Origin of the sequence: Comamonas sp. MYb21 (assembly GCF_037479395.1) — a bacterium.
Lineage (GTDB): Bacteria > Pseudomonadota > Gammaproteobacteria > Burkholderiales > Burkholderiaceae_C > Comamonas.
In genome coordinates this window covers 57,672-113,423 of record NZ_JBBGZC010000015.1, presented here as the reverse complement: position 1 = coordinate 113,423, position 55,752 = coordinate 57,672, and the positions used below count along the sequence as shown (strand labels likewise).

The 55,752-nt window shown below is 66.0% G+C and carries 55 protein-coding genes (2 of these 55 running past the window's edge); 20 read left to right on the top strand and 35 right to left on the bottom strand.

All coding sequences use genetic code 11. The features are described from left to right. The 4 genes in view from WH367_RS21050 to WH367_RS21035 are tightly spaced (at most 24 nt apart) and all read left to right on the top strand, a layout consistent with a single transcriptional unit that may run on beyond the window. A protein-coding gene (locus tag WH367_RS21050; protein WP_021027548.1) for a 2,4'-dihydroxyacetophenone dioxygenase family protein crosses the window boundary here: on the top strand, positions 1–410 show its 3' portion. It extends 124 nt beyond the left edge of the window; only the last 410 of its 534 coding nucleotides appear in the window; its start codon lies off the left edge, out of view; it ends in the stop codon at positions 408–410. A 24-nt stretch (positions 411–434) separates the two neighbouring features. Further along, positions 435–1,676, top strand: a complete 1,242-nt coding sequence (locus WH367_RS21045; protein ID WP_339537562.1) for an MFS transporter — start codon at positions 435–437, stop codon at positions 1,674–1,676. Beyond that, complete coding sequence (locus tag WH367_RS21040; RefSeq protein WP_339537571.1) at positions 1,676–2,773, top strand: 2,3-butanediol dehydrogenase; 1,098 nt, start codon at positions 1,676–1,678, stop codon at positions 2,771–2,773. The genes WH367_RS21045 and WH367_RS21040 overlap by 1 nt, the downstream gene beginning before the upstream one ends. Before the next feature lie 12 nt (positions 2,774–2,785). Further along, positions 2,786–3,499, top strand: coding sequence for an SDR family NAD(P)-dependent oxidoreductase (locus WH367_RS21035; RefSeq protein ID WP_339537561.1), 714 nt, complete (start codon positions 2,786–2,788; stop codon positions 3,497–3,499). A 105-nt stretch (positions 3,500–3,604) separates the two neighbouring features. Here WH367_RS21035 and WH367_RS21030 read toward each other — a convergent pair whose 3' ends face one another. The 8 genes from WH367_RS21030 to WH367_RS20995 all read right to left on the bottom strand — a co-directional run bounded on the left by WH367_RS21030 (position 3,605) and on the right by WH367_RS20995 (position 10,982). Then, entirely contained in the window at positions 3,605–4,621 is a 1,017-nt protein-coding gene (locus WH367_RS21030) for an aldo/keto reductase (RefSeq protein ID WP_339517874.1), read from the bottom strand. A 70-nt stretch (positions 4,622–4,691) separates the two neighbouring features. Further along, positions 4,692–5,648 carry a Gfo/Idh/MocA family oxidoreductase gene (locus tag WH367_RS21025; RefSeq protein WP_021027553.1) on the bottom strand — a complete coding sequence of 319 codons (957 nt, stop codon included), beginning with the start codon at positions 5,646–5,648 and terminating at the stop codon, positions 4,692–4,694. Between the two features lie 77 nt (positions 5,649–5,725). Further along, positions 5,726–6,595, bottom strand: coding sequence for a class III extradiol dioxygenase subunit beta (locus WH367_RS21020; protein WP_339537560.1), 870 nt, complete (start codon positions 6,593–6,595; stop codon positions 5,726–5,728). A gap of 1 nt (position 6,596) precedes the next feature. After that, on the bottom strand, positions 6,597–7,034 hold the full coding sequence (gene ligA / locus WH367_RS21015) for a protocatechuate 4,5-dioxygenase subunit alpha (protein WP_339517872.1): 438 nt from the start codon (positions 7,032–7,034) through the stop codon (positions 6,597–6,599). Positions 7,035–7,112: 78 nt separating this feature from the next. Next, on the bottom strand, positions 7,113–8,030 hold the full coding sequence (locus tag WH367_RS21010) for an amidohydrolase family protein (RefSeq protein WP_339537559.1): 918 nt from the start codon (positions 8,028–8,030) through the stop codon (positions 7,113–7,115). A 12-nt stretch (positions 8,031–8,042) separates the two neighbouring features. Then, complete coding sequence (ligK, locus tag WH367_RS21005) at positions 8,043–8,726, bottom strand: 4-carboxy-4-hydroxy-2-oxoadipate aldolase/oxaloacetate decarboxylase (protein WP_339537558.1); 684 nt, start codon at positions 8,724–8,726, stop codon at positions 8,043–8,045. Positions 8,727–8,765: 39 nt separating this feature from the next. Further along, on the bottom strand, positions 8,766–9,794 hold the full coding sequence (locus tag WH367_RS21000) for an amidohydrolase family protein (protein WP_312989178.1): 1,029 nt from the start codon (positions 9,792–9,794) through the stop codon (positions 8,766–8,768). A gap of 69 nt (positions 9,795–9,863) precedes the next feature. Then, positions 9,864–10,982, bottom strand: coding sequence for a 4-oxalomesaconate tautomerase (locus tag WH367_RS20995; RefSeq protein ID WP_339537557.1), 1,119 nt, complete (start codon positions 10,980–10,982; stop codon positions 9,864–9,866). 196 nt (positions 10,983–11,178) lie between these two features. Here WH367_RS20995 and WH367_RS20990 point away from each other — a divergent pair, with 196 nt between their 5' ends. Next, a complete protein-coding gene (locus WH367_RS20990) occupies positions 11,179–11,688 on the top strand; it encodes a hypothetical protein (RefSeq protein ID WP_339537556.1) in 510 nt (169 codons plus the stop codon). 118 nt (positions 11,689–11,806) lie between these two features. Here WH367_RS20990 and WH367_RS20985 read toward each other — a convergent pair whose 3' ends face one another. Beyond that, positions 11,807–12,109 (bottom strand): DUF883 family protein, encoded by a 303-nt coding sequence (locus WH367_RS20985; protein WP_021027561.1) that lies wholly within the window; start codon positions 12,107–12,109, stop codon positions 11,807–11,809. Between the two features lie 234 nt (positions 12,110–12,343). Between WH367_RS20985 and WH367_RS20980 the strand changes: the two genes are divergently transcribed. After that, positions 12,344–12,604: a hypothetical protein gene (locus WH367_RS20980; protein ID WP_339517864.1), complete on the top strand. Its 261-nt coding sequence runs from the start codon at positions 12,344–12,346 to the stop codon at positions 12,602–12,604. 177 nt (positions 12,605–12,781) lie between these two features. Further along, positions 12,782–12,976, top strand: a complete 195-nt coding sequence (locus tag WH367_RS20975) for a hypothetical protein (RefSeq protein WP_148293205.1) — start codon at positions 12,782–12,784, stop codon at positions 12,974–12,976. 88 nt (positions 12,977–13,064) lie between these two features. Here the strand turns inward: WH367_RS20975 and WH367_RS20970 are convergent, their stop codons facing one another. The 12 genes from WH367_RS20970 to WH367_RS20915 form a co-directional block, all read right to left on the bottom strand. Continuing rightward, complete coding sequence (locus WH367_RS20970) at positions 13,065–16,148, bottom strand: efflux RND transporter permease subunit (protein WP_339537555.1); 3,084 nt, start codon at positions 16,146–16,148, stop codon at positions 13,065–13,067. After that, positions 16,145–17,335: an efflux RND transporter periplasmic adaptor subunit gene (locus WH367_RS20965; RefSeq protein ID WP_339537554.1), complete on the bottom strand. Its 1,191-nt coding sequence runs from the start codon at positions 17,333–17,335 to the stop codon at positions 16,145–16,147. Before WH367_RS20965 ends, WH367_RS20970 begins: the two co-directional genes overlap by 4 nt. 10 nt (positions 17,336–17,345) lie before the next feature. Beyond that, on the bottom strand, positions 17,346–18,788 hold the full coding sequence (locus WH367_RS20960; RefSeq protein WP_339537553.1) for a TolC family protein: 1,443 nt from the start codon (positions 18,786–18,788) through the stop codon (positions 17,346–17,348). A gap of 11 nt (positions 18,789–18,799) precedes the next feature. Beyond that, positions 18,800–19,447, bottom strand: coding sequence for a GbsR/MarR family transcriptional regulator (locus tag WH367_RS20955; protein WP_339537552.1), 648 nt, complete (start codon positions 19,445–19,447; stop codon positions 18,800–18,802). 144 nt (positions 19,448–19,591) lie between these two features. Then, the gene (locus WH367_RS20950) at positions 19,592–20,656 is read right to left on the bottom strand and encodes a sensor histidine kinase (RefSeq protein ID WP_339517857.1); all 1,065 of its coding nucleotides are present in this window, start codon (positions 20,654–20,656) and stop codon (positions 19,592–19,594) included. Between the two features lie 7 nt (positions 20,657–20,663). Beyond that, positions 20,664–21,500 (bottom strand): hypothetical protein, encoded by an 837-nt coding sequence (locus WH367_RS20945; protein ID WP_339537551.1) that lies wholly within the window; start codon positions 21,498–21,500, stop codon positions 20,664–20,666. 69 nt (positions 21,501–21,569) lie between these two features. Then, a complete protein-coding gene (locus tag WH367_RS20940; protein WP_260719303.1) occupies positions 21,570–22,259 on the bottom strand; it encodes a response regulator in 690 nt (229 codons plus the stop codon). A gap of 130 nt (positions 22,260–22,389) precedes the next feature. Beyond that, entirely contained in the window at positions 22,390–23,250 is an 861-nt protein-coding gene (locus WH367_RS20935; RefSeq protein ID WP_339537550.1) for an isocitrate lyase/PEP mutase family protein, read from the bottom strand. Between the two features lie 15 nt (positions 23,251–23,265). Then, on the bottom strand, positions 23,266–24,465 hold the full coding sequence (prpF, locus tag WH367_RS20930; RefSeq protein ID WP_339537549.1) for a 2-methylaconitate cis-trans isomerase PrpF: 1,200 nt from the start codon (positions 24,463–24,465) through the stop codon (positions 23,266–23,268). Positions 24,466–24,490: 25 nt separating this feature from the next. After that, a complete protein-coding gene (gene acnD, locus WH367_RS20925) occupies positions 24,491–27,130 on the bottom strand; it encodes a Fe/S-dependent 2-methylisocitrate dehydratase AcnD (RefSeq protein WP_339537548.1) in 2,640 nt (879 codons plus the stop codon). Between the two features lie 85 nt (positions 27,131–27,215). Further along, positions 27,216–28,394 (bottom strand): bifunctional 2-methylcitrate synthase/citrate synthase, encoded by a 1,179-nt coding sequence (gene prpC / locus WH367_RS20920; protein ID WP_021028191.1) that lies wholly within the window; start codon positions 28,392–28,394, stop codon positions 27,216–27,218. Next, positions 28,391–28,789, bottom strand: coding sequence for an acyl-CoA thioesterase (locus WH367_RS20915; RefSeq protein ID WP_339517845.1), 399 nt, complete (start codon positions 28,787–28,789; stop codon positions 28,391–28,393). The genes prpC and WH367_RS20915 overlap by 4 nt, the downstream gene beginning before the upstream one ends. Positions 28,790–28,948: 159 nt before the next feature. Between WH367_RS20915 and WH367_RS20910 the strand changes: the two genes are divergently transcribed. After that, positions 28,949–30,367, top strand: coding sequence for a short-chain fatty acyl-CoA regulator family protein (locus WH367_RS20910; RefSeq protein ID WP_339537547.1), 1,419 nt, complete (start codon positions 28,949–28,951; stop codon positions 30,365–30,367). Here the strand turns inward: WH367_RS20910 and WH367_RS20905 are convergent. Then, on the bottom strand, positions 30,349–31,236 hold the full coding sequence (locus WH367_RS20905; RefSeq protein ID WP_339537546.1) for a LysR family transcriptional regulator: 888 nt from the start codon (positions 31,234–31,236) through the stop codon (positions 30,349–30,351). The two genes, WH367_RS20910 and WH367_RS20905, sit on opposite strands and share 19 nt — an antisense overlap. A gap of 83 nt (positions 31,237–31,319) precedes the next feature. On the opposite strand from WH367_RS20905, the gene WH367_RS20900 reads away from it, so the two are divergent. Beyond that, entirely contained in the window at positions 31,320–31,856 is a 537-nt protein-coding gene (locus tag WH367_RS20900) for a GNAT family N-acetyltransferase (protein ID WP_339537545.1), read from the top strand. A 2-nt stretch (positions 31,857–31,858) separates the two neighbouring features. Further along, positions 31,859–33,433 carry an MFS transporter gene (locus WH367_RS20895; protein ID WP_339537544.1) on the top strand — a complete coding sequence of 525 codons (1,575 nt, stop codon included), beginning with the start codon at positions 31,859–31,861 and terminating at the stop codon, positions 33,431–33,433. Positions 33,434–33,448: 15 nt separating this feature from the next. On the opposite strand, the gene WH367_RS20890 is transcribed toward WH367_RS20895, so the two are convergent. The 7 genes from WH367_RS20890 to WH367_RS20860 form a co-directional block, all read right to left on the bottom strand. Then, a complete protein-coding gene (locus WH367_RS20890; RefSeq protein WP_339537543.1) occupies positions 33,449–34,681 on the bottom strand; it encodes an acyl-CoA dehydrogenase in 1,233 nt (410 codons plus the stop codon). Positions 34,682–34,736: 55 nt separating this feature from the next. Next, positions 34,737–36,041 (bottom strand): NtaA/DmoA family FMN-dependent monooxygenase, encoded by a 1,305-nt coding sequence (locus WH367_RS20885; protein WP_339537542.1) that lies wholly within the window; start codon positions 36,039–36,041, stop codon positions 34,737–34,739. A gap of 51 nt (positions 36,042–36,092) precedes the next feature. After that, positions 36,093–37,871, bottom strand: coding sequence for an ABC transporter ATP-binding protein (locus WH367_RS20880; RefSeq protein ID WP_339537541.1), 1,779 nt, complete (start codon positions 37,869–37,871; stop codon positions 36,093–36,095). Then, entirely contained in the window at positions 37,868–38,788 is a 921-nt protein-coding gene (locus WH367_RS20875; protein WP_339537540.1) for an ABC transporter permease, read from the bottom strand. The genes WH367_RS20880 and WH367_RS20875 overlap by 4 nt, the downstream gene beginning before the upstream one ends. Further along, positions 38,785–39,702 (bottom strand): ABC transporter permease, encoded by a 918-nt coding sequence (locus tag WH367_RS20870; RefSeq protein WP_021028201.1) that lies wholly within the window; start codon positions 39,700–39,702, stop codon positions 38,785–38,787. The genes WH367_RS20875 and WH367_RS20870 overlap by 4 nt, the downstream gene beginning before the upstream one ends. Beyond that, positions 39,699–41,237, bottom strand: coding sequence for an ABC transporter substrate-binding protein (locus tag WH367_RS20865; RefSeq protein ID WP_339537539.1), 1,539 nt, complete (start codon positions 41,235–41,237; stop codon positions 39,699–39,701). Before WH367_RS20865 ends, WH367_RS20870 begins: the two co-directional genes overlap by 4 nt. Positions 41,238–41,325: 88 nt before the next feature. Beyond that, positions 41,326–42,855, bottom strand: a complete 1,530-nt coding sequence (locus tag WH367_RS20860) for a rhodanese-like domain-containing protein (protein WP_339537538.1) — start codon at positions 42,853–42,855, stop codon at positions 41,326–41,328. Between the two features lie 140 nt (positions 42,856–42,995). Between WH367_RS20860 and WH367_RS20855 the strand changes: the two genes are divergently transcribed. Together WH367_RS20855 and WH367_RS20850 are read left to right on the top strand one after the other, a co-directional pair. Further along, on the top strand, positions 42,996–43,391 hold the full coding sequence (locus WH367_RS20855) for a hypothetical protein (RefSeq protein WP_339537537.1): 396 nt from the start codon (positions 42,996–42,998) through the stop codon (positions 43,389–43,391). A 154-nt stretch (positions 43,392–43,545) separates the two neighbouring features. Next, on the top strand, positions 43,546–43,698 hold the full coding sequence (locus WH367_RS20850; RefSeq protein ID WP_158400600.1) for a hypothetical protein: 153 nt from the start codon (positions 43,546–43,548) through the stop codon (positions 43,696–43,698). Between the two features lie 103 nt (positions 43,699–43,801). Here the strand turns inward: WH367_RS20850 and WH367_RS20845 are convergent, their stop codons facing one another. Together WH367_RS20845 and WH367_RS20840 are read right to left on the bottom strand one after the other, a co-directional pair. Continuing rightward, positions 43,802–43,972, bottom strand: a complete 171-nt coding sequence (locus tag WH367_RS20845) for a hypothetical protein (protein WP_021028205.1) — start codon at positions 43,970–43,972, stop codon at positions 43,802–43,804. Between the two features lie 133 nt (positions 43,973–44,105). Continuing rightward, complete coding sequence (locus WH367_RS20840; RefSeq protein WP_021028206.1) at positions 44,106–44,300, bottom strand: hypothetical protein; 195 nt, start codon at positions 44,298–44,300, stop codon at positions 44,106–44,108. Between the two features lie 697 nt (positions 44,301–44,997). Between WH367_RS20840 and WH367_RS20835 the strand changes: the two genes are divergently transcribed. The 8 genes from WH367_RS20835 to WH367_RS20800 all read left to right on the top strand — a co-directional run bounded on the left by WH367_RS20835 (position 44,998) and on the right by WH367_RS20800 (position 50,908). After that, positions 44,998–45,231 (top strand): hypothetical protein, encoded by a 234-nt coding sequence (locus WH367_RS20835; RefSeq protein WP_021028209.1) that lies wholly within the window; start codon positions 44,998–45,000, stop codon positions 45,229–45,231. After that, complete coding sequence (gene otsB, locus WH367_RS20830) at positions 45,231–46,010, top strand: trehalose-phosphatase (protein WP_339537536.1); 780 nt, start codon at positions 45,231–45,233, stop codon at positions 46,008–46,010. Before WH367_RS20835 ends, otsB begins: the two co-directional genes overlap by 1 nt. After that, positions 46,007–47,551 carry an alpha,alpha-trehalose-phosphate synthase (UDP-forming) gene (locus WH367_RS20825; protein WP_339537535.1) on the top strand — a complete coding sequence of 515 codons (1,545 nt, stop codon included), beginning with the start codon at positions 46,007–46,009 and terminating at the stop codon, positions 47,549–47,551. The genes otsB and WH367_RS20825 overlap by 4 nt, the downstream gene beginning before the upstream one ends. A gap of 3 nt (positions 47,552–47,554) precedes the next feature. Next, positions 47,555–48,580, top strand: a complete 1,026-nt coding sequence (locus WH367_RS20820; protein ID WP_339537534.1) for an acyl-CoA dehydrogenase — start codon at positions 47,555–47,557, stop codon at positions 48,578–48,580. Next, positions 48,580–49,326, top strand: coding sequence for a PIG-L deacetylase family protein (locus tag WH367_RS20815; protein WP_339537533.1), 747 nt, complete (start codon positions 48,580–48,582; stop codon positions 49,324–49,326). The genes WH367_RS20820 and WH367_RS20815 overlap by 1 nt, the downstream gene beginning before the upstream one ends. Continuing rightward, entirely contained in the window at positions 49,323–49,901 is a 579-nt protein-coding gene (locus tag WH367_RS20810; RefSeq protein WP_339537532.1) for a class I SAM-dependent methyltransferase, read from the top strand. Before WH367_RS20815 ends, WH367_RS20810 begins: the two co-directional genes overlap by 4 nt. 4 nt (positions 49,902–49,905) lie before the next feature. Beyond that, on the top strand, positions 49,906–50,577 hold the full coding sequence (locus WH367_RS20805; protein WP_339537531.1) for a glycosyltransferase: 672 nt from the start codon (positions 49,906–49,908) through the stop codon (positions 50,575–50,577). A 157-nt stretch (positions 50,578–50,734) separates the two neighbouring features. After that, positions 50,735–50,908, top strand: coding sequence for a hypothetical protein (locus WH367_RS20800; RefSeq protein WP_158400602.1), 174 nt, complete (start codon positions 50,735–50,737; stop codon positions 50,906–50,908). Between the two features lie 294 nt (positions 50,909–51,202). On the opposite strand, the gene yddG is transcribed toward WH367_RS20800, so the two are convergent. The 4 genes from yddG to WH367_RS20780 form a co-directional block, all read right to left on the bottom strand. Then, positions 51,203–52,120: an aromatic amino acid DMT transporter YddG gene (yddG, locus tag WH367_RS20795; RefSeq protein ID WP_339537530.1), complete on the bottom strand. Its 918-nt coding sequence runs from the start codon at positions 52,118–52,120 to the stop codon at positions 51,203–51,205. Between the two features lie 72 nt (positions 52,121–52,192). Further along, positions 52,193–53,689: an aldehyde dehydrogenase gene (locus WH367_RS20790; protein ID WP_339537529.1), complete on the bottom strand. Its 1,497-nt coding sequence runs from the start codon at positions 53,687–53,689 to the stop codon at positions 52,193–52,195. Further along, positions 53,689–54,597 (bottom strand): dihydrodipicolinate synthase family protein, encoded by a 909-nt coding sequence (locus tag WH367_RS20785; RefSeq protein ID WP_339537528.1) that lies wholly within the window; start codon positions 54,595–54,597, stop codon positions 53,689–53,691. Before WH367_RS20785 ends, WH367_RS20790 begins: the two co-directional genes overlap by 1 nt. Positions 54,598–54,666: 69 nt before the next feature. Then, positions 54,667–55,752 carry the 3' portion of an MFS transporter gene (locus WH367_RS20780; RefSeq protein ID WP_339537527.1) on the bottom strand. 246 nt of this gene lie beyond the right edge of the window, so only the last 1,086 of its 1,332 coding nucleotides appear in the window; the start codon falls outside the window, past its right edge — the gene reads right to left on this strand; its stop codon occupies positions 54,667–54,669.

Genomic DNA, 55,752 nt, shown 5'->3' with positions numbered 1-55,752 from the left:
TGCCGTTCACCGACACCGTGTTCTCCCGCCCCTTGTGGATTTCGCCGTCACAAAACAAGTGGTGCGACATCCTGATGGCCAAGAAAGCGGGCCTGGTCAATCGCCACTACCACCCCCATGAAGTCTTTGCCTACACCATCTCGGGCAAATGGGGCTACCTGGAGCACGACTGGACCGCGACCCAAGGTGACTTTGTCTACGAGACCCCCGGCGAAGGCCACACGCTGGTGGCCTTCGACCATCCCGAGCCGATGCGGGCCTTCTTCATCGTCAAAGGGCCGCTGATCTGGCTGGATGAACAAGGCAAGCCCGATGGCTACTTTGATGTGCACTCCTACATCGCCATGTGCAAGGCCCACTACGAAAAGGTGGGCCTGGGCGCCGAGGCCGTCGAAAAGCTCTTCCGCTAACGGATGCAGAGCCTGGAGAACGCCATGAAACCATCCTCCATCCGCGCGCTATGGACCTATGAGAACCGGCTGCTGCTGATCCTCTTTCTGACATTCGGCTTTGTCTTCTTTGACCGCCTGGCGCTGTCCTTCCTGTTCCCCTTCATGCAAGACGAGCTCGATCTGAGCCAGACCCAGCTGGGCATGATCTCCTCGGCCCTGGCACTGACCTGGGCCGTCTCCGGAGCGATCGCAGGCGCCTGGTCCGATGCGCGCGCCAAGCGCAAGGCCTTGCTGGTGGTGTCCGTGCTGGGCTTTTCCATCTGCTCGGCCCTGTCCGGGCTCGTAGCGGGCTTCATCAGCTTGCTGGTGTTCCGCGCGCTGATGGGGCTGGCTGAAGGGCCGGTGCTGCCCATTGCGCAGTCCCTGATGATCCAAAGCTCCACGCCCTCGCGGCGCGGCCTCAACATGGGCCTGCTGCAGGGCTCGTCGGCCGGCCTGATTGGCGCAATGATCGGGCCGCCGGTGGTCATTGGCCTGGCCACGCATTTTGGCTGGCGCGTGGCCTTTTATGTCACCGTCATCCCCGGCATGCTGATCGCGCTGTGCATCTGGCGCTGGGTGCATGAACACCCGGGTGGTGTCCCTGCCGCAGACGCCAAGCCCGCGCCGATCAACCGCTGGGCCCTGCTGCGCGAGCGCAATGTGCTGCTGTGCATGCTCATCAGCTGCTTTTTCCTCACCTGGTTCATCATCATCATCTCGTTTGCGCCCACCTTTCTCGTCAAGTACCGTGCGTTTTCGCCGGGCGACATGGGCTTGGTGATGAGCTGCCTGGGAGCGGCCTGGGTGTTCTGGGGCTTTGCGGTACCTGCCATCTCCGACCGGATCGGACGCAAACCAGCGCTGGCCATCTTTGCACCGATTGCTGCGCTGTGCCCCATCGCGCTGATCTATGGGGATTCGGCCATCGCCCTGGGGGCGGTGGTGTTCTTCACCTATACCGGCCTGGGGTGTTTCACCCTCTTCATGGCCACGGTGCCGGCTGAAACCGTGCCGCCCCGGGTGTTGACGGGGGCGCTGGGCCTCATCATGGGCGCGGGCGAACTGGTGGGCGGCTTTGTGGCCCCCACCGCCGCGGGCCTGGCGGCCGACCGCTTCGGCCTGCCCGTTGCCATGTGGATAGCGGCTGCCGGGGCACTGGTGGCCGGGCTGCTCGCGCTGGGCCTGAAGGAAACGGCGCCGCTGGTGCTGCAGCGCCGTGCCGCTGCAGGAGCTGCGCCATGATGCGCGCGCTGCGCTGGCATGGCGCCCAGGATCTGCGCCTGGAGCAGATCCCCATCCCACGCCCCGGCCCTAGGCAAGTACGGATTGCGGTGCAGTACTGCGGCATCTGCGGCAGCGACTTGCACGAATACGAATCAGGCCCCCATGCCATCCCGGTCGGCACCGCCCATGCCGTGTCGGGGCGCAGCGCGCCGTTGACGCTGGGCCACGAGTTCTGTGGCACGGTGGTCGAGCTGGGCAGCGAGGTGACCGGCCTACAAGTGGGCGACCGGGTGGCGGTGGAGCCCGAGTACCGCTGCAGCCACTGCGCCTACTGCCGCAGCGGCGCCTACAACCTCTGCGCCGATATGGGTTTTGCCGGGCTGATGGGCGACGGCGGCATGGCCGAGTTTGCCGTGGTGCCCAGCTATATGCTCCATCGCCTGCCCGATGCGGTGACCCTGGAGCAGGCTGCTGTGCTGGAGCCCGCCGCCGTCGCACTGCATGCGCTGCGCCGCAGCCAGTTGGCCGCAGGCGCCAGCTGCGCCATCTTCGGGCTGGGCCCCATCGGGCTGCTGCTGGTCACGCTCGCCAAACTGCAAGGAGCGCACACCATCATTGCGGTGGATGTATCACCCGAGCGCCTGCACATGGCCACGCAGGCAGGCGCCAGCCACGCCATCGATGCCAAGGGCCTCACGCCGCGCGAGTTGCGGCACACCATTGCCTCGGCCACTGCGGGCCTGGGCGTAGACACCAGCTTTGAAGCCGCCGGCCTGCAAACCACGTTCGAAGGCGCATTGCGCGCGCTGCGCAAAGGCGGAAACATGGTGATGGTGGGGCTGATGCCCGAGGCGCGGCTCGACGCCTTTGACGCTGTCAATCGCGAGCTGAGCCTGGTGGCCAGCGTCGGTTACCGCGATGTGTACCCGGAGTTGATCGGGCTCATCGCGGCCGGCGCCTTTGACCCCAGCAGCATCATCACCCAAACCATGCCGCTGGAGCTGGCGGTGCGCGACGGCTTTGCAGCGCTGGTGCAGGACCGGTCCCAGATCAAGATTCTCATCAGCCCGGGCCCAGGCACACGCCCGAGCGCGGGCTGCAACCACCGGCCATAGGAACCACCAAAAATGTCCACTATCGAAGAAAATGTCATTCTCATCACCGGAGGCACCTCCGGCATTGGCGCGAGCGCCGCGCTGCACTTTGCCCATGCCGGCGCCTCTGTGCTGGCGCTGGGGCTGGACGCGCAGGGCCTGCATGCACCGCGCCATCCCCGCATCCAGTGCCTGGAGCTCGATGTCTGTGACAGCGCCAAGCTGAGCCAGACGATCGCCGAGCTGCCCCGGCTTGATGCGCTCGTCAACGCAGCGGGCATCAGCCGCCATGCGCAGGAATACCAGCCAGAGGCCTTCCTGCAGGTGATGCACACCAATTTGACCGCCGTGATGCAGGCCTCGATGGCCGCTGCGCCGCATCTGCTGCAGCGCCAGGGTTGCATCGTCAATGTGGCCTCGATGTACAGCTACTTTGGCAGCAAGGACCGCCCCGCCTACAGCGCCAGCAAGGGCGGCATTGTGCAGCTGACGCGCTCGTTGGCCCAAACCTGGGCGCATGAGGGCGTGCGTGTCAATGCGGTCGCTCCCGGCTGGATTGCCACCCCCTTGAGCGAAGGCCTGATGGCCGACCCCAAGGCCTCGGCAGGCATCCTTGCTCGCACCCCCATGCAGCGCTGGGGCCATGCGTCCGAGGTGGCCGCGGTGATCGGGTTTCTGTGCTCCCCAGCGGCATCGTTTGTCAACGGCGCCGTGATTCCCGTCGATGGCGGCTACCTGACGGTCTAGCGCCGCCGCGCGGGCTGGGCAGGCCGCCCAGGACAGCAGAACGGGGAGTTAGCGAGATCCGCTCCCCGTTCTGCACAGCGCCCCAAGCGCCCTGTCAGCGTGGCATCAGCCCTGCTCGAAGGCAAACTTTTCGGTATCCACTTCGCGCTGCGAAGCTGGTGCATAGCGCTCGCCCTCGATGGCCTGCGGTGCAAACAAGGCATCGAGCTCGGCCAGCAAGCCAGCATCCAGGCGCACGCTGCCACCGCGCAGATTTTCATGCAAATGGGCGATGTCGGTGGTGCCGGGCAGCGCAACCACATGCTCGCCCTGGTGCAGCACCCAGGCAATGGCGAGCTCGGCCAGGCTGCAGTCCGCGCGCTCGGCAATCGCCTGCATGGGCGCCAGCAGTCGCAGGTTCTTGGCATAAGCCTCGGGCTGAAAACGGGGCATGCCCGCACGGATATCGCCCGGCACCCATTGGGTGCCGGCAGGCAATTTGCCCGACAGGAAAGCCCGGCCCATCGGGCTGAAGGCCACATAGGCAATGCCCAGCTCGCGGCAAGCCTGCAAGCTTCCCAACTCGGCATTGCGTGACCACAGCGAATACTCGCTTTGCAAGGCCGCAATCGGGTGGGTGGCATGGGCGCGCCGCAGCGTCTCTGCCCCGACCTCGGACAGCCCCAGCGCCCGCACCTTGCCCTCTTCCACCAGACGCGACATCGCGCCCACCGATTCTTCGATCGGCACCCGCCGGTCCCAGCGGTGCAGGTAGTACAGGTCAATGACATCGGTGCCCAGCCGCTGCAGGCTGTCTTCGCAATGGCGACGCAAGGTCTTGGGATGGCCATCAATCACACGGCGCATCACGCCATCGTCGCCGCGCACACCCGCCATACCGCACTTGCTCGCCAAGGTGATGCGGTGGCGGTGCGGCTTGAGCACCGGCCCGACCAGCGCTTCATTGGCGCCAAAGCCATAGAGTGCTGCAGTATCAAACAAGGTGACGCCTGCATCCAGCGCTGCATGCAGCAGCGCCTGGGCCTGCGCCTGCGTGGCCGGGTGGCCATAGGCATGGCTCAGGTTCATGCAACCCAGGGCGACAGGGCCGACCTGGAAGGGGCCAATAAGGCGTTCGCTCATCATCTCTCCTGAAAAACCAAAACCGCCTGCGATAAGGAGTGCAGGCGGTTCACGAATGGTCGGGCCGATATTACTGCAGCTGCTGCTCCAAAGCATGCAAAACCTGGTAGCAGGGCAACACCTGGGCGATGCTGGAGCGGGGCTGTCGGCCCTCGCGGATCGCGGCGAAAAACTCGCGGTCCTGCAGCTCGATACCATTCATCGACACGTCCACCCGCGAGACGTCGATGGCCTCACCCCGGCCATCGAGCAGCTCGTCGTAGCGGGCCACATAGGTGCCCGTGTCGCCGATATAGCGAAAGAAGGTGCCCAATGGGCCATCGTTGTTGAAAGACAGGCTCAGCGTGCACAGGGCGCCATTGGCCGCCTTGAGCACGATGCCCATGTCCATGGCAATACCCAGCTCGGGGTGCACAGGCCCTTGCACGGCATGGGATTGCACGATGGGACTGCCCGCCTGGTGGGCGAACAAATCGACCGTGTGCGCCGCATGGTGCCAGAGCAGATGGTCGGTCCAGCTGCGCGGCTGGCCCAAGGCGTTCATATTGCTGCGGCGGAAAAAGTGGGTCTGCACATCCATTTGCTGCAGCCGGAAGCTGCCCGCCTGCACCTTTTGCTGGATCCATTGGTGGCTGGGGTTGAAGCGGCGGGTATGGCCACACATCGCCACCAGCCCACTGGATTTTTGCAGCTCGGCCAGCGCCAGCGCGTCCTCCAGCCGGTCGGCCAGCGGAATCTCGACCTGCACGTGCTTGCCTGCCAGCAAGCACTGGCGCGCCTGGCTGGCATGCAGCTGCGTGGGCGTGCACAGAATCACCGCGTCCACGTCCGGCCGCGCCAGGCTGTCTTGCAAGTTGGTGGCCACATGCCCAATGGCATGGTGCTCGGCCACCTGGCGGGCTTTGGACAGATCGGGGTCGACCAGCGAGACGACCTGCACACCGGGGATCAGCGCAATACCTTCCAGGTGTTTGAGACCAAAGGCGCCTGCGCCTGCAAGCGCCACGTTGAGGGGGCGAAGTGTCATGGTGTCCTCCAGGGTGTGGGAGTGCCCGGGCTGGCAGCCGGGCGATGGATAGCGAAAGTCAGAAACATGGCGGCCTCTCAACCGTTCTCCAAAATCAGGTGACCCACGGCGGTGTTGGAGGCCGGCACGTGGTAGAAGCGGTGCTTGACGCTGGGCCGCCTTGCGGGATCGGCCACATCGGCCATCGCGCCACGGGCAATCAGCCACATGACCAGCTCAATGCCCTCGGAGCCCGCCTCCCGCACATAGTCGATATGGGGCACCTTGGCCAAACTGGCGGGGTTGTGGATCAGCTGGTCCAGGAAGCAGTTGTCCCATTCCTGGTTGATCAAACCCGCGCGCGCGCCTTGCAGCTGGTGGCTCATGCCACCGGTGCCCCAGATCTGCACATTGAGGTCGGCGTCAAAGCTCTCGACCGCTTTGCGGATCGCACTGCCCAGGCTGAAGCAGCGCTGGCCTGAAGGGACGGGGTACTGCACCACATTGACCGCAAACGGGATCACCGGGCAAGGCCAGGCACCGCCATCGGCGGGCTGCTCCCCGCACATCAGGGACAAGGGCACGGTGAGCCCATGGTCCACCTCCATCTTGTTGACGATGGTCAGGTCAAAATCCTGCTGGATCACCGACTGCGCGATATGCGAGGCCAGCTCAGGATGGCCGACCACCTGGGGCACCGGCCGCGGTCCCCAGCCTTCATCGGCTGGCGAGTAGGCTGCGCCCGTGCCGATGGCAAAGGTGGGGATCAGGTCCAGGCTGAAGGCCGTTGCATGGTCGTTGTAGACCAGAAATATGACATCGGGCGGGTTCTCGCGCATCCACCGGCGCGAATATTCATAGCCTTGAAAAAGCGGCTGCCAGTAGGCCTGCTGGGTCAGGCCCTGGTCCATCGCCACGCCAATGGCGGGCACATGCGAGGTGAAGACCGCTGCGCTGATGCGGGCCATATCAGATCCCTCCCTTGCCGGTGATGCCGCCGGTGGGCTGCGCCGGCGCCGCTGCCGCCTCATTGACAAAGCGGCAGCCGTCCACCGAGCGACCACCGGCGATCATCATTGCGCGGTAAGCCTCCTCGCTCATGCCCGTCATTGAGCCGGCCATCTGCTGAAAGCTCTTGCCATCGGTGGCCCCGATCTTGGCGAGAAAATAGATATTGCCGCCGGTGCGTATGCACCAGTTCAGGTCACGGGCCAGCACGGCCTGCTTTTGCTCCTCGGTCATATCCCAGCCGTCCAGGTAGGCCCGCTCATCGGCTTTGAAGCGCCTGCGGTTGTCCGCTTGCATCAAGGACATGCAAAACTGGTTGAGCCAATAGCCCTTGCGTGACTGGTCGGCGTCAAACACCACGGTGCCAGGCACATCAAGATAGGGTTTTTCTAAAGCCATATTTTTTCTTTCCAAGTTTGTTATAGGGTCCTGGCCTGCGGCCCGCTGGGCGGATCCGCGTGGAAACCTCCCGTGGGCTCATGCCTCCTCGGGCCAATACAGACGCATCGGGTTGTCCACCAGCAATTGGTGGCGCAGCTCTGGCGTGGGGGCGATCTGGGCGATGAAATCCACCAGCAAGCCGTCATCGGGCATATGGCCCTTCAGATTGGGATGGGGCCAATCGGTGCCCCAGAGCATACGGCTGGGAAAGGCCTCGACCACCCGGCGCGCAAATGGCACCACATCCTGGTAGGCGCGGCGCTCGCCACGCAGCGCCTGCGGCCCCGTCAGCGACAGGCGCTCGGGGCAGCTGACCTTGCACCAGAGCTTGTCGCTCTCCTGCATCCGCTGCAAAAACATGCTGAACTCGGGCCCATCGGCGGGCTGGCCGACATCGGGGCGCCCCATGTGGTCCACCACGACGGGGGTGGGCAGGCGGCGCAGGAATGGCCACAGCTCAGGCAGGTCCTGCGCTTCAAAATAGACCACCACATGCCAGCCCCAAGCGGCGATGCGCTCGGCGATTTCCTGGAGTTCATCCTGCGGGGTCACATCCACCAGGCGCTTGACAAAGTTAAAGCGCACGCCGCGCACGCCGGCCAGGTGCAGCTCCTGCAGCTCCTGGTCGGTGATGCTGCGCCGCACCGTGGCCACCCCCCGCGCCTTGCCGCCGGATGCCTTGCAGGCATCGACCATGGCCCGGTTGTCCGCACCGTGGCAGGTGGCTTGCACAATCACATTGCGCGAAAAGCCCAGGTGGTCACGCAATGCAAACAGCTGCTGCTTGCTCGCATCACAGGGGGTGTATTTGCGCTCAGCGGCAAAGGGGAACTCCGCGGCCGGCCCAAACACATGGCAGTGCGCATCCACGGCACCATCGGGCAACTGCAGCACAGGCTTTGCGGGCCAGGGATGCCAATCCAGCCAGCCGGGGGTTTTGACAGACAAGGACATGATGCAACCCCTTTAATCGATATAGCGCAGGCCGGATTTGGCCAGCGGCGCACGCATCTGGTAGAGGTCCAGCCCCAGCACGCCAGCGGCCAGCTGGGCACGTTTGGCCGTCTCAAAACGCTCGCGGTCCAGCGCGGTCTCCCAGGTGGCAGGCGCGATGGCAGCGGGCACACAGACCACCCCATCGTCATCGGCCACGATCACATCGCCCGGGGTGACCCACATGCCGGCGCAGACAACCGGGATGTTGACCGAGCCCAGCGTCGCCTTGATCGTGCCCCTGGACGAGACGGCCCGGCTCCAGACCGGGAACCCCATCTCCTGCAAGGCCTTCGTATCGCGCACGCCCGCATCGATGACCAGCGCCCGAGCACCACGGGCCTGGAAGCTGGTGGCCAACAGGTCGCCAAAATAGCCATCGCTGCATGGCGAGGTCACGGCCGCCACGACGATGTCACCGGGCTGGATCTGTTCTGCCGCCACATGCAGCATCCAGTTGTCGCCAGGCTGGAGCAGCACCGTCACTGCCGTGCCAGAAACACACTGGCCTGCGGCAATCGGGCGCAGCGCTGGCTGCAGCAGGCCGACACGGCCCATGGCCTCGTGCACCGTGGCCGAGCCCAGAGGGGCCAGGCCATCGGCAGCGGCACGGTCGGCGCGCTGGATATGGCGGTAAACAACCCCGAGTTCATACATTGCAGGTTCCTTGTGGATGGGTGATGGATGGTGGGCGCGTTACAGCCCCCGGCTGCGAAGCACGGCATCGAGGCGTGGAAACACGCGCCGCGCATTGCCTTCGTAGACCTGGCGCCGGCCTTCGTCATCGAGATGCGGTGTGGCCTCGATATAGCGCCGGGTGTCGTCATAGTGGTGGCCGGTTTGCGGATCGATGCCGCGCACCGCCCCGACCATCTCGCTGGCAAACAGAATGTTTTTGGCCGGCAGCACCCGGGTCAGCAAGTCGATGCCCGCCTGGTGGTAGACACAGGTGTCAAAAAACAGGTTGTGGAGCAGGTGCTCCTCGAGCAGGGGCTTGCCCAGCGCCTGCGCCAGGCCCCGGAATCGCCCCCAGTGGTAAGGCACGGCACCGCCCCCATGGGGGATGAGCAGGCGCAGCGTGGGAAAGTCCGTGAACAGCGCACTGTCGAGGCACTGCATGAAGGCCGTGGTATCGGCATTGAGGTAGTGCGCGCCGGTGGTGTGAAAGCAGGCATTGCAGCTGGTGGAGACATGCACCATCGCGGGGATGTCGTACTCGACCATCTTTTCGTAGATGGGGTACCAGAAGCGGTCGGACAGCGGCGGTGCCGTCCAGTGCCCACCAGAGGGATCGGGGTTGAGGTTGATCGCCACATTGCCGTATTGCTCCACGCAACGGACCAGCTCGGTGATGCAGCTGCGCGGATCGACACCCGGGGACTGCGGCAGCATCGCAGCTGGCACAAAGTGGTCGGGGAACAGCTCGCTGACGCGAAAGCACAGTTCGTTGCAGACCTCGGCCCAGGCGCTCGATGTCTCGAAATCGCCGACATGGTGGGCCATGAAGCTGGCACGCGGGCTGAAAATCGTCATGTCCAGCCCCCGCTGGCGCATCAGCTTGAGCTGGTTGCTCTCAATGGTTTCGCGGATCTCGTCATCGCTGATACGCAAATCGGCGGCCCGAGGCGTCCGGCGCGGGTCCTTGAGGCCGGCCATCTGCAGGTCACGCCACTGGCCCAAGGCCGCAGGTGCCGTTGTGTAATGTCCATGCACATCAATAATCATGCCGTGCTCCTCCCTGTTTTTCCTCGTGGCCAGCGCTCGCCACGCAGCCTGGCTGGGTGCCGCGCAGCATCACGCGGGCCCTGCCCAGATGGCGCGGGGCACCAGCACCTCACCGCGCATCAGCACCCTTGCTGTGCGCAACAAGGCGACCTGGGGCGGCGCATCGCCCTGACCCGCGCCCGGCTTGAGCTTGACGCTCAGCACGCCCGAAGGGTGCTCGATCGCGAGCGTGTCGGCATCAACGCCGCTGGCCCGCCGGGCCAATCCCTCGCAGACGGTGCCAGGCAGCTGCACCGCTGTGCCGACCGTGACGGCGGCCAGCACGCCAATGCTTTCGTGGCAGACATGGGGGATCAGGCAGCGCGTGCTGATCGCGCCGCCATGCCGGGGCGGCGCCACCAGGGTCATCTTGGGGTAGTTCTTGGCAGAGACATCACCCAGGCCCATGGCCTGCGCAGCCTGCAGGCGCAGCGCCTCCATCCGGCGCCGAAGATTCTGGTTGGCATCGATCTCGGCGGCCGTCTCATAGCCGCTTGCCCCCATATCTGCGGCTTGGACCAGGACCAGCGGCATGCCGTTGTCGATACAGGTCACCTCCACGCTGAAAGGCGCACAGCCCTCTGCGGCCACCGTCATGCGATCGCGCGCCTTGCCGGTGGGCAGCAGGCTCTTGCAGACCGATCCCGCCGTTTCCCGAAAACAGATCTCGATCGGCGCAGCACGGCCCGGCACGCCATCGATGTGGGCGTCTCCGCCATCGGCCAGTTGGCCGGCTGACAGCGGCAGCGTGATATCGGCCAGCATGCCGGTGTTGCGGGCCCATACGCGAAAGCTGGCACGCTCACCTTGGGCCTGGAGCATGCCGGTGGCCAGCGCAAAGGGAACCGCAGCGGCCAGCATATTGCCGCAGTTGGGCCGGGTGTCGACCGTGTCCATCTCAGGCTGCACCTGGGCAAACAGAAACTCCAGGTCCACCCCCGCTTGCGCCGAGCGGCTGACAATGCCGATCTTGCTGCTCAGCGGATGCCCGCCGCCGATGCCGTCGATCTGGCGGCGGTCGGGCGAGCCCATCGCCGCGAGCAGCACCCGGTCGCGTGTGGCCACATCCTGGGGCAAATGGGCGGCGTTGAAGAACGGCCCCTTGGAGGTGCCGCCCCGCATCAGCAGGCAAGGAATCGCTGTGGGCATGGAGTGCTCCCCGTGTTCTGTTGCCATCCATTCTGCGGACAGACACGGCAATGAGCCACGGGTGCAGCGGCCTAGCAGCTATAACTGGCTGGCATATCTTCTGCCGCCTGGGTAGCCGGACAGGCGCGCCTCGTCCTACGGCAGATGGCATCGGCTGCTGTCAGGCCTTTGCCTGCCCCTGTCCTAGGATGGGGGCATGTTGAGCAAGAGAGCAACCACCCCCGTTTTATCGGCAGCAGCCGTCGCGCTGGCAGGCCTGTGCATCGCCGCCACTGCCTATGCGATGAGCGATGAGGAAATCCGCGCAGAAACAGAGCGCATCGCGGCCCAGTACAGCACGGCCATGGCCCATTGCCAGACGCTGCAGGGCCACGACAGAGATATCTGCACAGAGGATGCCAAAGGCAGCCAACGCGTGGCCCAGGCCGAGCGCGATGCCAAGCTGCTGGGCGATGCCGGCCACAGCTACCAGGTGCGCGTGGCCAGAGCCGAGGTGGACTACCGCGTTGCCAAGGAGCGCTGCAATGAGATGCGCGGTGATGCCGTCGGCGTCTGCAAAAAGGATGCCGAGGCCGCCTACCGCAAGGCCCAGCAGGATGCCCAGGTCAAACGTGTGGAAGCGCCCCCGGCCACCTCCACCGACCAGCCCTTGACCCCGCTGGCCCCCGCAGGCAGTGCAATGCCCCTCGCCAACCCGGGGCGTTGAAGCCGCACGGCGCGCTGCCGGTGGGCAGAGCGCAAAAAAAACTGCGCTGACCAGAAGCGGTCAGCGCAGGTTTTCAGCGTTCACCAGGGGCCGGCACCGCCTGCCCCTTCAGCTGCCATCAGCGGCGGCAGGCGGCGTAGCCCAGCACCACACCAATGGCCAGCGCGGCACCGGCAATGTGCCAGGGCTCGTCATGCGCATATTTGTCGGTGCAGGCGGCGGTGTGCTTGGTTTGTGCAATGGCGCGGGCTGCGGAATCGCGGGCCAAGCCCATGCCTTCGTCCATGCGCTCACGGATGCGCTTGATCTCGGGGATCGCATCGAGCTCCTTGACCGACAGCAGTGCGCGCACATCGCCCACCAGCTGGTCCACATCCCCCTTCACATCGGAGAGGCTGACTTGTCGCTTCTTGAAAAACATGTTCTTTCCTTTCTTGTACCCAAGCCCAAAATGTGCTCTGCCTCATACCTTATAGAAAGACCCAGCAGCGCCATGTAGGAAAGCCGCCCGCGTCAGCGTGCAAAGGTCTTGGTAGCCGCAGCAGCAGCGCAAAACCCTGCTTTGGCGCACAAGCGCTGCCCCTGCTTTTCCTACACGCAATGCTGGCCGCCCAGGTCAGGATGGCTACTGAGCCCGATGAACCCTGGAGGACCTATGCCAGACCAAACCCCACCCACCACCAACCCGCCTGCCAGCGACAAGACAAATGTGGACACCACCCGCAAGCAGCAGCCCCATGACCCCGGCTCACAGGCCAAGATGCCCCATGAAAAGGACCAGTCCGTCGGCGAGACCAGCCAGGAGCCCTCGCCAGAGATGGAACAAGCCCATGCGGATTTGAAGCGCGGCCTGGTCGACACCGATGCGCGGGCCCCCGATGGCCGCCCCAAGGGCAGCAAACACCCGGTCGGTTAGGCCGTTTCAGCGCTGCACTGGCCTGCTACGGCAGCGCGCCAACATCTATCGCCGTGTTAAATGATTCAACTTGTAACATCATCGAATACAGCAATGCATCTATAGAACAAATCTTGCTTTCGTACTAAGCTATCCGCGTTGGAGCCCGTCCATGTGGCCCTGACAGGAAGGTATGCCGTGTCGCAACGAAAGCAGGAGGATGCTGTCAAAGACGATTACCTGGAACAGCTCAAAGCCGAAGGTGCCAGTCTTTTGATGCAGAACCCACAGGAAGGTACGCCCGAGCACGCCAAGATGATGCTGATCGACGCCAAAATTGACCAACTCACCAGCCCCATCACCGTTCCGAACTGGAAGGAAACCGGCTTGTGAAACGCAGCCCGCTGGACCTGAACTGACCCCAGCGGGCTTTTTGTTGCCCGGCGCAACCGCGGCGCCGGGGGCCGCACGGCAGCGACACTTATTGATGGCCCTGTAGCGTCTCCCGCTGATCCTGGGCACTGGGCAAGGTCACCCAGCGGGCCAGCTTGGGCCGCAGCCAGTTCTCCAGATCGTCCATCACCGCATAGACCACCGGCACCAGCACCAGCGACAAGGCGGTGGATGACACCAGCCCGCCGATGACGGCGACGGCCAGCGGCTGGCGAAACTCCGAGCCGCTGCTCACGCCCAAAGCGGTAGGCAGCATGCCCATGGCCATCGCAATCGTTGTCATGATGATCGGCCGGGTCCGTTCATGGGCGGCTTCCAGCAAGGCCTCGGTCTGGCTCTTGCCCATGCGCTCGGCCTCCACCGCATGCTCGACCAGCAAGATCGAGTTCTTCGCCGCCAGGCCCATCAGCATCAGCAAGCCAATCAGCACCGGCAGGTTCAGCTCCCCGCCTGTTGCCAGCAAGGCCAAAAAGGCGCCGGCCAGCGACAGCGGCAGCGCGGCCAGAATGACCACCGGTTTGACAAAGCTGCGGAACAGCAAAATCAGCACGCCAAAGATCAGCCCCACCCCCACCATGATGGCCAGGCCAAAGCTGGCAAACAGCTCCTGCATGCCTTCGGCATCGCCATAGAGCGGCCGCGATACGCCCTCGGGCAGGTTCTTCAGGAAGGGCAGCGCATCCACGGCCGCATTGGCCTGGCCCAGCGACACGCCATGGACCTCCGCCTCCAAGGTGATGCGGCGCTCGCGGTCAAAGCGGTCGATGTGGGATTCGCCCACCTGGAAATGCATGTCCGCCACCGCCGACAGTGGCACCGTGCCACCCTGCCCCGTGGGCACGCGCAGCGCGCCAATACTGTCCAGATCCCGCAAGGCACCCTGGGGCAGCCGCACGCGCACGGCCAGCCGCTGGCGCCCGGTGTTGAACTTGGAGGCGGTCGCATCCAGGTCACCCAGGCTGGCCATGCGCGCCACCTCGGCGACCACATCGGGGGTCACACCCAGTCGCGCGGCCGCATCGGGCTTGAGCCGTATCACCAGCTCGGGGCCCGGGTTGGGCGCCACCTGGTGCACATTGGCCAGCATCGGCAGGCCGCGCAGCTCACGCTCGGCGTCTGCGGCCGTGCGCCGCAGCAGCTCGCCATCATGGCCACCCAGGATCACCTGCAGGTTCTGCGTGCCGCCGCCCTCGCTTTCGCTGTAGCTCAGCCGCACATCGGGCACCTGCAGCAGCAGGGGGCGCAGATGGTCCTGGAAGGCCTTGGTCGTCATCGAGCGCGGTGATTTGAGCTGCACGATCACGCTGCCCTTGCGTGGGTCGCCATCACGCTGGCTGCTGCCCACGCTGACAAACACATCCTGCACATCCCCTTGCTGGCGCAGCAAACGGGTCAGGCTGGCGGCCGATGCGCGCATGTCCTCGGTGGTCGCGCCCGGCGCGCCTTGCAGGTTGATCTGCACCGTGCCGCCATCGCCCTTGGGCGCAAAGCCGGTGGGCAGCAGCGAGGCCAGCATCAGCGAGCCGACAAAAATCAGCACGCCAGCCGCCAGCGACCACCAGCGGTGCGCCAGCGTCCACTCCAGCAGGCGGCGGTAGCGGCCGGTAAAAGGCTTGTGCGGATGGGGCTGCGCCGAGGGCTTGAGCAAATAGGCGCACATCAGCGGCGACAACAGGCGCGCCACCAAGAGCGAGAACATCACCGACACGGCCACCGTCACCCCGAACTCGCGGAAGTACGGCCCCGCATAGCCACCCATAAAGGCGACCGGCAAAAACACCACGGCAATGGCCAAGGTGGTGGCCACCACCGCCAGGCCAATCGCGTCCGCCCCTTCCATCGAGGCGCGCCAGGGCGAGGCGCCGGCCTGCACCCGCTTTTGGATGTTCTCCACCTCGACAATCGCGTCATCGACCAGCACGCCGATCACCAAGGTCAAGGCCAGCAGGGACAGCATATTGAGCGAATAGCCGAGCCAATGGATCACCGCAAACGTGGGGACCAGCGAGATCGGCATCGCCACTGCCGCAATGAGCGTCGCGCGCCAGTCGCGCAGGAACATGAACACGACGACTGCTGCCAGCAGCATGCCTTCGAGCAAGGTCGCCACCGTGGCATCAAAGCTCTCGCGCGTGTTCTTGGCGCCCGATGACACCAGCTGGTACGACACCCCCGGCTGCTCCTTGGCCAGCGCCGCCACCGCCTTGGCAACCGCCGTCTCCACATCCACGTCGGACGCGGCCTTGGTCTTCATCACCTGAAAACCGACCACCGCATCGCCATTCAAGGCCGCAAAGCCGCGCCGGTCGCTGGCCCCACTGGCGACGGTGGCCACATCACCCAGGCGCAGATGGCGGCCGTCGCGCGTGGCAATCACCAGCTGCTCGAGCTCCTGAACCGATGGGGCGGCAGCGAGGATACGCACCTGCTGCTCCTGCGCACCAATCTGCGTGCGGCCGCCCGATGCATCCAGGTTGTGCGCGCGCAGCGCATCGTTCACCGCCACGGCCGTCAGGCCCAGCGCCTGCAGCTTGGCGGGGTCCAGGGTCACGGTGATGTCGCGCGCCACACCGCCGACCTGGGTCACCTGCCCCACGCCTGGCAACGCCACCAGCTTGCGCGCCACCACATCCTCAATGAACCAGTTCAGCTCCACATCGTCCATGCCCGGGGCGGAGACCGCATAGGTCAGCAAGGGCATGGCATCAAAATCGAGGCGCTCGACAATCGGCGGCTCGATGCTGGCCGGCAGGTTGGCGCGCACGCGGTCAATGGCCGCCCGCACCTCGTCGACGGCCCGCTGCGGCTCCAGCCCGATCTCGAACTCCACCAAGGTCAGCGACATGCCCTGGGTCACCGTCGAGATCACATGCTTGACCCGGGCCACATTGGCCACCCCGTCTTCCACCACGCGGGTGACCTGGGTTTCCACCTCGGTGGCCGCCGCGCTGGGCAAGGCGACTGCCACCTGCACGATGGGAAAGGACACATCCGGGTAGAGCTTGATCGGCATGACCCGGTAGGCCATCAACCCGGCCACCAGAATAGCGATGAACAGCACCACCACGGGGATGGGGTTCTGGATGGACCAGGCGGAGATACGCAGCTTCATCGCTGGCCTCCAGCCGCAGCAGCAGGCGCAGGTGCAGGCGCAGGTGCCGCTTCCGGCGTGGCAGGCACGGCGGCCGACTGGGCTGCGCCATTGATCTGCACCCGGTCCCCCTCCAGCACAAAGGCACCGCCGCCCAAGGCCAGGCGCGTGCCCAGCGGCGGGCCATCGCGCAAGGCCACCCAGCCCTGGGCGCGGGCGCCCAGGCTCACCGGCAGCTTGCGGATGCGGCTGTCGGCATCGATCGTGGCCAGCTGCGGGCCACCGGCTTCAAAGTGGATGGCTTTTTCTGGCACCGCCGCCACCGGCGCGGCCGCCTGCGCAAAACGCGCCTGCGCAAAGCCGCCCGGGCGCAGATCGGCCCGCACCGGCAGCGCCACGCGCACCTGGGCCAGCTTGGTCTTGTCGTCCACCCGGCGCGACAAAAGCCGCACCTGGCCCTCGAGCTCAACACCCGAAGCCAGGGTCACCGCCACCTGGTTGCCCGGCTGGATGCGGTCCACCTGGTCCTCGGGCACCTCGGCAGCCAGCTCCACCATGCCGTCCCGCGCCAGGCGGAACATCGCCTCGCCACCGGGACTGGCCACATCGCCCCGGCGCACATTGCGCTGCAGCACCACACCGGCCACCGGCGCGCGCAGCACCATGCGTTCGGCCTCTACGCGCAGCCCCGCCAGGTTGGCCGCTGCCACATCGGCATTGGCCTGGGCGCTGGCCGCTGCCGTGCGGCGCTGCTGGATCTGCTCGTCCGACAGCACGCCCTGGCCGTCCAGGCCTTCGACCCGCGCCGATTCGGCCTGGGCCTGCCTGGCCTGCGCCTTGGCCTGCACCAGGCTGGCTTGCGCCTGGGCAATCTTGGCCTGCAGCAAGCCGTCATCGAGCCGCGCCAGCGGCTGGCCGGCACGCACCTGGTCGCCCTCATCGGCCAGCAGCGCGGCCACCCGGTAGCCACTCAGCTCCGGGCCAATCGCAATTTCTTCGCGCGCCACCAAGAGGCCCGATGCCTGCTGCACCCCGCCCATGGGGCGCAGCTCCACCTGCGCCACGCTGACCGTGCGCACCACCTCGGCCACCGGCTTCGCAGTCTTGTCCGCACTGCCTTCGGAGCAGGCCACCAGCCCCAGCAGCGCGACCGACCCCAGGCCTAGCCCCAAGCCCACGCGCCATCCGCTTTTCTTTGATTGCAGCATTGCATCCCTCTCAATTTGTCTTCTGGGTGTCGGTGCCCAGCGCATCCCGGGGCCAACCGCCACCCAGCGCCTGGAAAACCTGCACCGCATGCGCCAAGGCTTCAGCGCGCGCCTGGGTCAGGCCACCGCGCGAGTCGCGGTAGACCTGCTCGGCATCGAGCACCACCACCAGGTCAAAAAAGCCCGCCTCATAGCCCTTGCGTGCCGCCTCATAGGCGGTCTGCGCCCGCGCCTCGGCCTGCGCCAGCACTTTCAGCCGCTGTGTATCGGGCGCCATGCGGAGCAGCGCCTGGTCTGTCTCGGAAAACGCGCGCTGCACCACCTGCTCATAGGCGATCACCGCCTGCTCGGCGCGAGCGCCCTGAGCGCGGGCATTGGCCAACAAGCGCGGGCGGTCCAGCACTGGCATGGCCACATTGCCTGCCAGCGACCACAGCCCGGTGCTGAGCGACGCGCCCTGCTGTTGCCAGTTCAGGCCCAGCCCGGGGGTCAAGGTGATGCTGGGCAGCAGCGCCAGGCGCGACAGCTCCAGCCCGCCCGCGGCCGCATCCATCTGGGCCTGGGCCTGCAGCACATCGGGGCGCCGCGCCAGCAAATCCGCCGGCAAGGCTTGCGGCAGCGCCGGAGCCTGGGTCTGGTTCTCATCGAGCACCAAGGCCGACAGGGGCTGGTCCCCCCTGCCCACCAGCACCAGCAAGGCGCGGCGCGCGGCATCCAGCTGCGACTGCAGCACCAGCGCATTGGCCTGGGCTGCCAGCAAGCTGGCATCGACCCGCGCCACATCGGCCAGCGCCACCAGGCCGCGCTCGAGCTTGCGCGCCAGCACCTGCTGCAGGCGGGTCTGGATGGTGATCGTCGCCTGGGCATCGGCCAGCGCGGCGGTCAGGCGCTGGGCCTCAAACAGGCTGCGCGCCACTTCGGCCACCAAGGCCGCGCGCTCGCCATAGGCGCCATAGAGCGCCGCGCCAAAGTCGCCATCGGCCTGGCGCGCCAGCGCATCACCCCGGCCCAGCACATCGAGCTCCCAGGACACTTGCAGGTCCAGCCCGGCGCTGCTTTGCCGGCCCAGGCCCACGCCGCCCGCCGATGCGCCGCCCAGCCGCTGCACGCTTCTGCGCTCGCCGCTGGCGCGAAGTCCCCCTTGGGGCTGGTACTGGGTCAGCGCGGCCTCGCGCAGCGCCCTGGCCTCGCGCACCCGCGCCAGCGCCATCCGCGCCTCGGTGCTGGCCGCCAAGGCCTGGTCCACCAGGCGGTTGAGCTGGGGCTGCTCGAACAGGGTCCACCAGGTATCGAGCTGGGGCGCCGCCTGCGCTGGCTGGGAGTCCGTAGACGCAGGCACCACCGAAAACTGCGACGCCACCACCGGCGCCGGCGCACGCGCATCCGGCACCGACGAGCAACCCGACAAAGCCGCCAGGCACAGCGGCGCGGCCGCCCATAGAACGTATTTCATGGCTCGGGTACTCAGTCTGGTGCTTGGCGGCTGGATGACGGCACGCGAGCTTGGCGCACTTTAGCTGCCTTAGCCGCTTGGGGCGTGGTTGTAGCAGCGGCTGCTGTCCGCTCGGCACGTGCCGATCGCCGGGCAGGCACCGGTTGCGCCGCCGCCTGCTTTTGCCGCTCGGCCAACTTGGCCAGCAGCTCCTGCAAGGTCTGGGCCGTTACCGCATGGAAATCTTGCGCCTGCTTGAGGCGCGCAGTGGCGTCAGCGGGCAGCGGGCTGGCCGTCAGCAGCTCATCCACATACGCCGTAAAGCGCTGGCAATCGGCAATGCTCTGCTCCAGCACGATCAAGAAGGGGTTGGCGCGCAGGCTGAAAAAGTCCTGGCGCTCGCCGCGCATCGCCACACGCTCGATGATGCCCAGGCGTTCGAGCAAGCGGGTATTGGTGCTCACGCTGGCGCGGCTGGCCTGCATGCGCTCGGCCAGCTCGGCAAAGCTGATGGGCCCGCCATCGAGCAAAAAGATGCCGATCAGGCGCCCGGCAATCCGGGGCAGGCCACTGGTCTCCGCCTGGATCGCATTGCGCTCGATAAACAGCTCGCGCGCCGCAAGCGCCTCATGCGCCTTCTTGGCCGCCGAGGCCGCCTTCGCCTTGTCCTGCTGGGTCACAGCCACCGTCCTTCATTCGTATTGTTCAGTCACCGCTGAACAATATAAACGAATTCGGGTTGACCCTAGTTATTAGAAGTAACGCTCGCTTAAAAAGGAAAAAGGGCCGTGGTGGTCGGCCCTGCGGTGCTGCGCGCCTGGTGGTCAGGACTGGCGCAAGGCCAGCCGCGCCGTCAGCAGGGTGCGCCCCGGCTCGGAATCGATCTCCAGCACGCCGCCCACGCGGCCGATACGTACGGCCATCGAGCGCATGCCGATGCCCAGGCCCGAGGCCTCCACGGCAGCGGCATCAAAGCCCACGCCATCGTCTTCGATCTCCAGCACCAGCGCATCGGCCTCGGGCTGCAGAAAGGACAGGCGCACCTGGCGCGCCTGGCTGTGCTTGATGACATTGGTGAGGCCCTCCTCGACGAGGCGCGTCATCGCCAGGTACTGCAGCGCGTCAGGCGGTGTGCGCCAGGCGGGCGCAAACTGCCAGTCACAGCGGATGTCGAGCGCATCGAACAGATTGGCAAAGCGGTGGCGCAGCGGGGCCAGCCACTCCTGCGGCGACGCGGGCACGCGCACCTGGGCGGAGGAGTTGCTGTCGATCGTCTGGCGCAGGTCATCGCGAATGTGCTTGAGCATGGACAGCACCTGTGGCCGCGTCAGGCTGCCACCGCCGCCCTGCTCCACGGCAGCAATCATGTGCACCAGCGAACCGCCCAGCCCATCGTGCAGGTCATGGGTCAGGGCCAGGCGCTCCTGCAGGCGCGCATTCGACAGCTTTTGTGCATCGAGCTCGGCCTTGAGTTGCTCGGCCTTCTTCTGCTCGGTGATGTCGAAGGTAAAACCGATCAGGCCCGTGGTCTCGCCCTGCGCATCGCACAGCACATGCACCACCTCGCGCACCCAGACAAAGCTGCCTTCGCTGGTCAGTGCGCGGTACTCGGCCTCGTGGTCCACGCCCGCCAGGCACAGCCCCACGCAGCGGTTGACCGTTGTGTCGCGCTCGTCCGGGTGGATACGCTCGGCCCAGTCGTTCACCGTCTGCCAGCTGTCCTGGCTCCAACCCAGCAGCGCCTCGATCTGTGGCCCCACATAGGTGTACTTTTTGCTCGCCCAATCGATGCGGAACGGAATCGCCAACGTGGACTCCAGCAGCGTTTGGTAGAGGCCGTTGTCGGTGTCGGGCTCCAGGGTGCGTAGACGGGGCTGCGTATCGAGCATAGGGGTGTCAGGGTTGCGTCAACAAGGGGTGAACCGTCGGCAACGCATTCCAGAACCAGTAGAAGTACCCGCTGTCTTTGGGCAGCAAGGTCAGGGTCTGCACACTTCTTTGTGTGCCACCCCGCCAACAGGCCAGGGCTGAATTGCGGTTGCCGTGCAGATCGATATAGGCCGCATTCGGGATTTTGGGCCTGGGCGGCATGTACAAGGCCATGCCCCGGGGCACCCAAAGATCGGCGAGAAAGATTCTATCCCGCTGCGGCCAATAACGCCCTACCGAAATCACCAGCGGCAGCTGGGGATCTACCGAGGAGAACACATGCGGGAAATCATGGTGCTCCAAGTCGGTACACACCGTGGGCTGCAACTGGTTGCGGTGCTCCTCGTCCAGATACGGACACTGCTGGCCGGCAAACATACCGTACTCGAACGGCGTGTTCTCCAGATGGCGGATCGGGCTTTGCATGCGCAGCCCCTGGCCCGGCTCGATCAAGGTGATGCCAAAGGCAGCAGCGGCCTCGCGCGTGGCCCACAGCGGCTCGTACACCACCTCGGTGGCGACGAACTCCATCTTGGTCTCGTCACCAAATGTTGTCGGCGGCAAGCGATGCGTGCCACTGACCTGGTAGCCGCGACCCCAAGAGGGCTCGAGGGAACCGGCCATCGGATTGCCGGCCACCGGATTGCCGGCCACAGGCTGCAGCTCCTTCACCCCGGCGGGAAGCTTATCCTTGAATGTGGGCATGCCATCGATATTGCTGACATAGGGCTTCTCCTGCGTATCGACCCAGGTGCCGATACCGTCTCGAATCAGCAAAGGCGCATCAAAAAAAGTGTGGGGCACGGTCAATCACTCCAGATCGGATGGGCGGGCGGTTACGGGGAAGCGAGAAAGGGCTGAGCGCTGGGCGGCTCAATCCACCAGACGGCGCCGGCGCGCTTCCTGCGCGGCCTGGGTGCGCGAGGACACCGACAGCTTGCGGTAGACATTCTTGATGTGCGACTCGACCGTGTAGCGCGACAAAAACAGGCGCTCGGCAATCTCGCGGTTGCTCAGGCCCTCGACCACGAGGTGCAAGATGGTGTGCTCGCGGGCACTCAAGCCCGGGTCGTCGGCAGCCTGCACGGCTGGCGGGGCTTGCAGCGGCAGCTCCTCAATGATGCGCCGCGCAATAAAGGGGTCAATGGGCGCGCCGCCGCGCAGTACGCTGCGCAAGGCCATGGCCATCTCCATGTCGTCACGCTCCTTGAGCACATAGCCCACGGCGCCTGCGCGCAAAGCCGCCCAGATCATCTCCTGCGTGCTCCAGGCCGACACCACCAGCATCGGCAGGTTGGGGGCCTGGGCATGGAGCTCCTCGATCAGCTCGATACCACTGCCATCGGGCAGGCCCAGGTCCACCAGCACCAGCGATACCGTGTGGGCCTCGCCCGCCAGGTAAGCGCGTGCCTCGGCGAGCGACCCGGCCATCACCAGCGCATCGCTGCTGTAGCCCAGCTGCTGCAGCAGGCCCTGCAGCCGGTTGCGCACCAGCGGGTTGTCCTCCACCACCAATACGGGTGCGGGCAGTGCGAGATCGGCGGTGAGCATCTGGGTGGGCATGGGATCCGTTCATATTCCAAGTGCTGCAATTATTCCGCAAGCCCAGGCCCTTGCCCCTCACTGAAACTGGTGAATTTCAGCGCCATGACAGTTGGATGACCATCGCATGGCGGTGGCCAGGGGGAAACTATCAGCTAAAGCGCTTCTCCAGTGCATCCCATTCGGGCTTGCCCACCAGGCGCTGGCGCTCGGCAAAGCTGGCCACCAAGCCACTCGCTTCCTGCACCGACTTCTCATCGCGCAGCACGGTCAAGGTCTTTTGCATGCCGGCCACTGCGCCCTGCAGCGCCGCATTGGCATAGAGCACGATGCCATAACCCAGCGCGCCCAGCTGCTCGGCATCAAAAATGGGGGTCTTGCCGCCAATCACCATGTTCATCAGCTGCGGGGTGGCGAGCCGCTTGGGCAGCGCGCGGATCTCTTCGGCGCTGGTGACGGCCTCGACAAACAAAATATCGGCCCCGGCTTCGGCAAAGCGCTGGGCCCGCTCCACCGCCGCCTCAAAGCCATGGGTGGCCGCCGCATCGGTGCGTGCCATGATCAGCAGGTTCGGGTCGCGCCGGGCATCGACGGCGGCCTTGATCTTGCTCACTGCCTCTTCGGTGGAGACCACCTCCTTGCCGTTGAAATGCCCGCAGCGCTTGGGCGCCACCTGGTCTTCGAGCTGGATGCAGTCGGCACCGGCGCGCTCCAGGGTGCGCACCGTGTGGTAGACATTGAGCGCATTGCCAAAGCCGGTATCGGCATCGACCAGCAAGGGCACACTGACCGTATCGCGGATGCGCGCCGTGTGGTCGGCGATCTCAGCGAGGCCCATAAAGCCCTGGTCCGGCAGGCCCAGCCACATATTGGTCACACCCGCGCCGGTCACATAAATCGCCTCAAAGCCCAGGTCCTCGATCACCTTGGCCGACAGCGCATTGAAGGCCCCCGGCACCAGCACGCCCCGGCGCGCCGCCACCATGTCTTTCAGCAGTTGCTTGGTATCCATTCCACCGTCTCCCGTTCAAAAACAATCGCCCGGCACCCGCACGGCGCCTTCCATCAGAATGCGTGCGCTGCGGCTCATCAGCGCCTTGGTCACCACCCACTGGCCATCCTGCAGGCGTGCCTCCGCTCCCACCCGCAGGGTTCCCGAGGGGTGGCCAAAGCGCACCGCACTGCGCTCGCCGCCACCGGCAGCCAGGTTGACCAGGGTGCCCGGCACCGCCGCTGCCGTGCCAATGGCCACCGCTGCCGTGCCCATCATCGCGTGGTGCAGCTGGCCCATCGACAGCGCCCGCACCAGCAAGTCCACGTCCTGCGCCTCCACCGCCTTGCCGCTCGATGCCGTGTAGCTGGCAGGCGGCGCCACAAAGGCAATCTTGGGCGTGTGCTGGCGGCTCGCGGCCTCGGCCAGGTCCTGGATCAGGCCCATCTTGAGGGCGCCATGGGCACGAATCGCTTCCAGGCGCGCCAAGGCCTGCGCATCGCCATTGATGTCGCCCTGCAGCTCGCAGCCGCTGTAGCCCAGGTCTTGCGCATTGAGAAAGATCGTCGGGATGCCCGCATTGATCAAGGTCGCGGCAAAGCGGCCCACCCCTGGCACATCGAGCTGGTCCACCAGCTGGCCGGTGGGGAACATCGCGCCACCGTCTTCGCCCTCGTCGGCCGGGTCCATAAAGGCCAGCTGTACCTCGGCAGCGGGAAAGCTCACACCGTCCAGTTCAAACTCGCCGGTCTCCTGCACCTGTCCGTTGCAGACGGGCACCTGGGCCATGATGGTCTTGCCGATATTGGCCTGCCAGATGCGCACCGTGCAAACGCCGTCCTGCGGGATGCGGGCCGGGTCGATCAGGCCCATCGCGATCGCGCAAGGGCCGACGGCGGCCGAGAGGTTGCCGCAGTTGCCACTCCAGTCCACCAAGGGCTTGTCGATAGCGACCTGGCCAAACAGATAGTCCACATCATGGTCAGCGCGTGTGCTCCTGGCCAGCAGCACCGCCTTGCTGGTGCTCGACGACGCATTGCCCAGGCCATCGATCTGCTTGCCATAGGGGTCGGGGCTGCCCAGGGTGCGCAGCAAGATCGCATCGCGCGCCGGCCCAGGCTGCTGCGCGGGCAGCGGCAAATCCGGGACATGGAAGAACACCCCCTTGCTGGTGCCGCCCCGCATATAAATGGCGGGGATCTTGATCTGGGGAGGATGGGCGGTCAGGTTCGTCATGGTTATTCAGAAAAAAGCTAGGCATTCACACCGGGGCCGGTTGCGCCGCGCGCGATGCCAGAAAATCCTGCGCAAAGCGCTGCAGCACGCCGCCCGCCTCGTAGACAGACAGCTCCTCGCCGGTATCGAGGCGGCAGATCAGCGGCACGCGGTCCACCAGGCCGCTGCGGCGCCAGATCACCAGGCTCAGCGTAGCGCGCGCTGTGCGCTCACCTTCCACATCATAGGTCTCCGTACCGTCCAATTGCAGCGTCTTGCGTGTCGTGCCGGGCTGGAACTCCAAAGGCAGCACGCCCATGCCGATCAGGTTGGTGCGGTGGATACGCTCAAAGCCCTCGGCCACCACTGCCTCCACCCCCGCCAGGCGCACGCCCTTGGCGGCCCAGTCGCGGCTGGAGCCCTGGCCATAGTCGGCACCGGCAATGATGATCAGCGGCTGGCGGCGCTGCAGATAGGTCTCCATCGCCTCCCACATGCGCACCACCTGCCCCTCGGGCTCGATACGGGCCAGCGAGCCTTTTTGCACCTGGCCACCGACCACGGCCATCTCGTTGACCAGCTGGGGGTTGGCAAAGGTGGCGCGCATGGCCGTTAGGTGGTCGCCCCGGTGGGTGGCGTAGGAGTTGAAGTCCTCCTCGGGCAGGCCCATCTTGGCCAGGTACTCGCCAGCGGCCGAGCTGGGCAGAATGGCGTTGGATGGCGAGAGGTGGTCGGTGGTGATGTTGTCGGGCAGCAGGGCCAGCGGCCGCATCCCCTTGAGCGTGCGCGGATGCGCGGCCAGCGCGCCCACGCCCTCGGTGTCCCAGTACGGCGGCCGGCGGATATAGGTGGACTGGGGGCGCCAGGCATACTGCGGCGCAGCGCGCTCACCGTTGTCTGCCTGGATCGCAAACATGGGCTCGTACACCGCGCGGTACTGCGCAGGCTTGACCGCCTTAGCCACCACGGCATCGATCTCCGCGTCACTCGGCCACAGGTCCTGCAGCCGGATCTCCTGCCCGTTCACGACGGCGAGCACATCCTTTTCGATGTCAAAGCGGATGGTGCCCGCCATCGCATAGGCCACCACCAGCGGGGGCGAGGCCAGAAACGCCTGCTTGGCATAGGGGTGGATGCGGCCGTCGAAATTGCGGTTGCCCGAGAGCACCGCGGTGGTGTAGAGGTCGCGCTCAATGATCTGCTGCTGGATCTGCGCATCGAGCGCGCCGCTCATGCCATTGCAGGTGGTGCAGGCAAAGGCGACGATGCCAAAGCCCAGCGCCTCCAGGTCCTCCAGCAGACCTGCCTCTTGCAGGTACAGCTGCACCGCCTTCGATCCGGGCGCGAGCGAGGTCTTGACCCAGGGCTTGCGCGTGAGGCCCAGGCGCCGCGCATTGCGCGCCAGCAGCGCCGCAGCGATCACATTGCGCGGGTTGCTGGTGTTGGTGCAGCTGGTGATCGCCGCAATGATCACTGCACCATCGGGCAACAGGCCCTGGGCTTCCTGGGCGCGCGCCAGCGCCAGGGGCTCGGCGCCGGCAATGCCGCGCGCGGCCAGCTGCGAGGTCGGCAGGCGCCGGTGCGGGTTGGACGGACCCGCCATATTGCGCACCACGGTCGACAGGTCAAACTGCAGCACCCGCTCGTACTGCACCTCCTGCAGGCTGTCCGCCCAAAAGCCGGCGGTCCTGGCATAGGTCTCGACCAGCTGCACCTGCGCTTCCTCCCGGCCCGTCAGCCGCAGGTAGGCCAAGGTCTGCGCATCCACCGCGAACAGCGCGGCAGTGGCGCCATACTCCGGGCACATATTGGCAATGGTGGCCCGGTCACCAACCGAGAGGCTGCGCGCGCCCTCGCCATAAAACTCCAGATAGGCGCCCACCACTTTTTGCTGGCGCAGGAACTCGGTGAGCGCCAGCACAATGTCGGTCGCGGTAATGCCCGGCTGGGACTGGCCGCTCAAGGACACGCCGACAATATCGGGCAGCCGCATCCACGAGGCCCGGCCCAGCATCACGTTCTCGGCCTCCAGGCCGCCCACGCCCACCGCAATCACGCCCAGCGCATCGACATGCGGCGTGTGGCTGTCGGTGCCCACGCAGGTATCGGGAAAGGCGACCCCATCCTGCACATAGACCACCGGCGACATCTTCTCCAGATTGATCTGGTGCATGATGCCGTTGCCTGCGGGAATCACATCCACGTTCGCAAAGGCCCGCTTGCTCCATTCGATGAAATGGAAGCGGTCCTCATTGCGGCGGTCCTCGATCGCCCGGTTTTTCTCAAAGGCCTGCGGGTCAAACCCGCCGCATTCGACAGCCAGCGAATGGTCGACGATCAGCTGCACCGGCACCACCGGGTTGACGGCGGACGGATCGCCGCCCGCCTGGGCAATCGCATCGCGCAGGCCCGCCAGGTCCACCAAGGCCGTCTGGCCCAGGATGTCATGGCAGACCACGCGCACGGGGAACCAGGGAAAGTCGATATCGCGCCTGCGCTCGATCAGCTGGCGCAGGTAGTCCGGCAAGTAGGCCGGGTCGGCGCGGCGCACCAGGTTTTCGGCATGCACCCGCGCCGTATACGGCAGCTGCGCCCAGGCGCCGGGCGCCAGCGCATCGACTGCCGCCTGCGCATCAAAATAATCGAGGCCGGTGCCGGCCAGTGCTTGTCGGTAATTGCTGTTCATGGGGCAGTGCGGACCGGCGGGCTGGGCGGCCCGCAGGGTGTCGCTTTTCTATATAGATCTGTAGAAGGTCGGGCCGGCCGGCAGCTCAGCTGCGCTGGTCGATGGGCTGGAACACCTGGTCTTCCGGCCCCGTGTAGTGCGCGCTGGGGCGGATGATCTTGTTGTCCACCCGCTGCTCGATCACATGCGCCGCCCAGCCGCTGGTGCGCGCAATCACAAAGAGCGGCGTGAACATGGCAGTGGGCACGCCCATCATGTGGTAGCTCACGGCGCTGAACCAGTCGAGGTTGGGGAACATCTTCTTGGCCTCCCACATCACGGCCTCCAGGCGCTCGGCAATGTCATACATCTTGGTCGAGCCGGCCTCCAGCGACAGCTCCCTGGCAACGCCCTTGATGACGACATTGCGCGGGTCGCTGACGGTGTAGACCGGGTGGCCAAAGCCAATCACCACCTCCTTGTTCTTCACCCGGCTGCGGATATCGGCCTCGGCGGCATCGGCGCTGTCGTAGCGCTTCTGGATCTCGAAGGCCACCTCGTTGGCGCCGCCATGCTTGGGGCCGCGCAGCGCGCCGATCGCACCGGTGATCGACGAATACATATCGCTGCCGGTACCGGCCACCACGCGAGCGGTAAAAGTTGAGGCATTGAACTCGTGCTCGGCATACAGATTGAGCGAGGTATGCATGGCCCGCTCCCACAGCGCACTGGGCTTTTTGCCATGCAGCAGGTGCAGAAAATGCGCGCCAATCGAGTCGTCATCCGTCTCCACATCGATGCACTTGCCCGAGGTGCTGAAGTGGTACCAGTACAGCAGCATGGAGCCGAGCGACGCCATCAGGCGGTCGGCAATGTCGCGCGCGCCGGGCAGGTTGTGGTCGTCCTTCTCGGGCAGGGTGCAGCCCAGCACCGATACCCCCGTGCGCATCACATCCATCGGGTGGCTGGCGGCGGGCAGCTGCTCCAGCGCCTGCTTGACGCTCGCGGGCAGGCCGCGCAGCGCCTTGAGCTTGTCCTTGTAGGCGCGCAGCTCGGCGCGGTTGGGCAGCTTGCCATGCACCAGCAGGTGGGCGATCTCTTCAAACTCGCAGACCTGGGCCATGTCCAAAATGTCATAGCCCCGGTAGTGCAGGTCATTGCCGCTGCGCCCTACGGTGCACAAGGCGGTGTTGCCCGCCGTCACGCCCGAGAGCGCAACCGATTTCTTGGGCTTGAAGGTCGAAGGCATGGTGGGCGCGGTGGCCTCGGCGGTCGTGGTGGTCATAGCAGGGGTTCCTGGTTCAAATATGCGCAATCGAGGGGAATGGGCCGGCCTTTGGCATCGACGGCCACCATGTCAAACAAACCTTGGAGCACCAGCTCGGGCGGCGTTCCCGGCAGCGCAGCCGAGCCGGTGACGCACACCGTCATCGAGCTGCGGCCTACACGGCTGACCCAGGCGCGCAAGGTCAGGGCATGGCCCACTGGTGCCGGTGCCACAAAGTCCACCCGGCTGACGGCGGCCATCACGACTTCGCGTTGCGCCAGGCTCCGTGCCGCCAAAAACGCGGCCTTGGCCATCAGCTGCAAACCCTGGCCCGCAAACAGCGTGCCGTGGTGGTTGGCCAGCGCCGGCAGTACCAGCTCTTGCAACTCGGCGAATCCGGTAGGTGTTGTCATGTTTCGCAATTTACGCAAAATACAAAGGAGTGAACAGCACTGAAATGGCGAATTTCTGCGAATGAAAATCGGCATTTTGCGAATTTTGCGAAATGTAGAATCTGGGTACTCCACCGCCCCTGCCATGCCAGCGCCCCTGTTGACGCGAAAGACTCTGCGATGAAAAAAACCTTTATGGGCGTCAAGCTGCGCAAGCTGCGCGCCGAACGCAATCTGTCCCAGATTGCGCTGGCCCATGCGCTGGGGCTCTCGCCCAGCTACCTCAACCAGATCGAGCAAAACCAGCGGCCGCTGACGGTGTCGGTGCTGCTCAAACTGCACCGCAGCCTGGGCGTGGATATCCAGCAGTTCTCCGAAGACGAAGAGGCGCGCCTGGTGGCGGGGCTGCGCGAAGCGCTCGCCGATGCGCCCGAGGCCATTGCGCTGCCTGAGCTGCAAGAGGTGGCCACACAAATGCCGGCGCTGGGCGCAGCGGTGGTGGCGCTGTACCGCCGCCATCTGGAGACCAAGGAGCGGCTCGAAGCGCTGTCGCTACAGCTGGGCGATGACCGCGCCGGCAGCAGCCAGCTCGCCGCCATGCCGTTTGAGGTGGTGCGCGATTTCTTCTTCTCGCACCAGAACTACTTTGATGCGGTGGACCGCGCCGCCGAAAGCCTGGCTGCCCAGGCCCAGGCAGAGCGCCCGGGCAGGCCGCTGGCCGACTGGCTGCGTGAGCGCCTGGCGCTGGCGCACCAGGTGCGGGTGGAGTTTGTGGACAGCGCAGGCGCGAGCAAACGCCAGTTCGACCCCGCCTCGCGCCTGTTGCAGCTGTCCTCTGCGCTGGGCACTGCGCAGCAGGCGTTCCAGCTTGCCACCCAGCTGGCGCTGCTCGAGATCGGCGACACGCTCGACAGCCTCAGCCAGGTGCCAACACTCATCAGCGACCCCGCCGCCCGCCGGCTGGCGCGGCTGGGCCTGGCCAACTATTTTGCCGGCGCCCTGCTGCTGCCCTATGGACCCTTTCTACAAGCCGCCGAGGCGCTGGGCTATGACATTGACCTGCTCGGCCAGCGCTTTGCCGTGGGCTTTGAGACCGTCTGCCACCGGCTGAGCACCCTGCAGCGGCCAGCCAGCCCGGGCGTGCCGTTTTTCTTTGTACGGGTGGACCGGGCCGGCAATATCTCCAAGCGCCAGTCGGCCACGCATTTCCATTTCAGCCGCACCGGCGGCACCTGCCCGCTGTGGAATGTCTACGAGGCCTTTGGCCAGCCCGGCCAGGTGCTGGCCCAGGTCGCGGCCATGCCCGATGGCCGGCGCTACCTGTGGATTGCGCGCTCGGTCTCGGGCGGGCAGCGCGGCTATGGCGCGCCGCGCAAGACATTTTCCATCGGCCTGGGCTGTGACCTGCGCCATGCAGCGCGCCTCGTCTATGCCAAGGGCATCGACCTGCAGGACCCGGAGCTGGCCACGCCGATTGGCATGGGCTGCAAGGTCTGCGAGCGCGACCACTGCCCGCAGCGCGCCTTTCCCTACCTGGGCAAAGGCCTGGCCGTCGACGAGAACGCCAGCCGCCTCACCCCCTACGGCTCGGGCGTCTGAATCTCCGCCAGCAGCTGGCCAAAACGCCGCTCGACATACTGCGCCGTCGGGCTGCGCTGCGCGCCCTGGCGCCAGAGCATGCGCACCGACAGCGGGGGCAGCGCCAGCGCTGGGCAAGGCACCTCGCGCAGCGCCTGGCGGTTGCCTTCGTAGTGCGCGATATTGACTGGCAGCACCGCCCAGCCCAGCTTGTCGGCCACCATGTCGGCGATGTTGTAGAAGCTGTCCGAGCGCCACACGCGCGGGCTGTAGGCGCGCTCGTGCACATCCTCGGTATGCATCAGCAGCTGGCGGTGCTGGGCCAGTTGCTGCAGGCCCACCACCCGGCCGTCGGCGAGCGGGTGGTCGGTCGCCACAAACACCCCCTGGCGCACGATGCCCAGGTGGCGCTGCTCAAAATGCTGCAGCACCGGGCCCCGGTCGATATGCAGGGCCATGCCCGCCCTGCCCTCACCCACATAGTCGGCCACCTCGCTGGCGGTGCCATTGAGCAGCAGCAGCTCCAGGCCCGGGTACTGCTGCGCCATCTCGCGCAGCAAGCTGGCCACCGCCGTATAGGGCAGCGCCTCGTCAATCGCCAGCGACAGCTCGGCATCGGCCCCGCCGCTCAGCGCCTGCGCGCGCTGGTCCAGCTGCTCGGCCTGGCGCAGCAGCTCGCGCGCCTCGAGCAGCAGCACCCGGCCCGCATCGGTGAGCTGGGCATTGCGGTGCGAGCGGTCAAACAGCACCACGCCCAGGTCCACTTCCAGCATGCCCACGGCCGTGCTGACTGCCGACTGGGCCTTGCCCAGGCTACGTGCAGCGGCAGAGAAAGAGCCACTGTCGGCGGTGGCGACAAACTGCCGCAGTTGTTCAACGGTCCATTCCATAGCCCACTACTGTAGCCTATCCATCTGCTTTATTGATGGATTCCAACTTTATCAATCGATTTTTATGGCGCAATATCGGACCCATGCAATCGATCCACACCCCCGCACCAGCCCTGACGATGGCCTGGTGCCATGACCCCGCGCAGTCGCCAGCGATCCTGGCGCTGTTCATGGGCCAGCTCAGCCCCCATTACATCTCCCATGGCGAGCTGCAGTCCCCGCGCGCCATCGCACCGGGCCAATGGAGCCCCCAGCTGGCCGACAACATGGCGCTGCAGATTGAGGCCACGTTGGCCGCGCCCGAAGCCAACGCGATGCAGCGCATCGCCACCGCCCACCAGGGCGATACGCTGGTCGGCGTTGCCTTTGTCGCGCTCGACGAGGCCCAGCTTGCGCCCACCCCGTTTGCCACCTTGGACGACCTGGTGGTCAACCCCGCCGTGCGCGGCCAGGGCTTGGGCGAGGCCTTGTTTGGCTGGGTCTGCGCCCAGCTCCAGGCAGAAGGCGTGCAGCGCCTGTTTCTGGAAAGCGGTATCGGCAACCAAGGGGCGCACCGGCTGTTTGAGCGCCTGGGCTGCCAGCCCGTGTCCGTCACGATGATGAAAGAGTTGGGAGTTTGACCATGGCATTGCATTCCAAAAGATGGCTGGTGCTGGCCATTGTGTCGATGGCGCTGCTGCTGATCGTCGTTGACATGACGGTGCTCTACACCGCCCTGCCGACCCTCACCCATGACCTGGCCGCCTCCACCTCGATGAAGCTGTGGATCGTCAACGCCTATGCGCTGGTGGTCGCGGGCCTGCTGCTGAGCACGGGCGCGCTGGGCGACCGCCTGGGCTACCGCCGCATGTTCATGCTCGGCCTGGCGATCTTTGGCGCCGCCTCGCTGGCAGCCGCCTATGCGCCCAATGCCGGGCTGCTGATTGCCGCGCGCGCCGTGCTGGGCCTGGGTGCGGCCATCATGATGCCTGCCACGCTGGCCATCATCCGCATGAGCTTTCCCGACCAGCGCGAGCGCTCGGTCGCCATTGGCATCTGGGCCTCGGTCGCCTCGGGGGGCGCAGCGCTTGGCCCGGTGGTGGGCGGTGTGCTGCTGGAGTACTTCTGGTGGGGCTCGGTGTTTCTGGTCAATGTGCCCATCGTGGCGCTGGCGCTGGTGCTGACCGTCTGGCTCATTCCTGCAGACCGCCTGAGCACCAAGGCCAGCCTGGCCGGCTGGGACTACACCAGCTCGCTGCAGGCCATGGTCGCCATGGTCAGCCTGGTGCTGGGCATCAAGGAGCTGGCCAAGCCCGCGCCATCGCTCGTGTTTGCCGTGCTGATGGGGCTGCTCAGTGCCGCTGTGCTGTGGGTCTTTATCCGCCGCCAGCTCAGCCGGCCCCAGCCGCTGATCGAGCTGCGTCTGTTCCGCATTCCGACGTTCTCGGGCGGTGTGGTGGCTGCCGTGGTGGCTGCTGTGGCCCTGGTCGGGGTGGAGCTGGTGTTCAGCCAGCGCCTGCAGCTGGTGCTGGGCCTCAGCCCCCTGCAAGCGGGACTGGCCATTTTGCCAATCCCCGTGGCCGCCTTTGTCGCCGGCCCCATTGCCGGCTGGGCACTGTCGCGCCTGGGCACCCACCAGCTGATTGTGGGCGGCCTCCTCGTCACCGCCGTGGCGCTGTGCGCGCTGGCCATGAGCCTCAACAGCGATGCCCATGGCCTGCAGAAAATCGCGGTGCTGGCCGTCCTGGGCCTGGGTGTGGGCGCCACCATCACCGCCGCATCGAACGCGGTGATGAACAGCGCGCCGCCCGAGCATGCCGGCATGGCCGCCTCGGTCGAAGAGGTGTCCTACGAGTTTGGTGGCGTGCTGGGCGTGGCCTTGCTGGGCAGCGTGCTGTCCTGGCGCTACACCAGCAGCCTGGTGCTGCCAGACAGCCTGCAAGGCGCCGCTGGCGGGGCCAAAGGCGCTAGCGACGGCATCGATGCGGCTTTGTTGGCTGCAGAAAAGCTGCCGCCGCAGGCTGCCACGCAGCTGCTGGGCCTGGCCCATGCCGCGTTTGACCAGGGCTTTATCGCCGTGATGGCCACTGCCGTGGTGCTGGTGCTGGCCGCCGCGCTGGCCGTCGCCCTGCTGCGCAGTGGAAGCCCCAAGCGGCGCAGCCCGTCCGCAAAGCCAGCGGCCAACGCCGTGCCCGGTGTCCCGGGTGAAGGGCGCTGACCCCCAAAAGGCGCGTTAGAAAAAGTCCTTGTCGGGCAGCGGCTCGCCATGCACCGCCAGCTTGCCCAGCGCCAGCGCCTTGTACAGCGCCGGGTTGTGCGATGCCACGGTGCGGGCATTGCGCCAGTGGCGGTCCAGGTTCTGCGTGCGCAAGGTCGACGAGGCACCACCCAGGTCAAACACTGCCGTGCCAGCCTGCAGCACCAGGCCATCGACGATGAGCTTGGCCTTGGCGGCCAGCACCGCCGCATGGTGGGCCGTATCCTTCAAGGCGGGGTCGCCTTCGGCGGTGGCGAGCGACGCATCCTGCGCATGGCTGGCTGCTGCCACCACCGCTTCAGCGGCAAACAGCTGGGCTGACAGGTCGCCGACGATCTTCAGCAGCAGCGGGTCTTGCGCCGGGGTATCGGCAGCGGCAAAGAAGAAACCCTTGCGCGAGCGCTTGTGCAGCATCGCCGACGCATCACGCACAATGGCGCGCAGGATGCCGGTGTTCACCGCCGTCAGAAAGAGCTGCGGCAAGGTGCTCTTGTAAGGCCGGCTGTAGCCAGTACCGGCGCTGTCCACAATGATTTCCTCGGGCTCGACCCGCACATGCTCGAACAAGGTGGTGCCGCTGCCGGTCATGCGCTGGCCCATGGCGTCCCAGTCATCGACCAGGTTCACGCCTTCGCGCCGCGTGGGGATGATCGCAGTGACATCGCGCTCTTGCGCATCGCGCGCCCGCACGATGACAAAATCCGCATACAGGCTGCCGGTGCTGTAGAACTTGGCGCCCGTCATGCGGAAATGCGCGCCGTCGGGCACCAGGCGGGTGAAGGTCTTCTCGCCGCTTCTGGCCTGCGCCAGCTCGGTATTGGCCAGGCCAAAGATCGCCCCCTGGGCCACCTGATCGCGCCAGAAATGCGCCTGCGCACTGACAGGGTTGCGCGCAAAGCGCTCCACAAAGACAAAGTGGTTGCGCAGGATATGCGCGACGTTGGAGTCGGCTGCGCCCAGCGCAATCACCTGCTCCATCAGCCCCGCAATGCTGGCCCCCGTGCCGCCCTCGGCCACCGGCAGGCGGTAGGCACCAAAGCGCTGCTCCTTCAAGGCCTGGATCTGCGCAAACGGCAGAATGCGCTTTTCCTCGCGCTCGGCCGAGCCAGCGGCGATCTCGTCAAACAGCGCTTGCCAGTCGGCGCTGGCGGTTCCGCTGGTGGCGGTCTGCGCAGCAGGGGTCAGGGTCTGGGGATGGTCGATTTTCATAAACGGTTCTGCAAAAAGCGCGGGCCGGGCCCGGCGGGTGTGTAGGGAGAGGGGGTCAGGCCGCAGCCAGGCCCAGGTTGCCGCGCAAGGTGCTGGCGCTGTAGCCCTCGCGGTAAACGCCGGCTTTGCGCAGCAGCGGCACCACCTGGTCGACAAAGTCTTCCAGGCCCGAGGGCAGCACGTCGTGCATCAGGTTGAAGCCATCGATGGCACCACTGCGGAACCAGCTCAGCATGTAGTCGGCCACCTGCTCGGGCGTGCCGACGATGGTGTTGTGGTTGCTGCCGCCGCCGTTTTGCGCACGAATGAGCTCCCGCACCGTCCAGCCATGGCTGCGCGCCTTATCCACCACGTTCTTGGCAAAGGTAGTCATGCCGTTGTCCGGCAGTTGCAGGTCAGCGGGCAGCGGCTGGTCCAGGTCGGCATGGCCAAAGCGGGTTTGCAGCAGGTCCGACAGGTAGTTGAGCCCCTGCTCGATCGGCACCAGATCGGCCAGCGCCTGGGCGCGCTGCTGCGCGGCCTGCTCGGTGGCACCCAGCACGGTGACCAGGCCGGGGAAGACCTTGACGGCGCTGCTGGCACGGCCCAGCGCCTTGAGCCGGGCATCGAGCGCCTGGCGGTAGCTTTGCGCCTGCGCCAGCGAAGGCGCCAGGGTGAACACCGCATCGGCATGCAGGGCGGCCAGGTCCAAGCCCGCGTCCGAGCCTCCGGCCTGCACCACCAGCGGCCGGCCTTGCGGGCTGGGCGGCACATTGATGGGACCTTCGACCGCAAAGAACTCACCCTGGTGCGCAATCGGGCGGATCTGCGCCGGGTCAAAGTACTGGCCCGTGGCGCGGTCGGCCACAATGCCGCCGGGCCCCCAGCTGGCCCACAGGTCCTTGAGCACCTGGCTGAACTCTGCCGCGCGCCGGTAGCGGTCGGCATGCGCCAGCGGCGCGCTGCGGCCAAAGTTGCGCGCGGCCTCGACATCGGCCGAGGTGACGATGTTTACCCCCGAGCGCCCGCCACTGACCAGGTCGAGCGACGCAAAGCGCCGCGCAATATTGAAGGGCTCGTTGTACGACGAAGACACGGTTGCCAACAGGCCGATGTGCTGGGTCTTGGCCGCAATCAGGGCCAGCAAAATGCTGGGCTCGATCGCCGGAAACGGCCGGTGCAGGCTGTTGCCGGGAAAAGCCGCGCGGTCCGAGAAGAACACCGCATCAAAGCCTCCCCGCTCTGCGGTCTGGGCCAGGCGGACAAAATAGTCGGGGGTTACCGGCCACAGCGGGTCGTTCTGCGGCCACAGCCACGCAGCGGCATGGGCGCCTGCGCCATAGATATTGAGGTTGAGGTGGAGTTGGGTAGGCTGGCTCATCGTGTGGGGCACACTGGGGATATCAAAAATAGGTTCAGCGCAGGCGAGGCATCAGGCCACGCGTGCCAGCGCGGGGCTGTCTGGCTCAGCCTCGGCCGGCCGGGTCTTGAAGCGGCTGCGCGCCGGGTCGATGTCGAGCATTGCGTCGAGCAGGCTGCGGGTATAGGCATGGCGCGGCGCGCCAAAGATCTGGTCGCGCGGGCCGGCTTCCACCACCCGGCCCTTTTCCAGCACGACGATGTCGTCCGAAATCGCATAGACGCTCTCCAGCCCATGGGCGATAAACACCATGCTCAGCTGCAAGTCCTTTTTGAGGCGCTGCAGCAGCGCCAGGATTTCGGCCTGCACCGAGACATCGAGCGCAGAGACGGGCTCGTCGCAGATCAGCAGCTGGGGCTGCACGCTGAGCGCCCGCGCAATGCAGACGCGCTGGCGCTGGCCGCCCGAGAGCTCATGGGCAAAGCGATCGAGGGCCGAGGCCGGCAGGCCCACCATGGCCAGCAATTGCGCCGCTTGCGCGCGCAGCTGCGCTGCCGTCCAGCCCGGCTGCTCGGCCAGCGGCTCGGTGATCAGCTGGCCAATGCGCATGCGTGGGTTGAGCGATGCATAGGGGTCCTGGAACACCATCTGGATGCTGGCAGCCGCGCGCACCGCCGGGTCGCCCAGATCGGCGCCCTCAAAACGCAGGCTGCCGCTATCGGCCTGCGCCAGGCCGGCGATGATGCGCGCCAAAGATGATTTGCCGCTGCCCGACTCTCCGACCAGGCCCAGGGTGCGGCCCCGTTGCAGCGAGAAAGACACGCCCTCCAAGGCCAGATGCTTGAAGGGTTTGAAATGCCAGGCACGGGGCTGCTGGTAGTACTTGCTCACGGCATCCAGCTGCAGAATCGGCGGCGCATCTTGCGCTTCTTGCGGCTGCTGCAAGGCGGCCTCTGCCAAGGGCTGGCGCACGACGGCCGGAATGCGCGGCGCCAGCGCCAGCAACTGCTGGGTGTAAGCGGCCTGCGGCCTGGCAAACAGCTGCTGCACCGGGGCGGATTCGACGATCTCGCCGTGGCGCATCACATGCACATGGTCGGCCACCTGGGCGACGACCGACAGGTCATGGGTGATCAGCAGCACGCCGACATTCGATTGCTCGGCCGTGCGCACCATCAGCTCCAGCACCTGGGCCTGCACCGTGTTGTCGAGCGCCGTGGTCGGCTCGTCGGCAATCAGCAAGGCCGGCTCGCCGGCCATCGCAATGGCCAGCATCACGCGCTGGCGCATGCCGCCCGAGAGCTGGAAGGGGTAGTCCTGCAGCAGCTGCGCCGGCCGGGGCAGGCCCATGCGGGCCAGCAGGTCAATGGCCTCGGCCCGGCGCTGGCGGCGCGTCAGCTGGCGCTTGTAGTACAGCACCTCTTCGATCTGGTCGCCAATGGTCAGCACCGGGTTCAGCGACGACAGCGGCTCCTGGAACACGATGCCCACATCGGCGCCGCGCAGGCTGCGCCATCCCGCCTTGTCCAGCTGGCGCAGATCGCGGCCATTGAGCATGGCCTCATCCGCACTGAAGCGGGCATTGCTGGGCAGCAGGCCCAGCACGCTCAAGGCCGTCAAGGTCTTACCCGATCCGCTCTCGCCCACCAAGGCCACCACCTGCCGGCGTTTGACCTCTATATCCACCCCGCGCACCAGGCGCAGCGGCTCGCCGCCACCATGGGGCTGCAGTGTGACGCCGGCATTGCGGTAGCGCAGCACGGTGTCTGCCAGGCCTGTATGCAGCGCGGCAGGGCGAAGAATGGCGCCAGCCTGGTTGGCGGCGTGGGCAAGCGTTGGGGCAGCAGTCATGGCAGGCGTGGGTCCAGGTAGTCTCTGAGCCAATCGCCCAGCAAGATGATGCTAAAAACCGTGGCCGTCAGCGCCACGCCGGGGAAGGTGCTGATCCACCAGCTGGTGGCCAGCTGCTGGCGTCCGTCGGCCAGCATCTGGCCCCAGGAGATATCGGGTGGCTGGATGCCAAAGCCCAGAAAGCTCAAGGACGACTCCGTCAGGATGACGGTGCCAATGTTCAAGGTGGCCACCACCACGAGGGCCGGCAAGATATTGGGCAGGATGTGGCGCAGCAGCAGGCGCGAGGTGCGCAAGCGGCTCACGCGCGCGGCAGCCACAAACTCCAGCTCCTTGACGCGCAGCACCTCGGCGCGCGCAATGCGGGTATAGATCACCCAGTTGGTGAGCGCAATCACCACAATCAGCGGCGCCAGGCCGGCGCCGGCCACCAGGGCCACCACCAGCATGAACAGCATGGCTGGAATCGCCAGGATGGCATCGACCACGCGCATCAGCACCTGGTCCAGCCAGCCGCCGCGCAGCCCGGCCAGCACGCCGATCGCCACACCAATGGCCCCCGAGAGCGCCACGGCCGCCAGGCCCACGATGACCGAGCTGCGCGCGCCGTAGATGATGCGCGCCAGCATGTCGCGGCCCTGGCCATCGGTGCCCAGCGGGTAGGCCCACTGGCCCTTGTCCAGCCAGACGGGGGGCAGGTAGCGCAGCGACAGATTGCGTTTGACCGGGTCGGCCAGCGGCAGCAGATCGGCGCCCAGGGTGGTCAGCAAGATCAGCAGCAGCAAAATGGCGCCCAAGCGGCCACTGCGGCTGCGCCACAGCCCGCGCAGAAAGCGCTGCAGGCCCGAAGGCTGGGCCGCCACCACAGGCGCATCGGCCTGCAGGGCCGCGCCGGTATTCACCACCACGCCGCTCATAGCTTCATCCTCGGGTCAATCAGGCGGTAGACCACATCGGTGGCAAAGTTCACCAGCAAGGTCATCGCGGTGATCACCAGCACACTGATCTGGATCACCGCCATGTCCTTGGTGTTGATCGCCTGCACGATCAGTTGGCCCAGGCCCGGCCAGGCAAAAATGGTCTCGGTCACCAGCGCCCCGCCCAGCAGCGCCACCACGTGCAGCGAGGTCATCGTCACCGTCGGGATCGCGGCATTGCGCAGCGCATGCTTGCCAATCACCAACCAGTCAGGGATGCCCTTGGCATAGGCGGTGCGCATATAGTCCTGGCTCAAGGTTTCGAGCATGCTGGCGCGCACCAGCTTGGCCAGGTCACCGGCAAAGGCCGTGCCCAGGGTCAGCGCAGGCATCACCAGGTGCGCCCAGGTGCCGCTGCCCGATACCGGCAGCCAGCGCAGGCTGACGCCAAACACCAGGATCAGCATGATGGCGACCCAGAAATTGGGCATGGCCTTGCCCAGCACGGCCACGCCGGAGACCGCATGGTCCACCCAGCTGCCGCGCCGCAAGGCTGCCGCCACGCCAGCGGGCACCGCGATCAGCACGGCCACCAGCATCGATGCGGCAGCCAGCAGCAAGGTGGCGGGCAAGCGCTCGAGCACAATGGGCAGCGCCGAGCTGCCATAGCGGTACGAGGTGCCAAAATCGCCGTGCAGCAGGTTGCGCATGTAGTTGAGGTACTGCAGGTGCACCGGCTGGTCCAGCCCCCAGGCGGCCACCATGGCCAGGCGGTCGGCCTCCGAGGCCTGGTCCGGGATCATCATCACCGTCGGGTCGCCGGCCAGAAACACCAGTGCAAACACGATCAGGGTGACCGTGAACAGCACCGGCACCGCCTGGAGCAGCAGCCGCCACAAGGCCGAGAGCATCATGCGCGCCGCACTTGTTCAGCCGGGATCATCTCGTCAAAGCGGCCGGCAAACTGCACCCGCTTGTTGACGCTGTAGATCGCCTTGGGATAGAGCACACCGATGCGGGCGCGGTCCTGGGTGATGATCTCCTGCGCGCGCCAGATGATGGCCTGGCGCTCCTTCTCGCCGGTGGTCGCGGGCAGCTCGGTTGCCAGGCGCTCGAACTCGGCGTTCTTCCAGTGCGGGTTGAAGCGCTTGAGCGAGCCCATGTTCAGGATGAAGGAGGCATCGGTGTAGGAGCCCATGCCCCAGAAATAGATCTCGCCGTGCGAATCACTGCCCACGCGGGCGTTGTAGATGCTCCATTCCTGCACTTCAAGCTGGGCATTGAGGCCGACATCCTGCAGGTAGCCGACGATGGCCTCGGAGACCTCGCGGTCCTTGATATAGCGGCCGCTGGGTGAGCCAAAACGGATCTTGGCCCCCTTGGCGCCTGCCGCCTGGATCAGCTGGCGGGCCTTGTCGGGGTTGAAGGAGTTGGCTGCCGTCAGGCGGGTATTGGCGTTGGGGATCTCGGGCGGGAACAGGCCGCGCGTGGCGGTGGCATAGCCATCGGCCACCACCTCAGCCAGCTCCTGGCGGTTGATGGCCAGGTCAATCGCCTCGCGCACCCGCGCGTCGTGGGTGACCACACCCGGCTCGGTGCGCAGGTGCAAACCAAAGTTGCGCGCAATATTGAAGGCGACGATGCCGGTGTCGGCATTGGACTTGAGGCGGCCGATGTCCTCGGGCGGAATGTTCACCGCCAGGTCCACGCCGCCGGACAAGGCCTCGGCCACGCGCGTGGCGGTTTCAGGAATCGCGCGGATCACCACCCGCTCCCAGTGCGGCGCCCCACCCCACCACTGGGGGTTGCGCGCGAGCACCAGGCGGTCGGCCTTTTTCCACTCGACAAACTTGTAGGGGCCCGTGCCGATGGGTTTGGCAAAGAAGGCCTCTTCGCTGCCCGCCGCCTTGAACGCATGCTGGGGCAGGATCGAGCCGCCATTGCCGACAAAGTTGTGCAGAAAGAGCGGATCGGGCTTGCTGGTAACCAGGCGCACCCGGTGCGGGCCCAGCACCTCGACCTTTTCCACCGAGCGAAACTTCTCCACCGCGCTCAGCAGCTTGGGGTTGCCTTTCATGCGCTCGACGGTGAACTTCACATCTTCGGCAGTAAAGGGCTTGCCGTCGTGCCACTGCACATCAGGGCGCAGCTCAAACACCCAGGTGCGCGGGTCTTCCTGCTTCCAGGACTGGGCCAGGCCCGGCGTGAAGGCCATCTTGCCGTTCGGAAATTCCTTGTTGACCAGGTACTCATAGAGATTGACCAGCGCCGACTGGGTGCTGTTGTTCTCGTGGTTGGCCGGGTCCAAGGACAAGATGTCGTTGCTCTGCGCAATCGTCAGCGTGGTCGATCCCGCCGCAAAGGCGGCCCGCGGCAGCGCAAAGGGCAGCGCGGCCAGGCTGGCCGTGGCGGCGGCGTTTTTCAGAAAGATACGGCGGCTGGTGGACATGGGGATTCAATTCAAAGAGAAAAAGGGGACAGGTGGGCCTCAGGCCGCTCAGCGGGCCTTGGCGGATACCAACAACAGACAGCGCGGATCAGCCCAAACAGAACAGCGCGCGTTCCTGCGCATCTATCTGGGCCAGCAGGCCGGTTTCCCATTCCAGGTAGGCACGCGCTGCCGCCTTGTTACCGCTGTGGCGGTCATGCACAAAAAACAGGTAGTCGATGCGCTCGGCGTCATCAGGCACATCGGGGCTGGCCAGCACTGGCAAGCCCGCGCGCTGCCACTGCTCGGGCCCGTCGCTCAGCAGATGCCATACGCCGCCCACATCGCGCGCAGCGGCTGCTGCCAGCGCAGGCTCGGGCGTGATGAACACGGTTGCCCGGGTTCCATCGCCGCGCTGCAGCAACGGCCGGATGGACCAGCGCGCACCGGCGATATGGCCAGCGCGGTAGCTGGCGCTGTCACGCAGATCGACGAGGTCATAGGCGCCAAGGTCCGCAGCCAGCGCCGCACTGCTGATGCGCGGCAAAGCCGCTTCGGCTGGTGGCGCTGCGGGAGTGGCCGGCAAGGCATCGGGCCTGGCCAGGTAGGCCGCATGCCCCAGGCGCCGCAGCCAGACCGCCGTCATCGGCGCGCGCAGGCCATCGGTATCCACCAGCACAATGCGCGCATGGCGCGTGGCCAGGTACTGGTCGGTGGCCTGCACCAGCTGCCCACCGGGCGCATGGGCGGCACCCGCAATGGGGCTGGCGGCAACTTCTTCGGGCGAGCGCACATCCAGCAGGTAGGTGGTGCGCTCGGGGTCGGCCAGCCAGGCGGCAAGGCCTGCCGCATCGATGCGCGTGGCACCCTGCTCAGCGCTCAGTTGGGCCAGGCGGGCCGCCACCTCGGGCGCCGGTGCGCGGCGGTGTTCGGGGTAGCTGCGGCTTTGGCCATGCTCGAGCGGCAGGTCGTTCAAATACCAGCCCTGGGTGCCGTTCTCCAGTGCATAGATGGGATTGGGCAGGCCCAGGTCGCGCAGGGTCTGCGCGCCCACAATGGAGCGGGTGCGGCCGGCGCAGTTGACGACCACCGTCGTCTGCGCATCGGGGATCAGATCGGCATGGCGCAGGGCCAGTTCGCCATTGGGGCAGCTGATGGCGCCGGGAATGCTCATTTTGTTGAACTCGGCCAGCGGCCGGCCATCGAGCACCACCAGCTTGCCGCCAGACGCTTGCAGCTGCTGCAATTGCTGCGCGCTGATATGCGGGGTGCCCAGCGCGGCCTCGGCCAGCTCGCCAAAGGTTTTGGATGGCAGGTTCACGCCCTTGAACAGCATCAGACCCGCCGCCTCCCAGGCGGTCACCCCGCCCTCGCTGATGGACAGATCGCTATAGCCCAGCGCTGCCAGCGCCCGAGCGGCCCGGCTGGCAACACCGTTGCCGCCATCGATCAAAACGATGCGTGTAGACAGCCTGGGCACCAGGCGGGAGATATCGGCCTCCAGGCGGCTATAGGCCAGCGGGATGGCCAAAAATGGGTGACCCTCCCCAAACTCGCCGGCTTCGCGCACATCCAAAAACGCGAACTCTTGGCCATCCCCCAACAGGGCTTTGACGGACAGGGGACTCAGTGCTTGCATAAAACCATCATCTCTCGGACACAGCCCCAGACACAAAGGGGCATGGGGGAGAGCTGCGATTGTGCGCAAGGGCCCACTCGGCGAAAACGAATTAAATCTACTTAGCATATTTGCTGAGCGAGTATGGTGCGGCCGGCGAGGTGCGGCCGACTAGGTGCGGCCGGCGAGGTGTGGCCGAACAGGTGCGACCACCCAGGTGCGGCCGGCTAGCCGCAGGCAGCAAAGCACCGGCCTCAGCAGCGCGCGGACCCGCCCTCCCGCGCGCTACCCACCACCAGCAAGGCGGCAGCCGCCACACCGGCCGCGGGCCAGAGCATCGCCGGCAAGTCCCATGCATCCCTCCCCTGCCCAGGCTCCCAGCCGATGCACGGGCTCTCGCAGCGCTGATCTATGGCAGCCTGGCCGAGGCGGCGTTCTGGATTGCCGATGGGGCCGACGGTGCGGAAGGGGTCGATGGCGCTGCGCGCCTGGAGCAAGCCGCCGCAGGTCTGGATTTGCTGCTGCGGGGCCTGCTGGTGCAGCCGCAGCGTGGATAGCTCTGGCGGCTGTGTGAGGTTGATGGTGACGACATGCCTCCCCGGCTTACTACGCCTAGGCAAGCACAGCGACTACAGATTCCGCAATGCCATGCCCTTAACCTGAAAGGGCAGCCAATACCGCGCTGCATCCCCCCTTCAACCGGAGACAGAGATGAGCAACCAGCAGCAACCCAACCAAAGTCCCAATGGCCAACAACCTGCCCAAAAGCAGCAGGACCAACAAAACCAGCAGCGCCCTGCCCAGCAGCAGCAGCAAGGCCGGGACCAGAACCAGCAGCAGCAAGCGCAGTCCCAGCAGCAGTAAACGCAATGGCGGCAGGGCGCCTGGCCCGCCCGGCACGCGCCCGGCTGCCGCCTAAAGGCTGCCCAAGAAAAAACCCGCCATTGCGGGTTTTGTGTCGTATCGCTTAGGGGCGAAATTGCGTTTGGTAATGTTTCAGTGCCAATTCCACATCCTGCAGGCGATCATATTGCGGGGAGCCCATAAAGGGCTCCAGATCCCGTAAACCAATCACTTCCAGTTCCAGACGCTCGTATTGCGCTTGCGTCACCACAAGCAGGTCTTCCGCTTCTCGCATAAGACCTCCTTTCCACCTGGTACCCAAATCCGTAAGTTTGGCTGACGATCCAGGTTCCACCACGATAGCGCCATCCAGGCATTTTGCAAAGTTCTTTTACAAGAACCAACGTCTGGTACACACCCGGGCGTATTCAGTATTCGGGCGTTTTCCAGCTGTCTGCGGTGATGGGCCGCGTCAGCTGCTCGATCTTGGCATCGATCAGCGACAGGCGCGCGTGCTCAATGGTGCCTTCTGCCGGGTGGTCGGCCAGCAACTCGGCGCCCTGGGCTTTCAAGGCATCCAAATAGGCGTCTTTCTCCTTGTCATTTCCGGTCTGCGTAGACATTCCTAGCCTCCAATGCTTTGGTGGTTAAACTGTAACAAAACTACTCCAAAACGCCAGCCAGCGATCTCAAAATTACGAAATAAGCAGAAAACGTCCTACAGCCACACCGAGGTGGAGCTGAGGTCTGTTATTTGCTTTGCGTAAGACTAACCTAGCTTATATGCACTGGGTTTATATAGAGGCATTTCGCCCGACACCCGTCAGTCGGCGGATGCATTGCCCGAATCATCCAGCAGCTTCATCGCCGCATTGAACTGCGCCGCCTGGGCCAGGCCCTCGGCGCTGCCAATGGCCAAAGGCAGCGGGGGCCGGCTGCACGCTGCCCGCCATCGCGCGCGACTGCAGATGCTTTTGAAAGAAATGCGCCCCGTCCCCACTGCCCGCGCCCGCAGCAGCGACCTGGGCCGGTCTTGCAGATGCGCATCCCCAGCCGGCAAAGGCGATTTCTGCGGCCCGCTCTCAACGGCCCCAGATGGCCTCCTCGTCAATGCGCTGGGGGTTCACCCAAGGGCAAGTTCTGGTCTGGATTTTTTGCAGCTGCGCCGTCAGCGCGTGAAGATTGGCTTCAGTAAGACCGGTCTTGCACCAGCGTAACCGGCCAACTCGCTTGGATGACTCCATGCGCGGGCGCACAAATCCTACAGACCTGGGGCGCAGCAGCAGCGAACCTAGTAGGCATACGACCGAGGAGCATGACATGAGCAGCACCAAGCCAGACACCCCTACCGACACCCGGCCCGCAACCCAACCCAACTACCCCGAAGACGAAAGCATGGATCCCGTGGGCGAGCCCTATCCCGAGCAGGAGCCGCTGGCACCCGAGCCCGGCGAGGACCCTCCCCACCCGCCGTTCTCGCCCAGCACCGAGCCCGATATTCCGCAGGATCCCGAATCCGAGCGCGTCATCAGCCCCGAGCCGCTGGATCCCTGATGACCAGCCTCTCGCCGTTGCCGCCGCCGCTGCCTGGCGATGCGGCGCTTTTCCTCGACTTTGATGGCAGCCTGGTGCCCATGGCGCCAACGCCCGACAGCATCGCTGTGCCTACCGGGCTGGTGCCCTTGCTGCGCGATCTGCAGGGCCGGCTGGGTGGCGCGGTGGCCATCATCTCCGGACGGGAGATTGCGGTCCTTGACGCCTACCTGCAGCCCTTGCAACTGGCCTGCGCCGGCGCCCATGGCGCGCAGCGCCGCAATGCCAGAGGCCAGCAGTGCAACGATGCGCCGGGTGATATCTCCGCCGTGATCGACGCCTGCGAGCAATTGGCTAAGGCGCACCCTGCCCTGTATGTCGAGCCCAAGCAAAGCGGCGTGGCCCTGCACTACCGCCGCGATCCATCGCTGGAGGGCCTGTGCCTGCGCAGCCTGCAAGCAATGCTGGCCCACAGGCCGCAGTGGACGCTGCTGCGCGGCAAGCAGGTGCTGGAGATGCTGCCGGTGGGCGCAAGCAAGGGCCGCGCCATGGATGCCTTTATGCAGGAGCCGCCTTTTGTCGGCCGCACGCCGTTTTTCGTCGGTGATGACATCAGCGATGAAAGCGGCTTTACCGCGGTGCTGGCAGAGCGCGGCGTCGCCATCAAGGTGGGCGCGGGTGTGAGCTGCGCCAGCCACCGCCTCGATGACGTGGAGGCCGTCTACCACTGGCTTCAAGCCGCCTGCACGCAGCACCGTATGCTGAGCGCGCTGGGCCGGCCGGCGGAGGTGCAGCCATGAGCCGCCTGGTCGTTGTCTCCAACCGCGTCGCCGACCCGCAGGATGCCGCGCCAGGCGGCCTGGCCACTGCGCTGGAGGAGGCGTTGCAGCGCCAGGGCGGCCTGTGGTTTGGCTGGGGCGGCACGGTCAGCGAGCAATCCCCGCCCCCACTCTGCATCCGTCCATGGAAGGCAGTGACCGTCGCGACGACCGCGCTGGAGCGCTGCGACCATGACAGCTACTACAGCGGCTTTTGCAACAGCACGCTCTGGCCCGTGTTCCACAACCGCCTGGACCTGGCCGCATTCGACCCGCGCTTCTACGAAGGCTACCGACGCGTCAACCGCCAGTTTGCGCAGCTGCTGCTGCCGCTGCTGCAGCCCGATGACGTGATCTGGGTGCATGACTACCACCTGATGGCGCTGGCCTCTGAATTGCGCGCGCTGGGCTGCCAGCAGCGCATCGGGTTTTTTCTGCATATCCCCTTTCCGCCGCTGGTGGCCCTCGGGGCCGTGCCCCAGCACAAGGCGTTGATGCAGGCCTTGATGGACTTTGACCTGGTGGGCCTGCAAAGCCGGCAGGACCTGCAGCATTTTGAGAGCTATGTGCTGGCCCAAAGCGATGGCCGCATCAGCCACCGCCACCACTACCGTGCCCATGGCCAGCAAACGCGCTGCGAGGTGTTTCCAGTGGGCATCGATGCGCGCGCCTTTGCAGCGCTGACCACCACACCCCCGGCGCAGCAGGTGCAAGCCACACTGGCGCAGGAATACTGCCAGCGCCGCCTGGTGGTGGGCATTGACCGGCTCGACTACTCCAAGGGCCTGCCCGAGCGCATCCACGCCTTCCGCGATCTGCTCGAGCGCCACCCGGCCCACCGGCGCAGCGCCAGCCTGGTGCAGATTGGTTCGCCCACCCGCGAGCACCTGCAGGCCTATGCCGATATCCGCAGTGAGTTTGAGTCGCTCTGCGGCGCCATCAATGGTGATTTTGGCGAGCTCGACTGGATGCCCGTGCGCTATATGCACCAGGTGCTCACGCGTGCCCAGCTGGCGGGCCTGTGCCGCTCGGCCGCCGTGGGCCTGGTCACGCCCTTGCGCGATGGCATGAACCTGGTTGCCAAGGAATTTATCGCCGCCCAGGACCCGGCCGACCCCGGGGTGCTGGTGCTGTCGCGCTTTGCCGGCGCGGCCGAGCAGCTGCAAGAAGCCCTGCTGGTCAACCCCTATGACGCGCACAGCACCGCCAACAGCATCGACCAGGCGCTGCAGATGCCGCTGGCCGAACGCATCGAACGGCACCAGCAGCTGCTGGCCCGCATCGAGGCCGAAGATGTGCACTGGTGGTGCCAGCGCTTTTTGCATGCGCTCCACCAGTGCCAGCCTGCGCTTGCGCGCAAGCCGCGCATTGCCGTTGCAGCCAGGAGCGCTGTGCTCGATGCAGAACCCGACCTGCCGATGACCCGCCCCACGCGGGATGGCAGCTTTCCCTATCTGCGGGTAGTGCCAGGCGGAGGCCCTGCGCAGCCCAGCACCACGGCCGCACTGCGCAGGGGCGGTTGAAGGATGCATGCCTCTACCGCACTTGAAGACTTTCTGACCGGCTCCGAGCCGCAGGAGCCCGGACAGACACTGCGCGACCTGGTCGCACAGGGCCTGGACCAGTTGCCCCTGCCCGGCCAGGGCCAGACCCTGGCGCGCTGGCGGGCACTGGCCGCGGTGGCCGCCAGCAACCTGAGTCTGGTCAAGCTGTTTGAGGGCCACACCGACGCCCTGGCCATTCTGGCCGAACTGGGAGCCCAGGCGCCCGCAGCGGCGCGGACCTGGGCCGTCTGGGGTGCAGAGCCGCCGGGCAACCGGGTGCAGGCCACGCCCATCAGCGCCAGCGCTCACCTGGCCCCCGGCAGCGAGGTGCTGCTGAACGGCACCAAGGCCTGGTGCTCGGGCGCGCACAGTGTGGACCATGCGCTGGTAACCGCCTGGCTGTCCGATACCGAGCGCTGCCTGGTCGCCGTCAACCTGCTGCAGCCTGCGGTGCAGGTCAGCAGCGAGGGCTGGCAGGCCGTGGGCATGGCCGACAGCGGCAGCGTCGATGTACAGCTGACCGGCGCCCGCGCCACCTTGGTGGGCAGCCCGGGCGCCTATCTGAGCCGCCCGGGCTTTCAGCATGGGGGCGCCGGCATTGCCGCATGCTGGTATGGCGCCAGCGCCCGCATTGCAGGCCAGCTGCTGCGCGCCTGCCGCAACCACGCCGAGCCCCATGCCTTGGCCCACCTGGGCGCGGTGGATGTGGCGCTCTCGGCCACGGCTGCACTGCTGCGCGCCACCGCAGCCCATATCGATGCCCAGCCTGGGCAGCCCTGGACCCGGGAGGTGAACCGCACCCGCCTGGCCGCCGAGGCCGCTGCCCAGCAAGTGCTGCAGCATGTGCCGCGCGCGCTGGGCCCGGGCCCTTTTTGCAAAGACCGGTCGCTCGCCTTGCTGCTGGCCGACCTGCCGATTTTTATCCGCCAAAGCCATGCCGAGCGTGATCTCGCCGCGCTCGGCCAAGCGATCGCACAACAGGAGAACAACGCACCATGGAAGCTCTGATGCCCCGCCACATCGAAGGAGAAGGCACGCCCGAACTGCAATGGCAGCCCTGGCTGGCCCAGGCAGCATTGGGCACCACGCCGGCCGAGGAGCTGCTGCAAGGCTGCGCGCGGGTGGTGATTGTCTCGCCCCATCCTGATGACGAAATCCTGGCCACGGCCGCCATCATGCAGCACTGCGAGGCCAACGCGCTGCCCTGCACGGTGATCGCGGTCACCTCGGGCGAGGCCAGCCACCCGGGCTCGCGCCTGTGGACGCCGGACCAACTGGCCCAGGCCCGCGAGCGTGAAAGCGCCCAGGCGCTGGCCCTGCTCTGCCCGGGCAGCCAGATCATCCACCTGCGCATCCCCGACGGGCAGGTGCAGGACCACCAGCCCCAGCTCGAATCGCGCTTGCAGCAATTGCTGCGCCCGACCGATGCGGTCTTCTGCCCCTGGCGCTACGACGGCCACCCGGACCACGAGGCCACCGGTGAGGCCTGCGCCGCCGCCACCGCCGATGTCGGCAGCCGCCTGTTTGAGGTACCGATCTGGACCTGGCATTGGGCTAGTCCCGGCGACCAGCGCGTGCCTTGGCAGCAAGCCGTGCGCATGCCGCTGAGCGCCGAACAGCTGGACCGCAAATGCCTGGCGCTGTCCTGCTTTCGCAGCCAGTTGCTGCCCGACCCGTCCACCGGCAGGCCCGCCATCCTGCCGCGCTGGGCCACGGCGCGCCTCTTGCGTAACTTCGAGGTGATACTGCGATGAACCAACGCCAACACTTTGAACAGCTCTACCAAAGCTCCTCCGACCCCTGGGCCGTCAAAACCACCTGGTACGAGCGGCGCAAGCGCGAGCTGCTGCTAGCATCGCTGCCGCGCGAGCACTACCGCCACGGCTTTGAACCCGGCTGCGGCAATGGCGAAACCACGATGGCGCTGCTGGAGCGCTGCGACCAGCTTGTGGCCGCGGACTTTGCCGAATCGGCCGTGCTGCTGTGCAATGCCCGCATCCAGCGCGAGGACCGGCGCCAGCTGCACCTGCAAAAGCTGCAGCTGCCGCAGGAGTGGCCGCAGGTGCCGCCCGGCGGCTTTGATCTGCTGGTGGTCTCCGAGCTCGCCTACTACCTGGATGATGCCGATCTGGCGCTGTTCAGCGAGCGCTGCCTGACCTCGCTGGCAGCGGGCGGGCACTGGCTGATGTGCCACTGGCGCCACCAGGCGCCCGACCTGCTGCAAAACGCCGACACCATCCATGCGCAAATCGGGGCCAGCGCCGCACTCAAGACCGTGGTCGAGCACCGAGAGACCGATTTCCTGCTGGAAGTCTGGGAAAGGCTCTGAACCCATGATCGGCATCTGCATCCCCGCCCACAACGAAGAAGACTTGATAGGCGCCTGCCTGGAAAGCGTCGCCACGGCCAGCCTCCACCCCGACCTGGGCGCCGAAGAAGTCAAGGTGGTTGTCGTGCTCGACAGCTGCAGCGATGGCAGCGCCGCCATCGCCCGGCAATGGCCTTTTGTCACCCTGCAGGTCCATGCCCGCAATGTCGGCCGGGCGCGGGCTGCCGGGGTCCGCCATCTGCTGCAGCACCAGGCGCGCTGGCTGGCCTTTACCGATGCAGATACCCGTGTGGCCCCCGATTGGCTGGCAGTGCAGCTGTCGCTGGGGGCCGATGTGGTCTGCGGCACCGTCGGGGTGGACAGCTGGGCGGCCCATGGCGCCGATGCGCAAGCTGCGCGCCTGCGCTTTGAATCGGGCTACCAGGACCGCGACGGCCACCGCCATGTGCATGGTGCCAACCTGGGCCTGTCGGCCCATTGCTACCAGCAGGCGGGCGGCTTTGATGCGATGGAGTGCGGCGAAGACCAAGCGCTGGTGGACCGCCTGGCCGCGCTAGGCGCGCAGATCGCCTGGAGCGCCCTGCCACGGGTGCTCACCAGCGGACGGCCTTTTTCCCGCGTGGAGCATGGCTTTGCTGGCGCCATTCGGCTAGCAACCCAGCCGGGGCTGCGCTAAGCCCGCCCGCCGCCCGGCTCGATGCCTGTGGCAGCAAGCCACGGCCAAAAGCACTACAGCCGGTCAGCTGAAACCTGTTGACATTCCTCGGACAACGCCTACACCGCGCACCAGCCCTTAGCCGCGATCATGGAGCCATCGAAGAAAGGAGTTCGTCATGCAACACCAGCCATCTTTTCCGATGCTGACCATGCCAACCCGACCCTTAGTCGCGCAGCGTGGTGAAAAGCAAAACCGCTATGTTCCAGCGGTGTCCACAGATATCAGCAAGACCTTCGAGAAGTACCGCCGCCTGGCCGCACTTCAAAACGCCAAGCAGTTGGCGACTTAGAGCCGCCAACACGGCCCAGCAAACCTTAGGTTTGCGATTGAGACTAGGCGCCAACCCGCAGGCAGTACAGGGGTACGACAAGGATTGGTAACGACGTATCAAGGGTTGTGTTAGAGGCTCGTGCCCAGTTTCTTGCCGAGTTCATGCTTTCCCCCTCCATCCGGTTCAAGCTTGCATGAACGGCTCGCATTGAGCATCGGCCTTCTTCTACCGGCCTAAGGCGCCCCTTGGGCATAGTCACCAGCGCAACAGCCCGCCAAAGGGCAGGCTGTTGTCAGCTGGGGGCCTTTTGGTTCAAGCCGCCGCAGTCTTGGCCGGGCCCCCTGCCCGGGTCGCGAGCCAGCACAAAATGGCGCCACCGCAGACCATCGCAGCCCCTTGCCAAAACGCCAGCGACAGCGGCGCTCGCAGCAGTACGGTGGACAGCGCAGCCGACAGCACGGGGATAAAGTAGGATGCGCCGGCCAGCACGGTCACATGGCCGTGCAGTATGCCGAAGTTCCAGGCGCCGTAGCCAAAACCCATCGCGGCAGCGGCCAGCACCAGGTAGACAATCGCCTCGCCGCTGAAATGCATCGCGCCACCGCCACCCAGCAGGTACTTGGCCCAGAGGGTGATCGACACCAGGATAAAGAACAGGGTCACGCCATTCTTGCCATGGGCAATACGCGCCGTGACCGTGCAATAGGCCGCCCAGATCAGCGCGCCGGCAAAGGCCAGGCCGTAGCTCAGCGGGTTGTCGCGCACGTTGTGCAGCATGCCTGCCATGTCAAAGCCCTGCTCGCCGCCCAGCACCCAACAGATGCCAACGATGGACAGCACAAAACCCGGCACGATCAGAAAATTGCTGTGCTGGCGGTTGAACAAAATGGCCGCGACGATGGTGAAGGTGGGCCAGAGGTAGTTGACCATGCCCACCTCAATGGCCTGCTGCGCAGTGTTGGCGTAGCCAATGGACAGCGACAGGCACAGCTCATAGACCACAAACAGCAGGCTGCCCCAGACCAGGTACTGGCGGGGAAAGCTGCGCAGCTGGCGGGGGCGCGCACCGCCCACCGTTAGCAGCAAAAAGACCGACGCCAAGCTGTACATCAGCGCCGCGCCGCCGGTGGCACCAAAATGCGTACTCACGCTGCGGATCAGGCCGACGATGGCGCTCCATAAAAGCACGGCCACGAGGCCGATCAGGGTGGCCTTGTTCTTGTTTTGCATGGTTGTTCAAAGGTTGCAGGCACAGCGCCCAGCCATGCTTGGCCGGGCGCTGCGCCTATTGTCGCTGCCACATCAGTCCTGCGTGTCGATCCAGATGGTTTTCATCTCGGTGTACTGGTCATGCGCCCACTGGGATTTGTCGCGGCCGCCAAAGCCCGATTCCTTGTAGCCGCCAAACGGCGTGGTGACATCGCCCTCGCCAAAGCAGTTGACGGTGACCACACCGGCATGGATAGCACGCGAGACTTTGATGGCCTGGCGCAGGTCATCGGTGTAGACCGAGGCAGCCAAGCCATAGACCGAATCATTGGCCAGCGCAATCGCCCCGTCCACGGTGCGAAAGCTCGTCACCGCCAGGATGGGACCAAAGATCTCTTCCTGGAACAGGCGGCTGTCCGTGCCCACGCCATCGACCACGGTGGGCTGCACATAGACGCCCTGCTCCGTCTGGCCGCCAAAAGCCACGGCCAGCTTTTCGGCCTGGGCCTGCGCAAAGTAAGAACTCACCTTGTCGAAATGCGCCTTGCTCACCATCGCGCCCAGGCGGTTGTCCGGGTCCAGCGGGTCGCCCATCTTCCAGGCGCGCATCTGCTCGCCGATATGGGCCAGCAGGTCGGCCTTGATGTCTTCGTGCACGATCAGGCGCGACGAGGCCGAGCAGTTCTCGCCCATGTTCCAGAAGGCACCGGCCACAATGTGCTGGGCGGCAGCGGCCAGGTCCTGCACATCGCGCAGCACCACGGCCGGGTTCTTGCCGCCGCACTCCAGCACCACCCGCTTGAGGTTGGACTCGGCCGCGTACTGCAGGAACAAGCGGCCGGTGTCGGTCGATCCGGTAAAGCTCACCATGGTGACATCGCGGTGGCGGCCCAGCGGCGCGCCCACATCGCGCCCGCCCCCGGGCAGCACATTGAACACGCCCGCTGGCACCCCTGCCTGGTGGGCCAGCTCAGCCACGCGCAGGGCCGTCAACGTGGTTTCCTTGGCAGGCTTGACGACGATGGAGCAGCCCGCTGCCAGCGAGGGGCCGATCTTCCAGGCCAGCATCAGCAGCGGAAAGTTCCAGGGCAGCACCAGGCCGACCACGCCAATCGGCTCACGCACCACCAAGGCCAGCGCATTGCCACCCACCGGCGCCGTGTGGTCGTAGATCTTGTCGATCAGCTCGGCATGCCAGCGGATGGTGTGGATGGCCTCGGGCACATCGGTGTTCTGGCATTCGCGGATGGGCTTGCCGCTGTCCAGCGTTTCCATCACGGCCAACTCATGGGCATGCTGCTCCAGCAGGTCGGCAAAGCGCAGCAGGATGTGCTTGCGCGCATTGGGCGACAGGCGGCTCCAGCGGCCATCCTCGTACGCCGCCTTGGCCGCAGCCACCGCCAGGTCCACATCGCCGGCATTGCAGGCCGCAATCTGGGCCAGCAGCTGGCCGGTGGCCGGGTTGGTGGTCTCAAAGGTCTGGCCGGACAAGGCGGGGCGAAACGCGCCATCCACAAAGGCCTGCGTGGGCAGCGTGATGCGGTGGGCCAGCTCGGCGTACTGGGCGGCGGTCAGCAAAGGGGCGGCCATTATTGCTGGCCTCCGGTGATGGCAGCGACATCGCGCTGGAGCTTGCTGAGCACCGCTTGCAGGCCCTGCTTTTCATCGTCGTTCAAGCCTTGCAGCGGTGCGCGCACGCCACCGGCCTGCAGGCCGATCAGCTCGCAGCCATGCTTGATGGCCTGCACAAACTTGCCGCCTTCGAGGAAATCCATCAACGGCATCAGCGCGGCCATGATGCGGCGGCCCTTGTCAAAATCCTTGTCGACGACGCAGGCCTGGTACAACGCAATGTGCTCGCGCGGAATGAAGTTGGAGCCCGCGCAGACCCAGCTGCGCGCGCCCCAGGCAAAGAACTCCAGCGCCTGGTCGTCCCAGCCGCAGGACAGGCCGATCTGCGGAAATTCGCAGGCCAGCATGTGCAGCTGGCCGGTCTGGCCCGAGCTTTCCTTGATCGCGACAAAGTTCTTCGAGGCCTGCGTCACGATCCGGAAAAACTCACGGCCCATCGACATGCCCATGCGGCCGGGGTAGTTGTAGAGCATGACCGGCAGGCCAGCGGCGGCATCGATGGCCAGCGCATGGGCGGCGTTCTCGGCCTCGGTGGGCAGCGCATACGGGGGCGTGCCCACCAGGATGGCATCGGCCTTGATCGCCTTGGCCAGCTTGGCGTATTCGACCGATTCCTCGGTGCGCACCGCGCCGGTGCCGATGATGAGCTGGGTACGGCTGCCGATCACCTCTTTGGCATAGCGGGCCAGGTCCAGGCGTTCCTGCGTGCTGTGGGCGTAGTACTCGCCGGTGGAGCCGGCAATGATGATGCCGTGCACGCCGGCGTCGATCAGGTGCTCCAGCACCTGGCTGAATGCAGCGTTGTCGATGGCGCCATCGGCGCGCAGGGGCGTGATCGCGGGGGTGTAGATGCCTTCAAAGTTCATGGTCGTCTCTGTTGGGTAAAGAATGGGTGGAGGGAATAAGCGCCGCAGTGCCAACCGCAGCGCGAAGGATCAGCGTTGGAGCGATGCCGCCTCTTCAAGGCTCATCGCACGGGTCTCGGGCGCCAGCAGCACCGATGCCACCAGGCCGACCACGGACACGGCGGCGGCCGCATACATGGTGTGGCCGATGCCAAAGCTGGCCAGCGAGGCGGGCACCAGCCAGGTGCCAATCGCAGAGCCCACGCGTGTCATCGACGAGCCGACACCCACGGCAAAGGCGCGGATCTCGGTGGGGAACAGCTCATTGGGGTAGACCAGCTCGAGCACCTGGGCGCCGCCGATAAACAGGGCATAGGCGCCAAAGAGCAGCAGCACCACCACCTCGGAGCCGCTCGAGAACGCGCCCAGCCCCAGCAGCGCCAGGCTGGACCAGAGAAAGCTGTGGATGATCAGCGGGCGGCGGCCCATGCTGTCGATGAGGCGCGTGGCAATCACGCAGCCCACGACAAACAGCAAGGTGATTAGCACCGAGCCATACGAGGCCCAGTCGCCCTTGAGGTTGAGCGCCTGCAGCACCACCGGCGCAAAGGAATAGACCGCAAACATCGGCACCACGGCTGCGGTCCAGAACACGATGACAAACAGCATGCGCTTGCCATAGCCCGAGTGCAGCAAGCTGCCCAGCGACACCTTTTGCGCCGAGACCTGGGCCGGCATATTGGCCAGCGAGAAGCTGGGGCCGTAGACCTTTTTGATGACCTGGTCGGCCTCGTCAAAGCGGCCCTTGTTCATCAGCCAACGGGGCGATTCGGGTGTGCCCAGGCGCACCAGCATCAGCAAAGCACCCAGCACGGCCGAGCTGGCCAGCACCCAGCGCCAGCCGTCAGGCCCGCTGTGCGCCAGGATGAAGTTGCCCACGATATAGGACAGCGCAGCGCCGACAAACCAGAGGATGGTCAGGCCCGCCAGGCGCGGGCCCCGGTTCTTTTGTGGCAGAAATTCGGCCAAGAGCGAGCCGGCTACCGGGTACTCCAGCCCCACGCCCATGCCCACCAAAAAGCGCAGGATGAACAGCGCCGTGCCCGACTCGACCCAGAACGAGCCCAGCGAGCCGATGATGAAGAGCAGCGGCCCGACAAAGAACAGGCGCTGGCG

Coding starts and splice junctions, on each gene's coding strand:
- WH367_RS21045 (WP_339537562.1), top strand. CDS start 435: ATGAAACCATCCTCCATCCGCGCGCTATGGACCTATGAGAACCGGCTG.
- WH367_RS20790 (WP_339537529.1), bottom strand. CDS start 53,689: ATGGCCGCCCCTTTGCTGACCGCCGCCCAGTACGCCGAGCTGGCCCAC.
- WH367_RS20825 (WP_339537535.1), top strand. CDS start 46,007: ATGAGCCGCCTGGTCGTTGTCTCCAACCGCGTCGCCGACCCGCAGGAT.
- WH367_RS20960 (WP_339537553.1), bottom strand. CDS start 18,788: ATGAAATACGTTCTATGGGCGGCCGCGCCGCTGTGCCTGGCGGCTTTG.
- WH367_RS20910 (WP_339537547.1), top strand. CDS start 28,949: ATGAAAAAAACCTTTATGGGCGTCAAGCTGCGCAAGCTGCGCGCCGAA.
- WH367_RS20800 (WP_158400602.1), top strand. CDS start 50,735: ATGCAACACCAGCCATCTTTTCCGATGCTGACCATGCCAACCCGACCC.
- WH367_RS20940 (WP_260719303.1), bottom strand. CDS start 22,259: ATGCCCACCCAGATGCTCACCGCCGATCTCGCACTGCCCGCACCCGTA.
- ligK (WP_339537558.1), bottom strand. CDS start 8,726: ATGTATGAACTCGGGGTTGTTTACCGCCATATCCAGCGCGCCGACCGT.
- WH367_RS20860 (WP_339537538.1), bottom strand. CDS start 42,855: ATGCAAGCACTGAGTCCCCTGTCCGTCAAAGCCCTGTTGGGGGATGGC.
- WH367_RS20850 (WP_158400600.1), top strand. CDS start 43,546: ATGAGCAACCAGCAGCAACCCAACCAAAGTCCCAATGGCCAACAACCT.
- WH367_RS20905 (WP_339537546.1), bottom strand. CDS start 31,236: ATGGAATGGACCGTTGAACAACTGCGGCAGTTTGTCGCCACCGCCGAC.
- WH367_RS21035 (WP_339537561.1), top strand. CDS start 2,786: ATGTCCACTATCGAAGAAAATGTCATTCTCATCACCGGAGGCACCTCC.
- prpF (WP_339537549.1), bottom strand. CDS start 24,465: ATGACGAACCTGACCGCCCATCCTCCCCAGATCAAGATCCCCGCCATT.
- WH367_RS20990 (WP_339537556.1), top strand. CDS start 11,179: ATGTTGAGCAAGAGAGCAACCACCCCCGTTTTATCGGCAGCAGCCGTC.
- WH367_RS21030 (WP_339517874.1), bottom strand. CDS start 4,621: ATGAGCGAACGCCTTATTGGCCCCTTCCAGGTCGGCCCTGTCGCCCTG.
- WH367_RS20895 (WP_339537544.1), top strand. CDS start 31,859: ATGGCATTGCATTCCAAAAGATGGCTGGTGCTGGCCATTGTGTCGATG.
- WH367_RS20985 (WP_021027561.1), bottom strand. CDS start 12,109: ATGTTTTTCAAGAAGCGACAAGTCAGCCTCTCCGATGTGAAGGGGGAT.
- WH367_RS20810 (WP_339537532.1), top strand. CDS start 49,323: ATGAACCAACGCCAACACTTTGAACAGCTCTACCAAAGCTCCTCCGAC.
- yddG (WP_339537530.1), bottom strand. CDS start 52,120: ATGCAAAACAAGAACAAGGCCACCCTGATCGGCCTCGTGGCCGTGCTT.
- WH367_RS20965 (WP_339537554.1), bottom strand. CDS start 17,335: ATGCTGCAATCAAAGAAAAGCGGATGGCGCGTGGGCTTGGGGCTAGGC.
- WH367_RS20935 (WP_339537550.1), bottom strand. CDS start 23,250: ATGGATACCAAGCAACTGCTGAAAGACATGGTGGCGGCGCGCCGGGGC.
- WH367_RS21000 (WP_312989178.1), bottom strand. CDS start 9,794: ATGATTATTGATGTGCATGGACATTACACAACGGCACCTGCGGCCTTG.
- WH367_RS20820 (WP_339537534.1), top strand. CDS start 47,555: ATGCATGCCTCTACCGCACTTGAAGACTTTCTGACCGGCTCCGAGCCG.
- WH367_RS20840 (WP_021028206.1), bottom strand. CDS start 44,300: ATGTCTACGCAGACCGGAAATGACAAGGAGAAAGACGCCTATTTGGAT.
- WH367_RS20880 (WP_339537541.1), bottom strand. CDS start 37,871: ATGACTGCTGCCCCAACGCTTGCCCACGCCGCCAACCAGGCTGGCGCC.
- WH367_RS20890 (WP_339537543.1), bottom strand. CDS start 34,681: ATGAAAATCGACCATCCCCAGACCCTGACCCCTGCTGCGCAGACCGCC.
- WH367_RS20785 (WP_339537528.1), bottom strand. CDS start 54,597: ATGAACTTTGAAGGCATCTACACCCCCGCGATCACGCCCCTGCGCGCC.
- WH367_RS20950 (WP_339517857.1), bottom strand. CDS start 20,656: ATGCTCGATACGCAGCCCCGTCTACGCACCCTGGAGCCCGACACCGAC.
- WH367_RS20875 (WP_339537540.1), bottom strand. CDS start 38,788: ATGAGCGGCGTGGTGGTGAATACCGGCGCGGCCCTGCAGGCCGATGCG.
- WH367_RS21010 (WP_339537559.1), bottom strand. CDS start 8,030: ATGTCCTTGTCTGTCAAAACCCCCGGCTGGCTGGATTGGCATCCCTGG.
- WH367_RS20870 (WP_021028201.1), bottom strand. CDS start 39,702: ATGATGCTCTCGGCCTTGTGGCGGCTGCTGCTCCAGGCGGTGCCGGTG.
- WH367_RS20845 (WP_021028205.1), bottom strand. CDS start 43,972: ATGCGAGAAGCGGAAGACCTGCTTGTGGTGACGCAAGCGCAATACGAG.
- WH367_RS21025 (WP_021027553.1), bottom strand. CDS start 5,648: ATGACACTTCGCCCCCTCAACGTGGCGCTTGCAGGCGCAGGCGCCTTT.
- ligA (WP_339517872.1), bottom strand. CDS start 7,034: ATGGCTTTAGAAAAACCCTATCTTGATGTGCCTGGCACCGTGGTGTTT.
- WH367_RS20970 (WP_339537555.1), bottom strand. CDS start 16,148: ATGAAGCTGCGTATCTCCGCCTGGTCCATCCAGAACCCCATCCCCGTG.
- prpC (WP_021028191.1), bottom strand. CDS start 28,394: ATGACCACCACGACCGCCGAGGCCACCGCGCCCACCATGCCTTCGACC.
- WH367_RS20865 (WP_339537539.1), bottom strand. CDS start 41,237: ATGTCCACCAGCCGCCGTATCTTTCTGAAAAACGCCGCCGCCACGGCC.
- WH367_RS20835 (WP_021028209.1), top strand. CDS start 44,998: ATGAGCAGCACCAAGCCAGACACCCCTACCGACACCCGGCCCGCAACC.
- WH367_RS20980 (WP_339517864.1), top strand. CDS start 12,344: ATGCCAGACCAAACCCCACCCACCACCAACCCGCCTGCCAGCGACAAG.
- WH367_RS20900 (WP_339537545.1), top strand. CDS start 31,320: ATGCAATCGATCCACACCCCCGCACCAGCCCTGACGATGGCCTGGTGC.
- WH367_RS20815 (WP_339537533.1), top strand. CDS start 48,580: ATGCCCCGCCACATCGAAGGAGAAGGCACGCCCGAACTGCAATGGCAG.
- WH367_RS20915 (WP_339517845.1), bottom strand. CDS start 28,789: ATGACAACACCTACCGGATTCGCCGAGTTGCAAGAGCTGGTACTGCCG.
- WH367_RS21020 (WP_339537560.1), bottom strand. CDS start 6,595: ATGGCCCGCATCAGCGCAGCGGTCTTCACCTCGCATGTGCCCGCCATT.
- WH367_RS20885 (WP_339537542.1), bottom strand. CDS start 36,041: ATGAGCCAGCCTACCCAACTCCACCTCAACCTCAATATCTATGGCGCA.
- acnD (WP_339537548.1), bottom strand. CDS start 27,130: ATGAACAGCAATTACCGACAAGCACTGGCCGGCACCGGCCTCGATTAT.
- WH367_RS20995 (WP_339537557.1), bottom strand. CDS start 10,982: ATGCCCACAGCGATTCCTTGCCTGCTGATGCGGGGCGGCACCTCCAAG.
- WH367_RS21040 (WP_339537571.1), top strand. CDS start 1,676: ATGCGCGCGCTGCGCTGGCATGGCGCCCAGGATCTGCGCCTGGAGCAG.
- otsB (WP_339537536.1), top strand. CDS start 45,231: ATGACCAGCCTCTCGCCGTTGCCGCCGCCGCTGCCTGGCGATGCGGCG.
- WH367_RS20805 (WP_339537531.1), top strand. CDS start 49,906: ATGATCGGCATCTGCATCCCCGCCCACAACGAAGAAGACTTGATAGGC.